The organism is Paenibacillus sp. FSL R7-0331 (assembly GCF_000758645.1).
GTDB lineage: Bacteria > Bacillota > Bacilli > Paenibacillales > Paenibacillaceae > Paenibacillus_AQ > Paenibacillus_AQ camerounensis.
Map to the genome: position 1 here is coordinate 5,711,828 of NZ_CP009284.1, position 55,490 is coordinate 5,767,317.

Sequence of the window (55,490 nt, forward strand, 5' to 3'; positions counted from 1 at the left end):
TTGATATCGTGTTAATCAGAACAGCAAGAGCATGTCTCATTACCGCCACTGATGCGGGATGATCGGGTGCCCGCTTCTTTATGCCTTCAGCCATTCTTCCAGCCATCCACTCAATCATAAGTCTTCTCCTTCTGAATTGCGTACTTGAGAAAAAACATTAACGATAGTACAAAAAGTGCAATAACAAACCATAAATCATTGAGATAAAGAACAGCTGTAATGGCAAGCATAAAAGCAATGATGGTAACAATTAATAGGGTTCGTTCATTCTTAAACCTAAAGATTTCAAAGCTATATGAAAATCCATATCCATACCTGTAGAGGAGCCATGACATTGGCAAAACGATGATTGCCGTAGCGATTTGTAACATGTACCCGTTCATTGCAGATTCCCCTACCCCGTCAATGGAACCGAACAACAAAAGCGCTATTACTGCTTGTACGAGACCAAATACAACAAAGCCGGCAATCGATACTGTTAAAGCTCCGAGCAGAGGCATACGTACAATTGCTGCAAACAGAAGTGTCACAAATATTATGTTAATGAAAGGCACCAGGTAAGAAAGCGACAACTCATTGCGAAGCACAAAACTTTGAAGATTCATTAAAGTCACTACTACAAGCGATTGCCAAGCGAATTCCTGAATCTTGAATCTGAATAAGGACATACAGATCGCACACCACGCAAATGCTTCTAGATTCGAGAAAAGCATAAAATATAATGGCTCCAACATTGCACACAACACTCCTGACATAAATTTCTTTCACGAATCAATTATATATCTGAAGACCTACATGGTATAGAAATATGTATCTCACTATGTGATACGTTTAACGTTTCATCCGTGAACTAAATATATCATGATACGTTTAACGAGTCAATAATTAATTGACACGTTTTGTGTATCAGATTATATTGATTGTGGGAGGGTTGCAGCATGCGAATAAAATCAAATGCCAAAGAGCTTATCGATGCCAAAGGGCTGTCTGTGCGGCAAGTAGCAAGGGATATTCAGTATCGGCTGGGGGCTGTCCAAGACCTTTACAATGACAATATGGAGCGATATCCCCGTGAATTGCTCACAAGGATAACCGTATATCTTGGTTGCAGCATTTCTGAACTATTGGTACTAGAAACCCCGCCAGAGCAGTCCTGACGGGGTTTTATTTTTATTTTAGATTGTCTTTTAACACTCCACCCAGCTCCGCTGTATACTCGGTAAGCCGCAGGCTGATCTGAGTACGCATCACATCCCTGGTCATTCCAAACCTCTCTTGATATCCCCGGAAATAAATCAAGTAGTACAATAAAAAATCCTCATTAGCATCGTCCACCACTTTGATGTTCCGCCGCTTCAACTCCTGCTTCAGTTTTAACATGTCCTGCATGATCCGCTGCTGTACGTAGCGCCCGGCCAAGAGGTATGTTTGCTTAAGCATATTACCTGAACGCTCGATTTCCTCAATGCTTTTGCCCACCATTGTATCTATGTAAGGCAGCAGGATCAGATCCCGGACCATCTCCCGCTCCTCGTTGCTTAACATCGTACTGCCGTATGTATTCTGGTCGCTCACGGATATCGCCTCCTTGGCCTTATTATACGCGAACGGATGTTCTTTTATCCATACAAAAAAAGCCCCTGCACAGGGCAGAGGCTTCTCACCGGTACTTCCGGTTTTGGTAGATTCATCTTATCATGTATGGGACAATCTGTAAATCATTTGTCTGTGTATCCCTTACCAGCCTCCGGGTTGCTTACAATACCCAGTACGACCAGAATACCCAGTACGGCATTCACCGCCGCCGTAACTTCATCGTACTTCTCCGGAGCCAGTTCCACCCCGAAAATTGCTCCAACTGCCTGTACACCCAGCAGCACCGCTGCCGTCAGGGATACCCACATACCATAGTTCCGCCATTTGCTGTTCATGATTACTTGCCTCCTTCATGGATTGTAATGAGCAGGCCAGCCCGGTACAGGACTGTCAGGGTCCGATAAAAGTCGTAACTCCCGCCTGCCGGGGTATCCAGCAGACCAGCATCAACCGCTGCGTCAATGGCCGGCTGTGCCCAGGCTGGTGGTTTCAGCATGGACGATTTGTCCTTCAGTCCTTTAATCTCTCCGGCCTGCTGCAGTGCCTGATCCTTAAGTATATCCTTACTCTTGGTCAGGCCAGCCACAACATCCTTCAGCTCCTTAACCTCAGATCGCAGCGCGGCAAGCTCCTGTTTTTCTGCTTGGGACAATTCGTCCGCCTCCTCTTGTAATTTATCTATAACGGCATACGCTGCAGCAGTCTGAGCCGGTGTCGGCTGGGCCCCTGCCAGCAGCTTGGTAATCGACAGGCCAAAGCTCATCTGAAAATGAGGATAGTCCTTAAAACTCATCCAGTCTCCTCCCCATTCAAACCCGAGCGCCTTAGCCTGCTGTGCAACCTCCTGCCAATCGGCAATGCCATCCTTGTCGCCGTCACGCTTCATATCCCAGGACGCACTGTATCCGTCCGGCAGCAGCAGTGCAAAATCAACAGCCAGCCCATAGTTATGATAGCTGTAACCGCCCCGGGCATTTGTAACGATGCTGCCCGGCTTCGTGCGGCCCTGCGCATAGAGCCCGTCCTGCTCAGCCTTGGACCGGTACCCTTGTGTAATGATGATCTGAACTCCCCGAGCGTAGCTGCGCTCAATAAGTGCTACAGCAGCTGCCACAACCACCGGGTGCAGATCAACAAGCCGGGCCTGTGATTTAAGCTTTACTTGAGCCAGTGTCAGCATTTATTTCCGCCCCTTCCGTTCAAAAAACAGCGACAAGTCCCTGCCCTGCACCAATACGGCCAAAGCAATCAGGGTTACTGTCGTGCCGATCACACCGATTGTCCAGCCCCAATCCTGCAGCAATCGGAAGTAGTGGCCACTCCATCCCTCGGTTTTACCAAGCCGTATTACAAATCCCAGCAGCCGCTCCAGAGCGTAGGCCGTAAACATCAGCATGCCGAGCACCAGCCCCATACCTACCACACCTTGACGATATTTTTTTCGAAAATATACATGCATGGATGCCGTGATATAAACGATGCAGATCAGCGATAACGCATAGCCGATTAAAGTAATAGTGTCGTTAGCGCGCATATTGCTTCCCCTCTTTCTGTGTACTGTGGTCATAAATAAAAGCGCCGGCGAAGCCATTGGACCGCACGACCTCCTTGTGCCGCTCGTCCAGATCGTCAAACCGGCGTACCGTCCAGCGCACCTCCTGGTCCTTCTCTTCCAGCTCGGCCTCTTTCCGCTTAACGGCCGGAATCTTGCGTAAGATATCAAACAGGCTGATACGCAACACCTTAACCACCTCCATCCTGATCACCCGGGCCGCCCGGCAGCTCCGCGGGCTTCATATTCTTCATGACCTCACTGCTCCGCTCTAAGGCATTGATCGCGGATAATGCTTTCTCTATAGCCTCATCCCGCTGCCGTTCTGCCTTCTCCAGTGACTTCCCCGGCACTAGCTTTCCCAGCACTAGCCAACGGCCAATAACCACCAACAGCAGCGCCTCACCCAGCGCAAACACCCAGCCAATACCGTACTTATCAGCCAGCGATAGGGCGTCTGCTAAGCTTGGTACATCCATACTCCCCGCCCCTTTCTCTATGTGATGTATATAAAAAGACACGCCCCGGGGAGCGTGCCTGGATTTTGTAGCAAAATAAAAACCGCCTCGGTGGGCGGCTCAGATCTGTTGCGCAGTATTCTCCTTACTTGAACCAATAGTACCCGCGCCAATATAGCAGATCACCAGCGCTAAAGTTAGTCGGATCATCAACCAAGATATTTGTATAACTCTTGCCATAAGTACCGTACGAAAAGGTTGCTGACAGTGCTGATGTATCCGTCAAATACTCTCGATCACCCAATCCATAGGAATTGTCAAAAAACACGGTCAATAGTTCGCCTGTATTTTTACGCAATATCCTTGTGTCAGACATCGGGTAAGCTGACTTGGCGCCGCTGTCCGAATTTATATTTGTCGCTATCCAAGATTCATCCGCACTGTCTAAATATTTCACTGATTCATAAAAACCAACCGTCTGCATTGCGTAGTAAGTTTTGATTTCAACAGCTTCCAGACAATGAATTGTGCCGTGCACGTCCAACTTCGTACCCTTGATAGTGTATTTTATGCGCTCCTGGATAACGTACCGTTGGTTGGTGTGAGTATTATATGCTTCAATATCGTTGATAACGATGATTTCAATCATGCCGCCAGTGTAGGTCCCGTCTGTCGTTTTTTCCACGCCATCAACAAATAGCCGCACTTTGCTGGTTCTTGCGGTCGGTTCCCCGCCAGCTCCAGCCGTACCATGCGCCCCGCCTGTCCACTCATCACCAACAATCGGGCTATCCCCACCACTTAAAGCTCTTACCTTATAAGGGCTAACCCAATCCGTGCCTGTTGTATAGAACACGGCGCTTTTGTTTATGATCGGATCAGCAGTGCTGTTGGACGACTTGTAGATGGTTTGGATACTCACAATGTTATTGATCGCATACGGGGCAAAACCAAATGTGTAATCCTCAGCAGCACTTCGTTTGCCAGCAACATCAAAAGTACGGGCAGTGAAGTTCGCGTTAACGACATTGTTAAAAGAGTTCCCGCTCCCCGCTGTTGCGATATGGTAGTTTACCGGATCAACATAAAATCCGAATAAGGCAGAGTTCCCGATATCAAGTCTATCGTTTGGTATTTTGGAGTAATCCACTACAAGTTCTACCAGTTCGTCGTATCCGTTATTTGATGCCAGAGTCAATTTAGTAATCCCGGCTGCATTGATAGGATATGTCTCTCGCTGAGCCTTGAATAGAGCATATTTCATGGCGGAGTTATCGCTTTCCCAGGCTTCAACAAGGACCATATTTCCGAATGTTGCTTGATTTTTGCCAATGTAGCGAATTTTGTATATCGTATTGGCTTGAGCGTTGTGGATTTTTGTCTCAAGGATTGCTTGCTTGATGGTAGTCAATAACAGGTTAGGATCATAGTTGGCAGCTGGCTGTTTGAGAGGGAAATACACCGACCCCTCGCCCTCTGTACCCATCGTTAAACAGGATGGATGTATGCGATTGTTCCCCCATCCGTTTCCTGCAAGGTCTAACCTCCCGGGTTGATTTGATCCAATAACCGAATAATCCAGCGTCAGATATATGATTTCGTCGCCTTTCTCGGCAAGCAATCTCAATGTACTTACTCCGGAGTCATCAATTGGATATTGCCGATTTTCGAGCTTGAACAAATCGTACTTTTTGGTATTTGTGGTCCGATCATATGCCTCAATTAATACTGCATCTCCGTATGTTGTCTGGTTTTTCCCGATGTAGCGAACACTGTAGTCGGTATTTGGGGCTGCATTTAATACCTGAATATCAAGAATGGCATTTTGAATTTCGGCTAATGCAGCAGCGCTAGGGCTTGACCCAGGGGAATCGCTCAACTTATACAGTGGATAGTCCGCTCCTCGGTTTTTAAACAGGCCCCGGTCAACTATCTTATGATTCGTGATTGAATCATCGGCAATACCTGTACTTTGGTACTGCCCCCCGTCTGCCCATGTACTGCCGCTCCAGTAATACCAATGACCCGTATCAAGTGTAAGCATTACCCCGTCCGTCCCACTCGGGTAAGCTGCTTGCAAAGCTGCTAAATTGGTATAGGTCCCTTTTGGTGCTCCACTAACAATAGCGGCCAGTTGGCTATCGACAAAAGATTGATCGGCTTTTAATGCGACTTCGGCTTTACTGGCCTTCTCATTAGCTAGAGCATTGACCTCCGTTTTGTCTGCTTTCGCTTCGTCGATGGCACTGATCTGCTCCGCAGTTTCCGCCAACTGCGTACTAAGGTTCACGACATCAGAGTCAATCCGGGCCTTGAGACTGGGGTGCTCTACTCCTTCAACGTCGATAGCTGCCTGCGCTGCAGCAATGCTACTGTCACCGTTAAGAACCGCAGTATCAAGCTGCTGTTTAACACTGTCTACTGCAGTCTTCAGGTCCGCAGCACCGACAACGGGTCCAGCGTATGTGATGTGTTCTGCAGCGTGAGCTGTGGCCGAATCCTTGTGCTGGGTTACCTCGGCCTGGATTCCTTCTGACACTCCGGTTGCAGCATCAACATCTTCCTGGACTGCATCAAATCCCGCCTCGATATTTTGGTATGTCTCACTGATCGGCTCCTGGCCCGGTAGATCCATGTACCGGTTCGGCATGTTTCTCAGCTCCTTTCTTCTGGATTGCAGCAGCTCGGAAGTTCAACCGACTCTCTATACCCTCTTGTACACCTTTTAGGATAGCATCCGCATTATGAGGTCCGTTTGTCTGAAGCAGAGCGTCTATAACCGCTAGTGCCTCTAATACAGGGTTCCGAGGGTCTACCTCACAATGTAGTACTGTTGTAACGATCGCCATTTTACAAGTCTCCCTCCTCAAAAATAACGAACGGCAAGCCGAATCCATTTAAGTTCCAGGTCGATCCACACGTTGCGCATTCCGCCTTGTCTTCTGGTTGTGGCTTCGGCTGAGGATCGATAGGAATGGCTTTCAGCAGCATTGTGTCAACTATACGTTCATATGGATCAGTGTCTGCAGGCAGTCTAAACACAGGGGTACTGCATCCGCGACAACACAAAATAGGCCGTTCAAAAGATTGGCCTCTAAAGGTGAACATACCTCTCACTCCGTTTCTGCAAAATAAAAAGCCCCGCCTTATAGGCGAGACTTGATATTTTAAGTGCTATTACTGTTGTAGTGCGTTTAATTGATCTTTCAAATCTTGTAATTCATTTTCAAGTTGTTGTAATTGACCAGTTGCTCTCTCAAGTGCAGTCTGCCACATTGGTATAGATGAAGAGTTGGGATTTTCTCTAATCATTGATTCCCATGTGTTTATGTTGACTTCCTTGAATAGATTTATTGCTTCCTGCTTCTTATCAATAGCCGTAATCAATTCATCCTTACTCATGGCTCCCTGCGTTGTAGGGGGCGTTGTCGATGGTTGATTAATTTCAACAGGATCAGAAATGTTAGTAGGCAGGGGTGATGTAGCAGTGTCTTTCATGATAATCTCCTTCCCGCTGACTGATAAATCTACTCCGGCAGCCTCAGCTACAGCTCTTACTGGAGCGTAGGCAGTGCCGTTTATAATAACTGCATCTGCAATTTTCACACCATCTTTTTTCACTGAGAATAAACCTTGTACTTTTTGCCCGACTAAACTTGAAGATGCAGCAAAGGCCGATGCTCCAACAAACAAGGACAACGACAACAGAGCAGCAGTTGCGATTTTTTTCAAGATTAACGCCTCCGAATGGTAGATTTACCCTATCATACCATTACGTCAAGAAACTGTGAAGGTTCCGCCGCCGCCTGAAGAAGTTGCCGGATTATGGACGTGGCTCGGTATAGTTACCGAGTGAGAATGTGAAACGTTCGCTTTGTCAGATAGCGCTATCCAGATTGCATCTAACTCTCCTTGAAGAGTAACCCCTGTGCTGCTATTGCGTATTCTCGACCACGATTCAAAATTAACATACCCTGTAGCAGCCGTGATATTTACGTTATTTCCGATAAGCACAAGGTTTGTATACGCCGATAGAGCCAACCCTACACCTGGCGAATTGTAGATAGTTGATTCATTCCCATTCGCCAGCAACTGAATTTTGCTTACCCCTCCATCGAACGCCGGTATTCGTATTCCGTTGTTCTCATCTGCATAAACCCCAAATGCTATTGAGCTCGGATCAATTATTACATTAGGCCATACACCGGGATCACCCGTCCTGAAGACAGACCCGATAACCGTCCCCCCTCTGAGTTCCCCAGTAAAAGTCCCATTTACACCTTGTAGGGTACCCGTAAAAGTGCCCCCAACGGCTGAAAGGTCTCCGGTAAACACACCATCAACCCCTTGCAAGGTCCCAGTAAAGGTCCCCCCTACTGCCAAAAGATCACCACTGAATATCCCATCAGCTGCTTCAAGGGTGCCATCGAATTTAAATCTTCGACTCAAGATATCAAACCAAAGGGCTCGCTGCCCTTCGTCATCGTAAAAACTTAATTCGTCTGCATTCAAGATTGAATAGGCGCCGGCGTCGGTTTGAATTCTTACTCCTTCTTCACGAGTCGCTGTAAAACCGTAGTAGCGTTTGCCTTCTTTCAATGATGTCTTATCCAGGTTATTAACTGCCTCTGCCAATGTGCCCGGAACAACAAATTCGCTTTGCTGCTCGGATATTGAGGGAGCTTCTACCTTGAGTGCGATACCGCCTTTAAAGCTCAGTGTAGAGTGGAGGATATAGGACTCATACTGTGCAATCCCGGTCCAAGGTAAATCGGTATCTTCCCAAGCAGTGATTGTCTCCATCCAGCTTGAGCCCTCATACAAACCAAAACCTATCCTATCCCCGATATCCAGTTGAGGGAAGCCCCGAGAGTCCATTTCATAGGGTAGGTAGATAACGCCGCTCAGAGAGGCTTGTAGGGCGTTCACAATACCCTGTGTAACAAATGGATTATCAAGGTATATAGTGTGATTCTCGTCTCCGGTCCCGGCCTCATACACTAAATCATCCTCAGTGTCATACGTAACTACTACCCTACTGAATGATTTGAGAGGATTGGTCTGTTTGGCCCGGATGTAATCGGACTGAGTGTAGTTAAACACCGGTGATTCCGACACAAAGCGTTTCATCCTGAGTACTCCGTCTTTGCCGACAAACAGCGAGCCGCAGTTTGCTCCTGCGATGTAAGCCAGCACTTGCCGCATGCTGTAGCCTGTAGGAGCCACTGATGCCATATAAGTCGGGTTAATAACCACGCTGCTGTTATAGGTGTATCCTAGCCGGCTGCATATCTCGTCAAAGACTGCCTGCTGCGTCGTCGGATATGTCAGTGACGAGATATACGGCTGATCAGCAAACACCAGCTTGTCATAACAGTAATAGGTCCAGACATCATTTACCTTCTCGCGGATATCCACATGAAATTCACCCAGTGGTAACCACTCCGTATTTCCGCCAATCCAAGGATATGGGTTGTCTTCCCATGCTATATTCGCTTCCTGCCAGGTCATACGAGCAAGAGACAGGGAGATATACGGAATGATACGGGCATTGGCTGGAATCTCCTCAGTTGCCCGCAGCCGAATCGTCAGCTTTGCTGGAATGGCAGTGCCTATCTCAAACTCGCTGTTACTGACAATGCTGCTTTCTATCTGAAAATCTACGATTTTGGAACTATCATATTGCGTGTCAACAACTAGGGCTTTGACCAGAAACTCATGATCAAATCCTCGTAAGTAATCTGCATAAATGCTTGATATAGGGTACATAGCATCACGTCTCCGTAAGGGTGCACTTCAATCCTTCCCACCAGACCACCCCATTCTTCTCGAAAGCCATTGGTGCTGTGCGATCACCAACATACATAGATTTTGTCACATATGTTCCAGCCATCGGATCGGGATAATATAACTGGAAGGTTACACCTGACATCTGTTTCAGTAACGCAGATATTTTTGGCATAGGAATAGGAGGCCACTCTACTTGAATTTGCCGTTTCACCGCTACTCTATCCCTATTTAGCACACCATTTGAAGTCCGTACAGTGGTCTCTGCATTATCCAAATCAAGTATTGTTGGCTGAAAGATAGAAGGGCTTGCTGCAATCCTTACGCCATTTATTCTTATATCCAGCACAGCTAACCTCCTTTCCGCCTAAATAACAAAGATTGATTTGCCTGTCTGACGTTGGATTTGATTAGCTCCTTTAGCAACTGCTCGGGCGAGTTCAGAAGCCCCCACCTGTAAGACTACATCCCCGCCGGACGTTTTAACCGTGCGAATCAGTTCCTGAATAGAGGAAACAACATCACGATTATCCCCGGTGTTCAACATGCTTTGTAGTTCGGATAATGGAGCCACAACCTCAGGATTAGATGCCGCCCCGCGGTTATCACCGACCATAGCAAGGGTTGGTCCGTAAGCCAGACCGCCCTTAGCCAGCTTCGGTATTTCCTTTATGTTGACGCCAAAGTTCCCGCCACCCAGAAAGTCAGGCATGTCTAATTGAATTTTATTCAGTCCTTTAATGACGGCGTTAATCATGTCAATGATCAGGTTGAGTGGCAGTTTCACAATACCAACCAGGGAATCAAATACTCCTTTGAATATGCCCTTGATACCATCCCAGGCTTTCCGCCAATTTCCGGTGAAAACTCCCGTTATAAAATCAAGCACTCCAACCAAAGTATCTTTCAGACCGGTGATTATTGTGCCAATAGTTTTAAATACGGTTGTAAATATATCCAACAGCACTCCACCAACAAACTCCACAACTGGCTTCAATACATTTTTCCATAGGAAAGTGATGACGGTGATCAGGGATTCAAAGACAACCTTCACCGTGCCCGCCAAGAATGAAACCAATGGGACAAATACATTCTTCCAAAGGAACGTGAGCACTGCAGACACAGCCTCAACCGCCGGCTTGAATAGATCGGCAAGTGCCTTGCCCAGTGGAACCAGTACGTTCGTCCAGAAGGATTTCGCGATATCTGCGACTACCTTGAAGGCAACTCCCAGGACATCAGCTAGCACTTTTGCTAATGGGACGATTACCTCTTTCCAGAACCAGAGCAAAAAATTGCCCAGTGGTTTAAGAACGCTGTTCCATAGGAAAAGCGCTGCTGTCTTCACGGCATCCCAAGCCTTTGGCATCGCATCAGCCAGCCAAGCAGCAAAGGGCTTCAGGACATTATCCCAGAGCCACACAGCCACATCAGCGACCACCTTCCATGCTTTGGGCAGTACATCTGCAAGCCATTTACCAAAGGGTACGAGCACATTGTCCCAGACAGCAGAAGCAGCTGCCGCGACAGCCTCCCATGCCTTCGGCAATTGAGCCATCAACCATTGCCCGAAAGGAACCATGACATTCTGCCACAGATCGACAGCGACATCTTTGATACGTTGTAAGATGTTCTGTACTGTGTTGCGGAATTGTTCGTTCGTCCGGTAAAAGTAGACGAACGCTCCGACCAGAGCTCCGATCGCAGCGACAGCCAGTACAACAGGCCACGATATTCCTGACAATACGGCCATGATTGCTTTGCCAGCTGCCTGCATAGAGGCGACTGCACTGCCCCACTTGGTAGCAATCCAAAAGCCTGCAAATGCCGCAGCCAGACCAGATAAAGCAGCAATGATGATGTCCTTGTTATCTACAATAACTTTCTTCATCGTAACGAATGCTTCTTTCACCTTCGCCGCCATCGCCTTTGCCTTATCAGACACATCAATCATGCTGGCACCTACCGCACCAAAGGCGCCGCCCCCAACATCAGCGTTCATTGATGCCGGATCGATTAGAGCTTCATCTGCATCGCCAGATCCGGAGGCTGATGATTTTTCTCCAACTAGATTGAGTTGGTCAAATCCTGCAACTGACTTCTGTGCCTTTTTGCCGGCTTCCTTCGCTGCGTCACCAGCAGCTGTGGCTTTATCAGCAGCATCACCATAAGCGCTGCCGATACCACTTATGGCATCTGCTTGAGCTGTCGCTGCCTTTACTTGGCCGTTGCCACCGAATAGCGCTGTTGTAAACTGCGCAACAAAATTCATTGCTGTCGCTAAAGCGGAAGCCAAACGGGTCAATGCTGGCAGTATGAAATTATAAATCGGCAAAAAGGCCTGCCCGAGAGCAAGCCTTGTATTTTTTAGTTGGGCCACAAATACCGCCTGCCGGTAGGCAGTGTTATCTGCAACTGTTGTACCGTATTTCGTCGTGGCCTGCTCCAGGATCGCCATGAGCCGGATGGTCTGCTGCGTCTGGAAATCAATCTGATCCCAACTGCGGCCGTTCGCAAACTGTTGGAATGCCCTGGTCGATTCCAGCAAGGCGACATTCACGTTTATCCCTAGATCCTCGATAGCCTCGGTATTACCCAAGAGACCAGAACGGATACGTTCCATCGTATCTTCCATGGTCCTGCCGGTTGCCGCAGCTACAGTTGCTGACGCCTGCAGCAATGCCTGGGTGCGCTGAGTAGTTTCGGTCGTTGTGGCTGAGAACCCGGCAATCAGATTGGAATATACAGCAGCATATTTGGTTATCTCCAGGGTGGACATTCCCAGAGTCTTCTCATTTTCCTTCGCCCACTTTTGGAATGCACCAGCATTGCTTCCCAGCGTACGATTAATTTGCATGATCGCCGCCTCAAACTGCATGGCATCCTTAAGGGCACTACCAATAGCAAATCCAGCTCCGATGCCTGCCAGTAGCGCCCCGATACCCTGGACTGTTTTGGCTACACTGCTTTTAAAATTGTTCAGATCCCGCTGAGCCTGCCGGGTCGCTGTTCTTAAAGCCGAGAAGTCAGCTCCTGCCCGTATCAGTAGGTTTTTAACAACTGCCATTCATTCACCCGCTTGTTCCGCCGAAAGCAGCGTTCAGATTTTTAACCATAGCCAGCATTTGCTCATCGGTTTGTTGTGGCTGCTGCTGGGTCTTCTTCAGTACTTCCTTGAGTGAAGGCATTCGCTTAATTCGGTGCCAATAGGCATTCAGGTAAGCATTTATGAGTAACTCTTCACTATTTGCTGACCTTCGTTTGTTGTAGGACTCAATGTGTAAATTGAGTTCATGCGGTGTCATCTCATCGTAATCCGCTATACGTATGCCGATATCAATTGCAGCTTTTAAGGATTCTTGCCAGTCCCACTTGCCGGCAGCTCCGCCGGCGCTCCCGGGTTTCCCTCCGGTACCACGAATCCACCGAAAGCGATATTCAATGCTTCAGTCATTTTTTCAGTAATGTGTACGTAGTTGGGAGCCTGATCCAATAAATCTTCCATCATGCCCAGCTCCAGCGTTTCCCCGTGCTTTTTTGCATCAGACAGCAAACCGTAATAGATGTACTTCTCCAGCTCTTCCAGATCAATGTTGTCGATGTCGATGTTTTCGATTGTTGATCCAGTATCAGCCAGCATTTTTTTAATCGCCTTATGCCCATAACGCAGCTCGCGTGGCCGATCCAGGTTAATCATTACCACATCGTTTTTATCTTCAGTGCTCATTAATAATTCCTCCCATGCAAAAAGGCCGGATCAGGTCCGGCCCTGCAGTATTGTTATTAAGGCGCGATAACCAAACTCGGCTTTCCGGATACTTTGATGGTTGATTCAAAACTCACCAACTCCTCCAGCTCAGCTCCGGTACTAAACCCCGTCACAACTCCATTAAATTCCCAACTCGCACTAAGCTCTGCCGGGAAAACAATTTTGAAAGCTCTGGTATCGCCGGCTTCAAATGCAGTGTCCATCGCCACCTGACCTTCATCGTCCGGTTCAAGATACCCGGACAAGGATACCTCGCCGCCATCTTTAAATCCACCAGTGAAAGTCCGGTACCCACCGTCGCTGTCCAGTGTGGTCGTGTCCAAAGTGTCTGCCGTTTTCTCAATGCCGCCGATGGATGTTAATCCACCAACTGGGACAGTGCCGATCAGCAACTTTGTGCCGACTGCGCGTTTTGCCAAAGTAATCTCCTCCTTCAGTAATAAACTACAACGTCGATCACGCTGCGGAATGCCTTAATTGCATCCTCAAACAATTCCGCAGGCGGCTCATAAGTTAGTTCACTGATAAAAGGACCATCAACACCGATGACCCTTCGTTCAAAGCTTATAAGTTTTTCAATAGTGGATTCGGTGAATTGCTTCATGTCCGAATACCTTGTCGCTACAATGTTGAGTTCCAAGGGCACTCTCCGGCTATCCTTATACCCATCCAGGTCCTTATCTTTAAGGCCGGCACTGGACAAATAGACGATATAGGGAATAACCTTCTCCGGGGCCTCTCCGGGATAAACTTTGCCTGAAAGGCCCGATATACTGGAAAGTTCATGGACGAGAGCTTGCTCGAAATTCATGTTTATCACCTCGTATTTAGCGCCCTTTCCGCTTCCCTACGGCCCACATCTATCATTGTTCGTTCAATTTCACGCTCATGTTCCGTAATAGATCGTTTTAAGAAGCGATACCCGGGAATGTACTTGCCAGTTTCAGTTATCCAACCATATTCTTGTGATGCTGGATAGTAAGAACGGTTGCCAGCCTTAGACATCTTTACAAAGAGATCGTTTTTGGCAGGATCGATCATGATATCGTAGACCTTCTTCCCGACCTTCACCCTACGCTCTGCCTTCATGACAATTGCGCCCTTTAGGTTACCTTCATCCACCGGAGCATTGCGTTTGGCTGCTTTAAGAGGAATGCGGGCTCCCGCCTTGGCGGATTTGGTAGCGACTGTCTGCGGCACTTTCCCAAGCCTTTTGAATGCTTTTTCAAGTTCTCGCATTCCTACGATTTCCGAGCTTCTTCTCGCCATTATTGTCGCTCCTTGCACATCAGTTGCAGTTCGCGTCGGTCGTAATCAGGCTGTATGGTGTACAGGATTTCGAATTCTTGGTTTTTGTATTTGACCATCATCGTCCTGTCAATCCCCGAGCGATCCCTGATGACCACCCTCGTTGTTACATCCGCATTAACCTGAGCAGCTGTAAGGCGGTCACGCCCATTCAACGGATGAATGCCGGCCCAGACCTTGCAAACCTCCGGCCACACGTCCAGGGGTTCGCCGTAAGAGTCTTTTTCATCTGGGCCAGGCGGCCGTAGGATGGATATGCGTCTGTTGAGCTTTCCCGCTTCCATCAGTACCACGTCCGATCCATATCGAGTAGAGCATCCACAGCAAAGGGCGGTTTCTCCCGTTTCTTCTCTGTGGAGGCTTCCCGGTTCTCATACCAGTGACCAATAAGCATTAGAATTGCATGCTTGGTCTTCTTAGGGACTGCTGCGGGAATCAATCCAGAGTTGAACTGGATCTGTACCGGAAATTTATTCTCGACGGAAAGGGCGGGGTACTTATAGGTGCTTACCAGTTCCAAAGTAGCCTTGGAATTGTCCGAGTAAAGATAATAATCAGCCGCGGCCAACTCGACTGTCTGCCCCTCCCTATCAGTAACAATAACCGATAGGATTTCCTGACAAGGAGGCGGCAGCCGGAATGATCGAGCATCAGCAGCATATAATTCAAAGGTTCGGACGGCTAGTTTCTTCCACTGTCTATCTTCTGCATACTCCCGTGCAACTGATATCAGCGTGGTGATCAAGCCATCTTCATCAGTTTCATCCGATTCAAGCCTGAGGTGCCTCTTTGCTTCCGCCAGTGTCACCGGCTCCTCCGTCGGCTCCGTTATCTGCTGCAGCAGCATCCGTATCACCCGCTTTCAACGCGCCCTCCGCTTCTTCAGCAGCGTCCTTGCCTTTGACCCGGTCGCCGTTGGAGAGTTCGTAAGTGCCTCCCCCTACATGCTTCGGCCATTCATCACTGTCCGGAAGCTTGGCCGCTTCTTTGCCAATAACATCAGCAGCCCGCAGCACTTCCTCCCGCTCCTTATCAGCTTCAATGGTGCTGCCGATCTTTACGAGCTTCCCGGTCTCCGCGTCATAGAACTCATTTGTCACGATGAATGATTTGGTCATCAATGTTCCTCCTTTGGGGGCCATTGCAGCCCCCGGTTATTGGTTAGGCCTGTGGCACGTCCAAGATTACGTAAGGGCTGACCTGCGTCACGCCGTCTTCCAGCGTCAGCGGGGAAATAACCCAAGGCTTGCCGTCAACGTTCCAGAAGGCCTTGATGACAGTCTTATTCGAACGGAACAGAACGTGCTCGGAAGCATCCACATAAGGGCCGGAGCCGTCTTTAATCAGGTAGTACATGAAATCAACCAACTGCAGGTCTCCTTTGGTGCCGAGTGGCTTCGTGCGGCCTGTGAACTGGATCGGGATGCCGGCCAGTGTGGAAGGGATGCCGCGAGTTGCGTCGCCCTGGATGAAGATATAGCGTCCAGCAGGATCCTGCATAGTCATCAGCTGCGGGAGGGTCGATTGGTGAGCAACCCAAGCAGCATTGCCTACCGATTCCGGCAGCAACTTGGCGAGCATGTTAACCACATCAATGTATTTGATCTGGTTTGCAGTGGAACGTTTTACTGCCAGTGCGCCCGCTGCGTTCAGGACACCCAGTGGTTTACCTGTACCGTTACCAGTCAGGAAGGCAATATCCTCGGCTGCAATCATAGCGCGCTCAAGCAAAGTGCGGATGAATGCATCAGCTGCCTGCCAGTTGCGCAGAAGCTTGTCTGTTACAACGGTTGTTGCCGCAACCTCGTGAGGCTGCAGAGTTACTTCTTCCAGATCAGCGTCAGTCTCAGGCTTATTGCCACCTTCTTCGATCCACGTCACGTTCACACCACCAAATACGCCATTGGAGCCTTGCGTCAGGGCTGGGATAGTGATCTTGGAGTCAGGCGGTTCACCTGCTGGCAGGACGGTCGCGCGCGGCCGCACAATCGCTGTAGGTGCTGCCAACTGCAGGACAGTGTCGGGGCGGAACTGCGTCGGCAGGAAGCCACCCGCTCCAGTTTCACCACCCAGGGTCCATTCGTTGCGGAAAGAGAAGAGTTGGTCACGGAACGCTTCAGGAACTTGGCGGCCGCCTCCCTGTCCTTCGCCTGCCTTCAATGCATTGATTCTACCCTTAGGGTCGCCGAACCGCAGAGCATTGAACATTTCACCAAGGCTGGAGAATCCGCCATCGTCTTTTTTAGTGGGCTGCACAGGGTTACCACCAAGCGCTGCTGCAGATGGGCGGTATGGCTTAGTCACATCGTCCAGTTGCTTTTCTCTGGAAGCTACGGCTTCTTCACGGATAATTTGTTTATCCAGAGCAACGATGCGAGCTTCAAAGCTTTCGAACTCCGTTTCCTCTTCGGCAGTGAAGTCGCGCTTCTCTGATTTCGCTTTGTCCAACAAGGCGCGCTGCTGGGTGATTTGCCCAGCTCTGTCCTGCAGCATCTCCTGCAGTGTTGGTGCAGCAGTACCAGCGAAGAGCTGAAGATCAATCTTGTATTTCCGGGATTTGATAGTCATATGATTAAAACCTCCGATTTTCATGGGATTGTGTAATGCGTTCAAATAGGGCCAGTGGCGTCCGCAGCAGCTCCTCATCCTCTTTCGAGGCTGGTGTAGGCGGAGCAGTTTCTTCTGTTTCCTCAGTGACCTCCAACGTCAAAGGAGGCTCAGGTGGTACGACAGCAACAAGTTCAGGGGCGTTTCTGTACTGTTTCAGGTCCATTGCCTGCCCGTTGATGGTTAGAGCTCCGTTGCGGACAGCTGCGGCAATTTGCTTGGATTGCTCAATTTCGTCTGCAAAACCCAGCTCAACTGCACGTTCTGCTGAAAGCCAGGTCTCAGCCTCCAACATCGCAATCAGTTCATTCCTATCCATGCCAGATTTGTCTTGGTAGGCGGCAATGAGAGTTTCCTGCGCTGCATCAAGGTCGTCTGCCATCTTGCGGAAGTCTCTGGCGTTACCCAGGGCGATTGTCCACGGACTGTGAATCATCATCATGGAGTTCCGGGGCATGTACACCGTATCTCCCGCCATAGCGATCACAGAGGCGATACTGGCAGCAATGCCGTCGATGTAGACATTGACGTGAGCCTTATGGCGCTTCAGCATGCTATGAATGGCTTGCCCGGCAAACACATCGCCTCCATCACTGTTGATGAAGACATTAAGCACCGAGATATCCCCAAGTCCATCCAGTTCGTTTTTAAAATTCACTGGTGTGATTTCATCGCCCCACCAGCTCTCCGACTCGATGATTCCATAGAGCAGCAGATCCCCTGCCCCTTCACCGGCAGCACGAAAAGACCAAAACTTGGTCCGCTCTTTGGCGGCAGGTTTGGCCTCAGCTCTTATATATTTGGTTGTCGTCATTATGTTGTATCACCTCCTTCCGGTGCAGCTTTACCGCTAACCGCTCTGTCCACGGTTATCATGTTGCCATTGACCAGATAAGCCTTTCCGCTACCATCCGGTGCAGGATTACGATCTTCAATCTCATTCCAATCATCACCGTTGATGATTCCGTTCTGCCGCTGGATAGCCAACCCCTCTTGACGGCTCTTGTAGTCGCCTCGGAGGATGCCATCCGCATTGAACTTCACATAATACCCCGCCTTCCTTTCCGCTGGCGTGAACAGCTTCCAGTTGGCTGTCTGCTCGATTCGAGTAAGGTACGGCATTAGTGTATGCATGACGAATTCAATGCCTTGATGCTCAATATTGTTGTTCGTGCTTCGCTCAAGGTTGGCGATCATGTGCGGCGGCACACGAAATAAACCGCATATTTCATCACGGTTAAGTTTTCGTGTTTCAATGAATTGGGCATCAACAAATGGCATCGGAATCCGAGAAAACTTCATGCCTTCTTCCAGAATCATTGGCTTCCATGAGTTGCCCAAGCCAACGCCCTTTTCGTCCATCCATTCTTTCAGTCGGGTGTAGGCAGGCTCACTTAATGCCTGAGGGTGCTCCAAAACTCCACCAATGTTCATCCCGTTTTTATAAAAATGCGACGTAAATTGTGATGCGGACATTCCCATTGAGACAGCTTCAGCAGCCATTCGGATAGGCGAATAACCTATGATTCCATCAAACCCAAACCCAGGCACATGGAAGATGCGCTCCGCTGGGTATATCCCATCGCCTGCTACTTGGTACTCGATAGCATTGGTGACGAGATTTCTTTTGGGTAAGCATTCATCCCAAGGAATTGGATATATGTCCGATACCTGGCCGCGTCGATTAACCGTGAGTGCTGAATAGCAGTTTCCTGAAGTGGCCAACTGCCCAACCTGCGCCTCTCTCCATGATTGAGAGGTCATCTCGTTGTTCGGCTTGTCGTGCAGCAGCTCAAATACCGGATGAGTATCCACTTTGTCCTTACCGCCTCCTGGGCGCTTCTTGTAGACAAAGAGTGGAAGGGCCCCTACACCTTCAGCGAGGACTCTGACGCAAGAGAACACGGTGATGAACTTCATAGCCTGCGCTTCTGACACGGAATCACCCGGAGATGCTTGGCCGCCGTACAGCCGCTTGCGGATGTCATTTGTGAAATCCTCCATGGAGTATTCCTTTTGGGCCAATATTCTTGAAAATACGCCCATCAGTTACCCCTCCCTTGCTTTTTGGCGGGCTGACCCAACCAGAGCAGCAGCGCTCCGCCGATAATGAATGCTGCCGGCGGATAAATCATCCATATACCCGAACAGCACGACAAAAAGCCCGCGATTAGGCAAGCCTCCCGGACGGTATCTTCTCGGATTTTTGGTTTTCTCACAGTGAGCGTGGCCCCCTCTTCTCATATATTGATGTTTTGTCCTCATGGACGATGCAACGGGCCAACGCATTGATCGTTGCTGCCACGCCGTCGATACGTCCGCTGGATTTCTTCTTAGAAGGCGCCACGTTCTCGTTTTCGTCCATCCGGACAACCGTATTGTCTACCATCCAGCGCAGCACCGGGTTGCCGCCGTGTATCAGCCGCTTGGATACGGCCAGTTTCTCGAACTCCTGAGTAGCTTCAGAAAGATTTTTGAGTGTCTGGCTCATCTCGACCATTGTAAACCCATCGTCAGCCAACTCCAGTGCCGTCTGCGTAGCTCTCCACGGGTCAAAGGCAATCTCCTCGATCTTGTACATCCGGCCGAGATCATTGATAGTCTTGCGGATGAATCGGTAATCAATGGCGTTTCCGGGCGTCGTATAGACCAGATCCTCATCCACCCAGTTGGTGTAGAGCACCTTGTCTTTGCCTTCCTTCTCCAGCACAGCGTCCTCTGGTATCCAGAAGAACACCAGGACGATATATTCGCCGTCACTGTGATCCGGAGGGAAGACTAGGGCAAAGGCTGTGATATCCAGTTTGGTTGATAAGTCGAGCCCGCCGTAACATTTCCGGCCCTTCAGTTCCTCCAGCACGATATTTCCGGCAGAGGCGTCCCATTTGCTCAATGGGATCCACTTAACCGCGGCATTCGTCCATTTGTTCAAATCCTTGATTAGAAAGTTCACATAGGCCGTTGCCATCTGCTTCGCCTTGTTGGCCTGTTTGACCATATAGTCGAGCGCTTTGGACACCCCAAGGTTCGGATTGGCCTTCATCCAGGTTGCCGGGTCAAATACATCGTCGTCGTCATCTATGGTTGCGATGTACGCAAAGAAGGTCTCGTCCGGCTGTGTGCCTTTCAAGACCTTCATGGCATATTCTCGCAACTGATAACACGGACCGTTCTGATTAATCCCGGCCGTGGTGATTACATAGATCAACGGCTGCTCCCGGGCAGACGTACCGGACTCAATAACGTCATACATGGCTGATGTTTTGTGAGCGTGATACTCATCGATCAGCCCGCCGTGAACGTTCAGACCGTCCTGAGAGTCAGAATCGGCCCCCAATGGTTCGAATTTAGATCCTGTGTCGATTACGTGCAGGTTATTCTTGTAAACTCGGAATTTCTGCATCAGATCCGGCGAAGCTTTGACCATTCGAGCAGCTTCGTCAAAAGTGATCTTCGCCTGGTCCTTCTTCGTCGCGGCTGCGTACACCTCGGCGCCGTACTCTTCATCGGCAACCGTTAAATAGAGCCCTATGCCGGAAACCTTGGTCGATTTCCCATTCTTCCGGGGAATTTCCTCATAAACCGTCCGGAACCGGCGCAGTTGCGTCTTTTTATGAAGCCAGCCGAATATAGACCCGATGATGAACTGCTGCCACAACTGCAGCTCGAAGGATTGCCGTGCCCATTTTCCCTTGGAATGCCGCAAATACCCAAAGAATTCAAGTGCGTGTTCTGCTGCCAACTCATCATAGTAGTACTCAAATGTGCTGACATTCAGTTCAGAATCCCGCAGGTTGTCCAGATGCCGTTGACACGCCAGCCGGACCGGCTCAGCTGCCGGGATGTCACCGGAAAGAACCCGCTCCGCGTACTCACGTACCGGGCAGGTTGCGTCTTCTTGGTCCATTCAGGAACCCATCAAAGGTGGTTTTATCCTCTTTCGGCGGTCCGGCTCCGCCCGGCAGGATGTCTGGAGCTTCCATCCGTGCTCGCGCCGATGGCGACAGGCCGAATTCAGCACAGAACGCCTTAATCACCATAGACTCCTTCTGGATAACGGCGATCTCCGGCCGAGCTACGAAATTTGTGGCCCCCGCCTTATTGGTGTATTCATGGAACATCGTTTTCGCCCTCTTCAGCGATTTATGCGCTGCGACCAGCCGGCCGTATGATAAGCAGTATGCCTCAAACGTCCCGAGGTCCACTTTGGTCAGCAATCCCAGCCGGTACAACTCCGGCGCGAGCCGCCGCCATTCCTTTTTTGCCGTTGTATCCATGTAGCTCGGCGGATCCGGAATTGACGGCGGCGCGTTTGGCTTCGGTTCATTTTCCGGGGCCCGGTCTTTCCGGTATGTGCCCTGCAGCAGTTTAAGCTCTGACGGCTTCGTTTTCGGCCCCCTCTGGCCCATGTTAACCCCCCCTTATGAAAACTCGCCCTCGTTTTTTGCAAGAGGGCGCACGGTCTCCAAAATAAATATTTTCAAAGATTTTCCTCCCCCTCCCCCTACTTTTAGTAAGTGGGTCAGGCAGGCGGCGTCCGGGCCTCTCTCGGTGTAGCGGTGTTCGTTCCACTCTGTGGTGTTGCCTCTTCTCCCCTCCGGTGCGTGTGCTCTCTTATAGGAGTGTTAGTCTCTCTATGGGAGAGTGTAGCTGAGAGAGGGATATAGAAGGTCTAAGGCGGTGTGTCTATGATGATGAGAGTTACATCTGATGGATCAAAGATGGTGACCAGTTGCATGTTGGACGGGTTATCATGCAGTTCATCTATGATGAGTGGTGCAGGTTCAGTTGCCAAAGCCTCCATCCTCCTTTGCTGTCTTGATGTCATGGTGAAGCTTGCATAAGGGTTGCCAGTTGTTACGATCCCAGAACAGGCGCTTGTCTCCCTTATGTGGGATGATGTGATCGACTACTGTTGCTGCTGTGATCTCTCTCAGTTCCTCGCAGTGCACACACTCCGGGTTGTGTCGCAGGTACCTTTCGCGGGCTGCTCTCCACTTGTGGTTGTACCCTCTCTGGTAGGAGTTACCTCGCTGCTGGTCCTTGGCCTTGGCATGCTTGGTACAGTAGGTGCCGGACTCTATCAGTTCAGGGCAGCGTGGGTAAGAGCAGGGGCGTTTAATTTTCCCCGGCATCGCCAGTGTCTATCTGCAGCGTGATGAAATCCGATAGTGGGCGGTTTATCAACTCTCTTAATTTTTCAATGAATTCCTCAAGCCCGGATATATTGACATCCACATTAGCTGTCAGGCTGCCCACTGTTGAGCCCTGCACCTCTGCATTGCCTTCCACCTCAGCTATAGTCCAGGCAGGACGTTTAAAGTAATACTCCACGTTTCGCTTCGTGTGACTAACGCTGCCTTGTCGTTCACTGAAATCTTCCTGTGGTTCGACAGTCATTGTTTTGGTGATAGTGTACTGTTTGCCAAGCGCATCGAGTGCTTCCATGATTTTAAGAAGCTCGGTTTTATTCATTACAGTCTCTTTAAACATTGGCTTCATCCTTCTTTATTGGATTTGTAAATACAGGACCCCCGCACTCAGGGCATTTAATACCGTCCATTCTGACATCTCTGCCAACCTTACTCCATTCACATAGCATGCAGGTGCATTTAACTTTCATCGTACTCACCCTTCTGTACTAATAATCTTAAACGGACCACGCACGCCAGCACTGAAATTCTCTGCAGCCATCAGAGCTTCACGAACCCTTTCGTGTGGGTTCCCTTCACCAAGTCGTAGCGAACTGAACAGACTCCCCTTGGCCAGATCCTCACCGCAACCAACAGCCTCATATCTTTCAGTAGGCTTACCTACCTGGAAGTCATCTCCGATCATAAATAGTTCTCCTCGATAGCCGACCAAGAATGTGCCGCCGCTGTCTTCACCATTGTTGGTGCGAGCATAGCCGCCCTCCTTCAGGCAGCGCCGGACGGACTCGACAAACTCAGTCACCATGTATTCGTAGGTTTCCAGTCCTGGTTTATGATATGGAACCTCCAGTTTGAAGCGCAGTAATTGCCCCATCCTGAATGACGATGTGAAGCCCATAATAAATTCGCCTTTCTTGAAGACTTTCTCATCTGCTCTGATAGTAAGGCTGAGCCCGCCAACGCCGGCGCTGTCGCCGCCCATATAAACCTTTCCTTCGTCCACCAATCCAACAATACAAGTCATATACTACCTCCAGTGGATGGATGCCCATGTACCGTACTTCGCCGTCACCTCTGCAGCTTTTCTGGTGTAGATTATGGGCTATATTAAACAGGCTCAGCTGCTATCACATGCACTTTGAGTGCCGGAAGCGCTGAACCCAGTAAGCTGATATTAAGTAATGCCCCCGAGACTGATATCAAGGGAGCTTTTCCGAGCCTGCAGGGTGATTGTCAGTGTGAATCCTCCAGCCACAGACCCACCTATGATGTATTTTGGCTCATCCAGACTGACGGTAGTGGACTCTACCGATATGAAGACCACAGGCTTAGCGGAGAACTTATTGGCCCCGAATACGATAATCGGCAATGTATAAACTCCAGTGGCCTGAGCTGCCACATCAATAATACTGGCGCTCTTGATTCGGCTGTCTCCAGCAAGTCCCTGCAGACCTGTTAAGCCGGTAGCTCCGGTTACTCCAGGCGGGCCAGTTGCTCCAGGTGGACCCGCCGGACCGATTGCCCCAGTTTCACCTTTGAGACCTGTGGCTCCGGTAGGACCTGCCGGACCGACAGCTCCGGTTGCCCCGGTATCGCCCTTTTCTCCGTTTAATCCGGCCGGGCCTGGGTCTCCCTGTGGCCCTGTTTCTCCAGGCGGGCCTTGTTCGCCAGTATCACCTTTCACTCCCGGGTCTCCCTTAGGGCCTTGCTCACCCGTTTCTCCTGTGTCTCCTTTGATACCTTGCTGTCCGGGCGGGCCAGGAGGACCTTGAATACCGGCTGTGCCGTTCTCACTCATATTCTTAATGAGTTGCTTCAGCCGCCAATATAAGGCCTGGGTTTTTAAATCATCCATTAGAGCGCCCTCCCCTTAACAGAGACGTTGCCGCCGGTGACGGATGCGAGCTCAACCTGAAAAGCCACCAACCCAGTTACCGTGAACTGCCATATCTGCCCCACACCGCCCGACCAACTGGGTTCTACATCTGCTGTGCTGACTCCCATCATAGGCCGCGGCGTACCACTGGCTGAAATAGCCCTGAAGTTTACCGTAGCTGCTGAAGCCGTACCGTAAATCTCTATGGTGAGTAATTGCTTGCTGCCGACTTCATATGATCCGACTACCGGCGATGTTGCTGCGTCTATAAGGGTGACATCCTCCGGATCTGCTACAACCATCCTAAAATTTTGGCTGCCGTCCTCATTGATGTTATCCGCCTCATTTACAACCGCGCCATCTGACCTTACGACATATCCGGGCCTTGCAAGTCTATCATCCACCGTTCTACTCCCTTCCTAGTTGTTCTTCTTCCAAGCAAGCTATGAGTCCCTTCGGTTGCATGCCATGCTTCGGTTCTCCGTATATGAATATTTCATCGCTTCTGCGCATAAGCGCGGCTTTAAAGATCGGGGATAATTCCATCGGGCTTTCAGGAACTTCCTTTGCCTGGATAGGACGATCCGGAATTTTCACTCCATCCGTATCCTCTAATGGATCGGGCGGCCATGTAATCCAACGTTTCCATTGCCAGCAAGCCCCCACAAGCAAAACATCTGCTCTCTGCTTCGGGTCTATTCGGTAATCCATGCCTAAAAATTTCCTGTCTTTGTTTGCATCAACGGTGATGAACCCATCTTTAGCGAGATGATGGTGCATCTTCCCGTTAACTCCGATATAGAACGGTGTTTCTCCAGCACGTTTTTCAAAATCAGCAATGAAGATTCTAATGAGGTCTACCAATTTAATCTTAATCTCGTCCACCTCCCAGGCATAGAAAAAGCCACCCAAGGTTATGGATGGCCTTATGTAGTGCGTATGCAATTGTTTTGATGAATAAAAGCTATTAAGGCGCATTATTGTACATTCCGCCCAAAAATGCTTTTTCAATAACCTTGATATGACTCGCCAGTTCTTTTCGTTTATTACGCAGTGTCACAATTTCTTCCGACAAAGTTTCGATTTCATTGTCTGTTTCTTTTACATAATTGTTATAAAAATTTTCCCTTGAAACGGCGTCTGTTACCCAGTCAACTGCTGCTTCTACCACTTCTTTGCGCGCTCGCAGTACAGCGAGTTCTTCATTTTTCTTGACTACAGATTTTTCAAGCTTTTCATGTTCAGACCTGAGACCCTTAATCCAAGTACTTAATCCTTGTGATTCCAAACTCATTCCATCACCTCCCACATGCATGATTCGACATATGGAAGATAAATCCTGCAAGTCTCAGCGAGGATATAAACAACCGTACACCAGCCCGCGCTCCTCAGCATCCGGGTTCTCACTGGCCGTTGCTTCTGCCGGCCCTCTGCAATATGGACAAGCGAGTACATTTTCCTTAGCCTTCTCAATATTGACTAAGAATTGTTCTTCGCAATCTTCTGATAAACATTCATACTTCACCAGTAGTGGTTGTTCTTCCAAAGTAACGCCTCCTAATTCATTTTGATGAAGCGGACAGCCGGACTCGAACCGGCATTCAGCAGCTTGGAAGGCTGCGGCCCAACCTTTAGACCATGCCCGCATAGTAGGCGGTAATTTATAACATGCGGCTACCGCTAATCCGCCGTGCCCGGCATGGGCGTCAATGCGGGAATGCCCGCGCTGTTTGACTGGGCATTACTGTTATTCAGTTGATGTGGGCAAGGATTTGCACCTTGCATATAACGGCCACAAAGTGACATCCAGCCAAGAAAAAGCCTACTGCCCGATTCCGTTACTATTTCACTTTAGCGTCTACCTATTCCGCCACCACACCGCGTTAAACCTTCCTGATGCCCCTGCCAGACCGCAGGAACGCGTTTCCTACGGCTTGGTCTTGCAGGGCTAGTATTTGCTCGTCTGAACCTGAGACGCGTGGCACGCGCCCGTAGACGGCCATGACAGGCGATGTTTTGGATTGTGGGCGAGAGATCAACTGCGTACTGCTCTGTTCGGCGCCCTCTCGCCTTATGGAAGCCCCACAGGAATACAAAGAGCAGCACCCCGTATGTGCTCTGCTTTGGCACTTGGCCGCAGCTGGCATTCCTTGTGTGGGGTGCTGCTCTCTTTGTTTTCCATGCTATAAATATAACAGGTAAAATAGGAAATGGTGATCACAATTCAGCCTATTTTCAGACAAAAATTTCGTATTTTATGGACACAAAAAAGCCGGGATGTTTGTCCCGGCAATAAACTATTGCAGGAATCTCTTTGCGAAGTCCTCATCTGACTCATAGGAATACACTCCTGGAAGCTCGGGACGCTCCCCTTTTGAGATTGCCTCATACCGCTTAACGGAAGCTCCGCTAAGAACGCTATAGTCCCATTTACCAAGGTCTCTACTGAAATAGAATGTCATAAGAGCATGCGTAAACTTTACATCGACTACAACAGTAGTTTCATCGACTGGTTCAAATTCTTCATCAATATCAAAATCATCAAGATCAGTATTGTCTTCGGTTATGAAAAACTGTTCCACATTATCGCGTGTTTCCATTTGTTCTACCCATCCTCTGACAAAGCGAGCAAAGGCCGCATTGGTCAACTCTTCAATTTTCCAATAATCAGGAACACCTATCAGTTCAAAAAATACGCTATTGAATCCCTGATCACCGAAGCCTTCCAAATAGACCTCAGTAGAAGATTGGTATATGTCCACCTTGCTTATGGTATAGATGCTCTTTTCTTTAAGTACAGCTGCAGCCCGTTCCCATTCTCCATCCCAACCGCCGCGATTAGCAAAACAGACTTTGTGACCTTTCTTAGCCAGGTGAACATTCATGTTAAATTTCTCCTTTGTTAATCTGTAATTCCGCTGCAGATTTCCATGCGTCTGAATAGGCGTTTGCCACGATCATTCTAATTCCCAGTACATGAGTTTCATTGTTTAGATCAATGTGGGTAATGTTGAACTCTTTGAAGTGACTTAACAGGTCAGCCATATGCTTATCAATTTTATCCATGATCACACCTCCAGTTTTTTCTCATCCGATAATTCAGCCCTTATCTGTCTCGCTCGTTCCTGGTTCCATAAATACTCAATCCTAATCCTGTACCGCTGGAGCCTTTCACACCGAATACCGGAAGGGTATTCATCAAATTCACGTTTTCGCTTTGCTGCGTACTCTAATGCTTTACGATCAAAGTATGTAATTCTTTCGACGATATTCCTTACAACCACGGGACTTCCCACCTCTCAGTGAAATAAAAAAGAAGCATCACATATGTTGTGTGCTTCAAACTATATCACCTTTGAGATGTGGTTGCGGACTGTTTTTTCACTAATAAATAGCAGTCCGGCAATATCCCGTGTAGTTTTGTCTTGCACGAGGAGCTCGAATACTTCGCGCTCACGATGCGTTAGCAGAAATTTGCTGTGATGATCGTTCCCCTTCAATGGTGTCACCCCTCCTTGCCCTGGGTTTGTTTGGTATAACAAGGTAAAGGGATACAGTCAAAACATACTATGTATGCGCAATGTTAATGGTGCGGTTGCTGACCCAATTTGGGCGCAGGCGGATGTCCAGTAACAGACAAGCTGAAGCGCAATCCGGCAGCAGGCAGCAGACATTCCTGGATAATCTCTATAGTTATTAGTACACAACAACAATTAAATGTTTATTTTCGTTATTTATTTATTGCAAAACAATAAAACTTATGTTAGATTGGATCATAATCACACATTAGCGGGGGGCTTGTTATGGAACGCGGATCAACACTTTTTTTGAAGGCGGCGCTTATTCTTATCAGTATTCCGGTGCTGGCCTTGTGTATCTTTGTCGTGCCGGAGATTGCGGGGTTTGCAGCAGAATTGTATCCGGATCATGCTTATCTGAAGGTGCTTGTCCTGCTCGATTTATACTCATCGGTGCTTCCCTTCTACTTCGCATTGTATCTGGCGTTCAGGCTGTTAAGCTACATAGACCGGAATAAGGCGTTCTCGGAGCTGTCTGTGACGGCCTTGAAGCAGATCAAATACTGCGCATTGGCCTTTAGCGGCGTGTATGTGCTCGGTATGCCGCTCTTTTACCTGATGGCGGAGAAGGATGATGCCCCGGGTATTATCGTTATCGGGATGGTCCTGATTTTTGCCGGGATGGTGATTGCGGTATTTGCTGCAGTGCTCCAGAAGCTGCTGAAAGAAGCAATTGATCTAAAATCAGAGAACGACCTGACGGTCTGAGGTGACGACATGGCGATAATCATAAATATTGATGTGATGCTGGCTAAGCGGAAAATGAGCGTAACCGAGCTGTCGGAGCGGGTGGGCATTACGATGGCCAACCTCTCCATCCTCAAAAACGGTAAAGCCAAGGCGGTACGGCTGTCCACGCTGGAGGCGATTTGCAAGGCGCTTGACTGCCAGCCCGGTGATCTGCTTGAGTACAGAAGTGAAGAAGAAGGCTCCTGATCCGCACAAATAAATGAAAGACCGCAGCTCCGGAAACTCTCCGGGATTGCGGTCTTTTGATTATATTCAAGATGTAGGTAGTCCTATCTATCTGGTGCAGCCTGTATTAATGCCTGTATTAATGGTAGATAATTGTCTTAATCCGGGCCTGTTCCTCATAAGTCAGCGGGCTGGCCGACGGCGGTGTGTGCAGATGACGCTGCACCGTGTATTCCATGTTCTGATAACTGTCCTCTCCGGTTAACTCCGGCTGCCAATATCCAATGACCCGATTCTTAAGCTCCTTAAGTACTTCCAGCATTCCCTTCATCCTCCTTGAGCGATGAAATCAATAATTTTTTAATATTTTTGGTTACGCTTTCATTATAACACACGGTGTGAATATGTCCACTGGTAAAAGACACTTTTTATAAGATAAATATTTATTTATAGGGATTTTTTTAATCTTTGTATATTACACAAAGATAAGAGTCTCCTGTACACGGACATTCAAATCCTGCCGTATTCGGTTGCACTTGAAGGTGAAAAAATAGGCTGCCGCATGGATGTAAGCCACCTTAAATCCGGGTTAAAAAACCGGCTTGCATCCCGCAGCAAATTGTTTTATGCTAATGATGAAAATAATTTTCTTATATTAGTAGGTAAATACTAAAAATAATTTCAGTAGATAAAAAGAAAAGAAGGTGGAGCAATGTCTCCTATCCTGCATGCCCTGGAGCATGAGCAGGCAAGCTTCTCCCAGATGGAGCGCAGGCTGGCTGAGCGTATTCTCGCCTCCCCCGGAGAAGTGGTCCATATGGGTATTACAGAGCTGGCTGAGCAGTGCGGCGTTAGCCCGGCTACGGTTACGCGTTTTTGCAAGGTACTCCACTTCAAGGGCTTTCCCGATTTCAAAGTTAAGCTGGCCGCAGAAATTGCCCACAGTGATGCCGGGCCGCAGGATGGCGGCTCCTCCTACCAGGATATCGTGGCCGGGAACCCTCTCTCTCTCATCGTTGAGGCGATGCAGGCTAATCATCTGGCCTCTATCCGCGATACAACGTCACTGCTTGATCTGGAGCGGCTGCAGAGCGTTATAGCCTTATTATGCAACGCCCGCCGGGTAGATCTGTACGGGATGGCCACCTCGTCGATTGTTGCGCAGGATTTCTATCAGAAGCTGGTGCGCATTGGTGTGAACTGTACGGCTTTTGCCGATTCACATATGCAGATTACTTCGGCTTCCTCGCTTGCCAAGGGTGATGTGGCTTTTGCCATTTCCTATTCGGGTGAGACGCCGGAGACGATTGACGCCCTTGGCTGTGCGAAGCACAGCGGCGCCTCCACTATATCCCTTACGTCATACGGCAGCAGCACGTTGGCTACACTGGCCGACATCCCTTTGTTCTCCTCCTCGCTGGAGCAGGGCATGCGCCGGGGCGATATGGCTTCCCGGATCGCGCAGCTGCACATCATTGATATTCTGTTCACCGGCATGGTCAGTACCCGCTTCGGGGACTTTATCCCCAAGCTGGAGCAGTCTTATCTGAACGTCCAACATTACCGTAATAAACGGGGAGGTCAATCCTAATGAACATACTTACATTCAAGAGCCAGGAAGATTTCGCGGAAACGGGCGCCAACCTGATCGTCAGCCTGCTGCAGAGCAATCCAAGAGCCGTGCTCGGACTTGCCACCGGCAGCTCTCCGGTCCCTGTCTACGCCAGACTGGTCGAGCTGCACCGCAAAGGGCTGGTCAGCTTTGCCAAAGCCTCCTCTTATAATCTGGATGAATATGTCGGCTTGCCGGAGGACCATCCCCAGAGCTACCGCAGCTTCATGAACGAGCATTTGTTCAATCATGTCGATATTGACCTCGCCCGCACCCATGTCCCTAACGGCAATGCGCCTGATCCGGCAGCGGAGTGCCTGGCCTATGACCGGATGCTGGAGGATAACGGACCGGTTGACCTGCAGATCCTCGGCATCGGCAGCAACGGGCATATCGGCTTTAACGAGCCGGATGCCAGCCTCAGCAGCGGCACACATGTGGTGGATCTGCTGGATGAAACCCGTGAGGCCAACGCCCGCTTCTTTGACAAGCTGGAGGATGTACCCCGCCAGGCGGTAACCATGGGCATCGGCGGCATCCTCAAAGCCCGGCAGATCGTGCTGCTGGTGCGCGGTGAAGAGAAGGCGGAGGCGGTCCGCAATGCACTGGAAGGTCCAATTACGACCCAGTGTCCGGCCTCGCTGCTGCAGAGCCATCCCAATGTAGTCGTGCTGCTGGACGAAGGAGCTGCCAAATGGCTGAAATAACAACTGCAGCAGCTGTCCCAGGACAGCTGCTCTACGGCAAGGTGCTGACACCGTCCGGACTGATTGAACAAGGCGTAATCGCGGTCTCCCCTGAGGCTATTCATTACGCAGGCGAAGCCGCCTGGCTGCCGGCTGCCTACAGCAGCTGGCCCGCAAGCGGCGGAGAGCCAGGCAGCCTGCTGATTCCGGGGTTCGTCGATGTGCATGTCCACGGCGGCGCCGGCCATGACTTCATGTACAGCAACAGCGGCGCTCTGGATGCCATTACCCGCTTCCATGCCGCGCAGGGAACAACAACGATGCTGGCAACGACCATGACCGCCTCCAAACCGGATATTGACCGGGTGCTGGCAGAGGTAAACAGCTACCGTTCAGCGGGGATGCCGTATGCTCAGCTGGCCGGGGTCCATCTGGAGGGACCTTTCATCAGCCAGAAATGGCCTGGCGCTCAGAATCCGGAGCATATTGTTCCGGCCAATATCGACTGGCTGGAAGCCTGGGAGGCGCAGTATCCCGGGCTGATCCGCCAGGTGACGCTCGCGCCGGAACGTGAAGGGGCGCTTGAAGCCATTCTCTGGCTCCGCAGGCACGGGATTACAGCTGCCCTGGGGCATACGAATGCTACCTTTGAGGAGGTCATCGCCGCGGCAGATGCCGGACTGAATCAGGCGGTGCATATGTACAACGCAATGACACCGCTGCATCACCGCAAGCCCGGTACAGCCGGCGCTGTAATGTACGACGGGCGGATTCGTGCAGAGATCATTGCTGACGGAATTCATGTCCACCCTGCGGCGATCCAGATTATTGCCCGGCTCAAGAACGAAGACAATCTGCTGCTGATCACTGACGCAATGTCGGCAACCGGGCTGGATGACGGGGAATACACCATCGGTGATCTGCCTGTAATGGTGAGCGGCGGCGTAGCTACCCTGAAGGAGCATCCCGAAGCGCTGGCAGGAAGCACACTGACCATGATCCGCGGCTTCCGTTATCTGGTTCAGGAGGTTGGGCTAAGCCTGGAGGAGGCTTCCCGGGCAGCCAGCCTTACGCCGGCCGTCTCGCTCGGCATGCAGCGGACCATCGGCTCGCTTGAAGCCGGCAAACGCGGCGATATCCTGCTGCTGGATGATCAGCTTCATCTGCGCGGCGTATGGATCGGCGGCCGGGAGATTACTGCCGGGTAAAGAACGGTATAACCTTATATGCCTTCGGCACAGAGCCGAGCGCTTCTATAGATATAAATAAAAACAAGAGCAGCGGTTTACCCGGATTGGACCGGGGAACCGCTGCTCTTGTTTTTTTTGAAGATTTGTGAGCAGGCGTTCTATAAGATAACACCTGAGCCTGACAATTTACTACTGCAGTAACTTTCCACTGCTGCAGCAGCCTTAGTACCCGCTGTGTGCCGGGAAAATCCGCTCCACCATCGTGCCGAATTCCTTCGCAAAGCCCTTCAGCGGATGGCCTGCACGTGCCTCTTCGGCATAATAATTCGCCCGTTCCACAAAATCCGGATTGGCCGAGACGTAGACATTTTTAATGGCCGGATTATGCTTTTTGACCACGGAGGCGATTCTGTCCTTCATGTCCTTGGTCACATCCTCATTGCCGCTCATCCGGTAATTGTTGTCCGGAGCCACGCTGCGGATACCGATCCCGCTGCCCAGGCTGTCGTCAATGTCACGCTTCATCCGCGTTCCATCCGTGTAATTGCTGCCGAACAATGCCCCGTTGCCGCCGGTCATACCGGCGTCCGTATACCCCTGCGGATTGGCTACGCCGGTTCCCCCGGTTGTGCCTGTACCGGTCAGATCAGCAGGAACTCCGGCCATGGAGCCGCCCATACCTGTAACCCCCGGTGTTCCCGCTGCGCTGCCACGCCCGGTTACCCCGGCGCCACTATCCATACCGCCTGTTCTTCCGGTCATATTCCCTGCATCCATACCGCCTGCTCCACCCCTCATATTCCCGCCGGAACGGGGCAGAAGGCTGGTAAGATTACCGACATCATAGCTGTATGAACGATAATGATGAGTGCTGAGATCGCGCGGCTTCCCGTTGGTCTCATCGAGCTTGACGGCTACATAGGCGCTTTTCCCGGCCAGCATGACGTTGGCGGAGCTGACCTCCGGCATGTCTGAGACCCGCTTGGCAAGCTCCTGGCTCATCTCCATTTTGTCATAAGTGTTGCCCCTTACCGCATTCGTCTGAATACGGCCGCCGTTATTCCCCCCGGCACTGTTCGTATGCACGGTATTATTGTCCGCCGAATGATTACTTCCGCAGCCGGTAAGGCTGACCATTCCCAGCAGCAGGGCTGCCTGGACTACCGATGTGCTGACCTTTGATCGCAACATGTTCTCATCCTCCATCTCTAGAATGTGATGATTGCAGATACACGGCTTAGCATAGCCTGCTGCAGACAGCACTATTCTGAAAGGATTTGGCACACGCTGCCCTCAAGCAGTCACATGCCGGGAGAGCTTCGCGTATCCTGTAGACAGTAGGGCTCCGCAAGGTGAACTCAGGAGGGTTGAGCATGAAGGTTTTATTTACGTTTTATGTACCCAGCGGCGGAGTGGAGACTCTGAACAGGCTAAGATGTGATAGTCTGCAGCGTGAAGGTATCCAGTGCCATGTGTTATATCTCATGAAGGGTTCCTCCCAACAGAACCAGATCAATTTTCCGGTATTCATCGCTTCAGGGGATGAAGAAATCCGTTCACTGCTCGAGGCTGAGCGTTATGATGCTATTATTGTAACCTCTGACTATCTGCTGATGGAGCGTCTGCGCCGGCTGGGCTACGGAGGTATCCTGATCTACGAATCCCAAGGGCTTGGCAGGCGTGAAGATGCAAAGGATATGATTATAGAGGCTGTGCCTTATCTGCGTTCTTACTGCAATGCCGTACTCATTCCGCCCACCGACCATCTGCTGGAACTGTTCATTACCATCTGCCCCTGGCTGCACCGGTACATTATTCCCAACATCGTAGATATTCAGTCTTTCCGCTTTATTCCCGGCGAGAAGCCCCATGACCCGGTCATTGCCTGGGTAGGGCGGCTGGAGAATAACAAGAACTGGCGGGAATATCTGCAGATTGCCAAGGAGATCCGCGCATACAAGCCTGATCTGCATCTCTGGATGTTCCATGATCCGGGGCTAGCTTCCGAAGAGCAGACACAGCTTTTTAATGAGGAGCTGCAACGGCTGGGGCTGAACGACCGTCTGATCGCTTTCAGCAATATCCCTAACCATGTTATGCCGGTATACTTCTCTTCCATTGCCGCCTCCGGAGGATTTCTGCTGTCCACATCGATAACCGAAGGATTCGGTTATGCCGTGGCCGAAGCCATCTGCTGCACCTGTCCTGTACTTAGCACCGATTCTGACGGTGTCCGTTCCTTTATCGTCCATAATTACTCCGGCAAGTTCTATCCGCTGGGCAATATCGGAGTTGCTGTACAGGAAGGCCTGGAGCTGATGAACAATATCGAGCTGCGGGACAGCATCCGCATTCAGGGCAGAAATCATATGGTGGACCGCTTCGGCTCAGAGCGTTATGCCCAGTCGTTCCGTGAAATGCTGAACTCCTTCTCCATTTTCTAGCTGCTGTCGGCCAGCCAAAAGAACCTTCAGGCCTTCCGGTGCCGCTACCGGAGCTGAAGGTTCTTTTGATGAACGGTTGCCTATGCTCCGCCCTGCCTGGATACAATTTCAAACAGCTCCGCCTGAAATATCTGCATGCTTTTCTCCCAGGTGAACTTCCATGAATCATTCTCCCCTTTACGGGCAAGACGCTCTCTCAGTTCTTTATCCCGGATCAGCATGAGGATATCCTGGGCCAGCCTGTTCTCGAACCGGTAGGACATCAGGCAGTTATGCCCGTGCACACCGTACTCCAGATTTCCTCCCGAATAGACCGTAGCCAGCGCCGCCCCGCAGCGCATCGCTTCAAGGCCGGGCAGAGAGCCCGTATCGAACGTGCTGGAGCTGACAAAAATGTCGCTTTCATTATAGTGGTAGCACAGCTCTATATCATTGGAAGGCGTACGCGTATGGTAGCGGTTGTCGGCCAGAATAGCCTTGAGGAAATTAGAATCGGCATATTCACCCGGCGGTGTAATCAGATAGATCTGGACTTCGGGATGAAGCTCTTTGACCGTATTAAGCTCCTGCAGCAAATATTCCTGCTCCCGGTGTCCGGAGAAGCCCCCCTCCGGCTTGCGCAAAATCGCGGATACCACCAGGCTCCTGTCCGGCACCTCACGCATGTGCATATTATGAAAATCCCCGTTCACCCCAACAGGTACAATTCTCCCTTTAATGCCGTGGTTGATCCGCACAATCTCCTGCTGCCAGCGCGACAGCACCATCAGGTTCCGGGTAACGCTGTATGAGGCGAAAGACTGATTGTTGTCGGGCAAAAAGGTCGGTTCATAGCAAAGAGCAAGCCTGACATGGATTCCTTTTCCCTGCTCACTCGCCCGCTGGGCGGACTGCACAGTTGTATAGTAGTTGGAAACAATAATATCCCCGTATGGATAATCATGCTCTGTCAGGGTAGTGTCCTGTGAGTGGAGCACCCGGCAGTGCATCTCATATTCGACTGTGCCTCCGGCAGGCATCAGAACAATCACATCATGGCCTGTAGCGCTGAGGCGGTTGGCCAGTTCGGCCAGCATCCGCTGCGCGCCTCCCCTGGACAGGGTCAGAACCGGAAATATGAGCCTCATGGCCCTCCCTCCTTTCGAAGCAGCTGGGTAAGAACCCCGTTATGCTTGGCCTGTACCATCTGAATCTCCCGGGTCTGCGCTTCGTTGTGTATAACCGAGCCCATTCCCTGATGTACACGGTAATCCAGCAGCGGCTCCTCAATATAAGACCAGCTAAATTGCGGCAGAATCCGCAGCCACAGGTCATAATCCTGGGTATAGAGAAAGCTCTCCTCAAAGATACCGACCGTACGGAAAATCCCCATATCGAGCAGAACCGTACTGCCGTTAACCGGACAGCCTGTCATCATGGTGGCAATCAGCTCACGCCTGTCTGCAAACGGAACACTGATCACCTCAGATACCCGTTCTCCCCGTTCATTGATGTAATAATAAGCAGTATGATTAAAAAGAGTCCCTGTGCGCCGCAGCTCCTGCATCTGCCGCTGGATTTTGTGGGGATGAAACCGGTCATCCGCGCTTAACCAGGCAAAATAGTTACCGCTGGCCGCCTTGATTCCCATATTGAGCGCCGAGCCGGTGCCGCCGTTCTGTTTGCGTATATACAGGATTCTATCCCTGTAAGGGGCAAGCTTCTCGGTATACAGGGTTGATCCGTCATCAACAACAATAAGCTCGATATCGGGATAGCTCTGGGCCAGCACGCTTTCCACCGCCTGGTCTACGTACGGACAATTGTACAACGGAATCACTACTGAAACCTTGGGGCTCTGATTCATGCGCTCACCTCCTTTCCGAAGTATGGTTTAGACCGTTTTGCAGGCGAGCAGTGCATCAAGCGGCGCGTGATCCGGACCGAAGGCTTCACGGAAGGCCGGGTTCTCGGCATGGTGAAAGCCCTTCAGCACCGTTACCGAATAGCCGAGCTTCATGAAGTCCTCCGGCTCCCAGCCGCTCCAATGCCTCTGATAATACTCCCCCTGCAGGTGAAAATGGTCCGTTCCCTCCTGTGGAAAAAATCCGCGCGGCGTAAACACCACTACACGGCTGGCAGCAATCAGCTCCGCTTTTCTCAGCAGCTCCTTGCCCTCATCCACCGAAAAATGCTCCAGCGAATCGATCAGCGTAACAGCCGAGAATGTGTTCGGCAGAAACAGCTTATCGATATGGCTGGCGTTGGCATGAATCGGGATGATGTGGGGTGAAGTATATTTGCGGTGCAGCAGATAGGGCCTGTGAATATCCAGCCCAACCACTACAGCAGCCTCATAACGCTCGAGCAGCGCACCGGTCCCGCAGCCGACATCCAGAATACTGTCGGAAAATTTCAGCTGCTCCAGCAGGACCGGCAGAAAGTCAATCACTTGAATTTCCCGGTACATAGGCTTCTCCCCCAAAAATGATCTTACAGCCGCTGCACGGCTCAGCCGCCCATGGAGGCAATCAGCCCGCGCAGCATCCCGTTGTAACGGGCATTGGTTGCTGCAGCCTCTGCCATGATGACATCATAATGCTTCAGGGTTCCCATCCCGCTGTGCCGCCGGTAGGCTGTTAAAGACTGGTTCAGCATGACCGGCGGATAACCGCTCAGGATAGCCCTGTACCACAGGTCGTAGTCATGTGTATACGGCAGGGATTCGTTGAACAAGCCGATTGCTCCGAACACATCACGCCTGAACATTACGGTGCAGCCGTTAATGGGGTTGCCGTGCAGGAAGCAGCGCAGATATTCCAGCTGGTTCGGGAACACCGGAGAAGCGTTCATCTCCGTCAAATGGGATTCCCCGTTGATATAGTGGAAATTGGTATAGCTGATCAGCAGGCCATTCTGCTCCATGAACAGTACCTGATTGTTGATCTTGTCATGGTAGAACATATCATCTGAGCTGAGCCAGGCGACGTAGTCTCCCGTTGCATGGAGAATGGCATGATTCAAGGCAGTGGCGGTTCCCCCGTTGGCTTTGCCCAGATAATGAATTTTATGCCGGTAAGGGGCAAGCCGGTCCGTATGAACGTAAGAACCATCATCAACTACGATAATCTCATAGGGCTGCCAGGATTGGGATAAGGCGCTTTGCAGCGCCTGCTCAATATAAGGGCAATTATAGAACGGGATAATGACCGAAACCTTCGGACGATTCATGACAACCTTCCTTCCCTGCCGGAGCGGCAATAATCCACAATCTCTTGCAGTGACTGCTCAAGGCTGAGTTCCGGTTTCCAGCCGAGTGCGGCAGCATTCACTTCCGGTCCGCTGCCGGTATCTGCGCCGCCGGCATGGCCCCCGGGGATGGCCTGCACTTCCTCCGGAGCTTCCGGCCCCCAGTCCATTGGAACCGGAGCCCGGGCATGGACCAGCAGCTTCCCCGAAATATCCCCAAGTGTCCGCTGTGTCCCCGAGTCGATCCGGTAGATATTCCCCTCCGTACCGTGCTGCAGAATATAATCATAAGCCCGTACGGCATCCCGCACATCCAGGAAGTCACGCAGCGCATGTCTTGATGACAGCCGGAACACCGGCGGTGCTTCAGTTCCCCCGTCTGCTGCCGCCTCGCTGCGCACAATATGCTGTGCCAGCAGGGAGCAGAAGCCGGTGGAGGGTCCGGGACCGATCAGGTTACAGGGCTCTGCCATCAGCACCGGCTGCTTGAACAAGGTACCCCAGGCGAGAGATACCAGCTCCTCCAGCGTTTTGCTGAGACTGTAGGGATGAGGCGGCCCCGAGGCGGCTCCTGGCCGGTATTTCAGCCGGGAGCCGGCAACCAGAATCCGGCCAGCCGGCCGGGTACGGAGCGCTTCCAGCAGATACAGCGTCGCCATCACGTTAGTCTCCATATAGAGCAGCGGATCACGCCACGACTCCGGCACGGAGTTGCGGCCGGCCAGATGCAGCACTTCATCCGGCTCTGCTTCGGCTACCATGGCGGCCACAGCCTGGCGGTCGCTCAGATCACATGTGAACTGCCTTACCCCTTCCGGCCACGGGGAGGCTGCCGCCGGGCGGCGCACCACAGCGGCCACCTCAGCTCCGGCGGCATGAAAGTAACGGACAGCATGCGCTCCGGTAAAGCCCGCAGCTCCGGTAATCAGCAGCCTCCGCGCCTTCATGTGTACATCGCTGACTGGTTCATCCAGTCAGCCAGTTCCCTGAGCATTACAGAATATGCCGGCAAATCGAAATGAATATCGGCTCTTGTACTTACAAGTGTGCGGTCCTGGACATGAGCGGATTCAGGAATAATCTCAACATCGTTTTTATCAAAGGCTTGCTGCATATGGCGCAGCAGCTCGTATTTGCTGAGCGGCTGCGGATGGGCCAGATGAATCAGGCCGGACACCGGTGAATCCAGCATTTGCTCTACCGCTTTGGCCAGCTCCAGTGTGGTAACCCCGTTCCACATCACCCGCTTATAGCCGGAGACCGGCCCCTTTTGGGCCAGAAACCATTCCATCAGGCCGATACCGCCGGCGCGGATCTCAGGCCCGATGATTGAGGTGCGGATGGTTAAATGGCCGGGTGCACGGACTTCACCGAGACTTTTGGTAATGGCATAGACTGAGGTGCCGTCGGCAGCATCCTCTTCCGTATAAGCACCGCGCGTTCCTTCGAATACGCAGTCCGTGCTGATATGGATCAGGCGGGCCCCGGCGCTATCCGCAGCACGGCGCAGCCGGTGCGGCAGAAAACCGTTCACATGATAGGCGGTAACCCGGTCACGCTCGGCAAAATGATTAAGGACACCCATTGCATTAATAATGCAATGGGGCGATACGATTTCTACCAGCTTCTCAACGCCGGCAATGTCGTCGGCATCGGCATACAGCCCGCCAAGATCACTCTTATCCCGGGTTGTATGGAAGACATGATGTGTACCCTGGCGGCGAAAATACGCCGCCAGCATATGACCCGCCATACCGTTTCCGCCGAGGATAAGCAGCTTCATTGCAGGAACCCTCCCCGGATCAGGATGCTCTTGATCTCCTCCTGATCCATCAGGTTGTTCTCCGAGCTGAAGCTGTTGAACGACACATGCGGGTAGCTCTTGTAGTGGTCTTTCAGCTCTGGCATATCCAGCGTCGGGAGAATAACCAGATACTGCTCATCGTAGACAACGGTGGTCAGGCTCTCGAAATCACTCATCAGGATTTCATGGATTTTTTCTCCGGGACGGATGCCTGCTTCGATCACACTGACATCGCTTCTGCCTGAGGCTTCGATCAGCACCTCCGCCAGATCAACTATCCGGCAGGTCGGCATGGTCATGACGAAGATTTCACCGCCGAGGCTCACTTCAGAGGCTTTGAACAGCAGGGTAATCGCATCGCGGAGTGTGAAGAAGAAGCGGGTCATATTCATATCGGTAATGCGAACCTGGCCCTTATCTCTGATCTGCTTCATGAACAGGTGCACAACGCTGCCGTTTGTTCCAAGCACATTGCCGCCGCGCACCGTTACGAACCGGGTGCGGGAGCCAAGCAGATTGGCGTAGACGAACAGCTTTTCGCCGATGGCTTTGGTCATTCCGTAGAAGTTGGAGGGATTCGCCGCTTTGTCGGTGGAGATGTAGATTGCTTTTTCCACGTTATTGGCGATGGCTGCTTCGATGACGTTCTGGGTACCGACTACATTGGTCTTTAGTGCTTCATACGGCTGATCCTCACAGACCGGCACATGCTTCAGCGCAGCCAGGTGGAACACATAATCTACCCCGCGGCAGGCGGCAATCAGCGCTTCCTTATCACGGATATCCCCGATGACGAAGCTAAGGCGGTTATCTTCATATTCGCGGCTCATTGCCACCTGTGCAGACTCGCTGCGGGAGAAGACGATGATCTCCTTGGGATTTTGCGGCAGCAGCTGCCGGATAAGCTCATGCCCCCAGGAACCGGTGCCGCCGGTGACCATAATCCGTTTATTATTAAACATGCAGGTTCCCTCCAAGCAAAAATTTAACTACTTTAGCCGAGACATCCGGAGTCAGATAGCCTTCCGGTGCCTCCCATTTCGGACTCAGTGACGTCATCAGCCGGACACTGCGCAGAATGCTGTTCTGCTCCACTCCCGACACTACATTGCTTCCGCAATCCACCGTCTCCGGACGTTCTGTTGTCCGGCGGATCGTTACGGTCGGCACTCCCATCAGGCAGCACTCCTCCTGGACAGTTCCGCTGTCGGTAATCGCACAGAAGGCGTGCTGCTCCAGATGAACGAAATCAAAAAATCCGAAGGGCTCATGGAATTCCACCAGCGGGTTCATCTCAAGTGCGAACTGCTCTGTCAGCTTGGAGCGGGTACGCGGATGGATACTGCAGATCAGGCGGAGGCCAAACTGCTCAGCGACCAGATTAAGCCCTGACATGATCTGTACCAGCGCATCAGGATCATCCACATTCTCCGCCCGGTGCGCAGTAACAAGAAAGTATTGCCCTGAGGTTAGCGTAAGCCGGGATAAAATATCGCTGCTGCCGATCTGCGCCTGGTAGTGTGTAATCACTTCATGAATCGGGTTGCCGGTAAGCACAATACGCTGGCTCGGAAAACCCTCGCTGACCAGATGGCGTTTGCTCTGCTGCGTATATGGCATATTAATGGTCGAAACCGCGTCGATGACACGGCGGTTTTTCTCTTCGGGCACTTTCAGGTCATAGCAGCGGTTGCCCGCCTCCATATGCACAACCGGAATGCCCATCCGCTCGGCGAGAATAGCGCATAGCGCGCTGTTCGTATCGCCCAGCAGCAGCACCCGGTCCGGCTGCTCCTTCAGCAGGATACCTTCCAGGCTGCCGAACATGGCGGCCATCTGGCCGCCCAGTCCCGCCTGCTTATCCTGCAGCACATAATCCGGTGCCCGCAGTCCAAGCTCTGCGAAGAACACTCCGCTGAGGCTGGCCGTGAAATTCTGGCCGGTATGCACCAGCACATGCCGTTCCGCGTGCTTATCCAGCAGCGGAATGATCACGCTGAGGCGGATAATCTCGGGCCGTGTGCCCAAAATGGTCATGATCTTCATGGGTTCACTCCCTTTGGGGTTGCCCCTGCCTCGCTATGGGCAGGGGGTATTGATGGCTGGCGAGTGGCGCAGCGCCTCGCCAAAAGGCAAGGCTGGCGAGTAGCTTAGCGTCTCGCCTAAGGCAAGGCCGGCGAGTAGCTCTGCGCCTCGCCTAAGGCAAGGCCGGCGAGTAGCACAGCGCCTCGCCTAAGGCCAAGGCCTAGCGGCTGCGCCCCCGCCGCCGGGCCTTCCCGCCGCGGTGCTTGCGCCCGCGGCTGCTCTTCCGGCGCGCGCTGCCGCCCGCACGCCGCTTGCGTCCCGGGCGCTTGCCGCGGCGCGCCCGGGTTCTGGCGCGGCTCAGCCTGCCGCGCCGGAGCTTCGCGCGCCGCAGCCGTGCTGCGCGGCGCGCCTTGGCCGGCGGCGGAGCTGTACGCGCCGCCGGTTCGCCGCCGCCCGGTGCCTGCGGCACGGGCGTGGCTGGTGAAGCGCCGCCGGGCTCAGGCGGCGCAAGGCAGTAGCGGAGCTGCCAGCGCTCCGCGAGGCCGAGCAGGCGGGCGCGGTAAGCCGCCGGCCCGTAGACGGCGTCGATGCGCTCGCGCGCCTGGCTGCCGATGGCGGCGGCAAGGCCCGGCTCCGCCAGCAGGCCGTTTACGCGTGCAGCGAGCGCGCCGATATCTGCGGCCGGGGCGAGCAGGCCGCCGCAGCCGGCAGCCTGCAGCACCTCACACAGGCCGCCGGAATCGTAGGCGACGACCGGCTTGCCGAAGGCCATTCCTTCCAGAGCCGTCATACCAAAGCCCTCGCGGATCAGGCTGGGGACAACCAGCAGATCCATTGCACAGTAAGCTGAAGGGAGAGAATCCTCATAGCCGTAGAACTTGAACCGGGAGGTAAGCCCCTCCAGCTTCACCTTACGTACACAGCGTTCGTAGTAGCTTTTGTCCCCTGGGGTGCCGATGACCACATATTTCGCTTCCGGATGCTGTTCGCTGACCAGAACTGCCATTTTGACGAAATGCTCCAGACCTTTTTCTTTATTAATGAAGGAAGAAATGTAACCGATCAGAAGCTCCCCGGGATTCACCCGCAGCTCGCGGCGCCGTTCGCCCCGGAGAGTGCTCCAGGCCTCCATCAGCAGCTCACGGTCGTTCCAGGAAGGCGGGAGCTGCGTAATCTTGCTGTCGCGGATTTCCTGCGGAAAGCAGGCCGCCGCTGTATGGGAGATAGCCAGAATTTCATCACTGTTCCTGTGGATCAGCTCCACACTGATTCCGGTATATTCGTTGTCCGTAATCGTCTCGGAGATTTTCCATACCACGGGAATACCCAGCGACTTTGCCGCCAGCGCCGGCAGAACATGCACACAGGTGCTGGAAATAATGAATGCCGGCCGGAGTGCGGCAAGCCAGTTTTTCAGCTCCAGATACTCCCGGCCTTCCTGAAATTTACGGATGTCCGCCTCAAGCCCGGCATACGGAGTGTACATACCGTAGACCAGCGGAATCGGAATCACCTGCACATTCAGGCCGGACCTGCGGGCCTGCTGGGTCAGCTTTCCGTCCTGGGGTGCTACGAGAATGCAATTGAAGTAACAGGACAGCTCGCGGGCGAAGAACAGCAGCAGCTTCTCTGCACCTGTGATGCTGCGGGTATTGGAAACGTGGGAGAAGAGGACGATTGTAGCTTTGTCGGCCATGGTGTATCGGCGCTCCCTGGCAAGGGGCCTCGAGCAGCCATTCACCTCCTTCAAAGTTTTACGAAGCATGAGCTGCAGAGCATTTCTTCGTGTAAAACTTGCTTCGAAAGCATACGCTTAGTTTTACGAAGCATTAGCTGCAGAGCATTTCTTCGTGTAAAACTTGCTCCGGAGCTCTTTGCTCCGTTGTATTCCCCTGTCAGCTGCCGTTGCGGTTTGACCGCATACCATCCGCTACAGGGCGAACGTCAAGGTCCAGTACACAGTATATTGGGAGGGAACAGATGCCGGCACGACACCTGTCCCCCGGTAAATGCACATTTTCAAGAGACCGTCCTGCTTGCGGAGGACCTTTAACCGTAGATGACAGTCAGCAGCTGATGCAGGCGTCTGGTGTAGGTATGATCCTTCAATGTCCGCTCGAAGGCGCGCAGAGCCATGTTCCGGCGTTCTTCCTCGTGAGTCAGGTAATAACGGATTTTATCCATCATCTCCTGGGGGCTTGAGAACGTGTCGATCTCCTCACCCACCTTGTAAAAGGTTCCCATGTCATCTCTGGCATCACTCAGCTGCAGCGTACCGGCGGCGGCAATTTCAAAAGTGCGCGGATTCGGCGAAGCAGCCGGGATCAGCAGCGCATTATTGTTGTCCTTCTCGTCTACATGAGCCCGGTGCAGGTTAATGACGATTTTGGAGCCGCTATAGGTTACCGATGTTTCCTGTGGAGACATCCATTTGCCGATTTCGATCCGGTCCCCGTAGAGCGGAGCTTCCGGCAGGCGGTCCCACCAGATCCCGTTAATGACGGTGTTGTAGCTCATGAGCTCAGGCATAATGTCACGGAAAAAATTGATCCGGTTCCAGTAAGCCGAGCCGATAAAGCTGACATCCCGCTGGATCGGCGAACGACCGGTTGTCGGACGGTAGTGCTCCCGGTGGGCGGCAAACGGCAGGTAATGCACCTCAGGGCAGCCAAGCCCGCGGTATACCTCCACGCAATTGCGCTCCAGGGTGAACACGTAATCGTAGTGGGCAACGATTTTCATCGTAAAGTCAGTGTAATACGGGTCATCCGTTAACCAGATTGCCGTCTTGATTCCTCTGCCCCGCAGCATGGAAATCTGCTCCAGCGGCAGCTCCATTCCGTCCAGCACCAGTACGAGATCCGGCCGCTGCACTGCTGCAAGCTCCGCCAGGTTCTGCCTCACATCCGATACGGTCACCTGGGCAGTCAGTCTTTGCAGCGCAAACAGAACGGCATCATCCAGCGGTGAGTACGGATAACCCTTACCGGAAGCCACGTACAATACATGAAGATTACGCACCGGAATCGGCTCCTCCGGCCGGCCGTCCAGGATGGCGAGCCGTCCGCGCAGGTAGCCTTCGTCATAGCCTGTTTTGAAGCCGGTCAGGCGTCCGCGCAGCTTCTCTTCCTCCGCCGGTGTCCGTGGCAGCGGCGGCGCGGGCATGATAAATTCGTTATTCATGAATAATCGCTCCTTCATCCCTTTGGATTTCACATTTGTGAAGTAAGAACATTCAACAACTCAGGCAGCCTGGCCGTAAAGGTATGCCGGCGCAAGGTCGTCTGCAGGCCCCGGAGCGCAAATTTCCGCCGCTCGTGCTCATGCTTCAGGTAATACTCGATTTTGCGTTTCAGCTCATCCGCTGAGGCAAAGGTCTCCAGATCATGGCCCGGACGGTAATAGCTGCCCAGATCCTCACGGATATCAGTCAGCTGCATCGTTCCGCAGGCGCTGATCTCATAGGTACGGGGATTGATGGAGCGGGACGGCAGCTGAAACGTATTGCGGTTATCCAGCCCGCCTTCCCACGGCCGGTGAATATTGATGACCAGCTTAGCTCCGCTGTAATAATTGGCCGTCTCCTCGGGAGGAATGAAGCCGCTCCTGATAAACGGCGACAGCTCATCGAATTGGCTCAGCCGCTCCCAGAAGCCTCCGGCAATCAGCACTTTTTTTCCCTTAAGAAAAGGGGCCAGCTCATCAAACAGCGCGGTACGGTTGCGGAACGCGTTGCCGATGAACACAATGTCGAAGTCATACTGCGGCCCGGTCCGGCGCGGATAGAACATTTGCGGGTTCACACACAGAGGAAGATAATGCACTGAGCCGGCACCCAGCGAGCGATAGAATTCGACACAGCCCAGCTCATGTGTAAAGACATGGTCATAATGCAGGCAGATGACTGAGGTATCCTCGGTAAAATAAGGATCATCCGCAAACCAGATTGCCGTAGCGATACCCAAATTCCGGATTTCATCAATTTGCTCCAGGTGGTTCGCGGGAAACACATGCAGCCCGTTCATGACCAGCACTGCCCCGGGCTGCTCGCGGGCGGCTACCTCAAGCATGGACTCCGGGCTGCTGATAACCACTTCACTAACCAGCAGCTTAAGCGCTTCTGTGATTCCTGTATCGATCGCTTCGAACCCCTGCGGGACATACATCAGCTTGAAAGGCCGGCATGCTTCCACCTCCGGAGAATTCAGGCGTTTTACAGCTTCACATAAGCCGAGACGGTATCCCTCCTGATAGCCGTCCCGGTAATCCCGCGGACGCGTTCTTCTCTTTTTTGCTTTCACGGCTTTCACCCTGCCCCGTTGTATTCTCAAGACAGTAGTACTATATGCGGAGTCAGCATCCGCCTCATGGACATCTGCCATGCCCGGCAATAAATTGGCATATGCCCCCTGCCAAGCACCCGGGTTGCCCGCACCTTTGCTGATTCCTTCCACTCCCGCCGCGGCCAACACAGCGAAAAAAGCCCCAAACAGCCACACGGCCGCCGGAGCATTCTTTACAGGAGCTATTTCAGGAAACAGGTTAGTTAATGATTCATCGAATGTTAAGTATAATGAGCCCGATCGAACGTATAAAATCATCTTGGTGGCACATGTAAAATTCGCTTTATAGAGCTGTGTTAAGCAAAATAAGTGGATTTTCGCCAGCTAATTCTTCGCTAAACAACGTATCTGAGTAACTAAGCGGAAAAAAGACACCTAATTTTTTATATTTGGCTTTAAAAGGGGAATACACCCTAATTTAAGTGGCATTTTTCCATCTAATGTTCGTAGATGATGAGAAAGGATGGAATTAGGTGGCGAAAATCCAACTAATATTCGCGAGCACCTGGTATAGGTCAGGTAATCTCTCCGTCCGCTCTTCCCCATCATCGTAAACAACAGTCCCCTGCCTCAAAACTCCATAAAAAAAGACATCCGCGCTTAACAAGCGTCAGATGTCCAGGCAATACCCATGCTGTTCTTCTATAACTAATAAGGCATATCATCTTTGTCGGTAAGGCAACCGGTATATTCATTCAGCAGTGCATCCAGCTTCACGGACTGGCGTAGGACTCTTACATCCTGCACTCCGTATTCAAGCGCCAGCCTGTTTAATTCCTGCCTTGCCTGCTCGATTCTGTCTCTGTGTTCATCATTGTCCATAGCGGCCCCCTTACTCAGATGAGGCTGTAAGCCATTTGTTAAACTTTTACTAAAGTTCCAAACACATTGTATTCGATTATGAACCTTGGGTCAATTCCCCAAAGTCCCATGTTTGCGACTCAAAAAACCTGCAACAATGCGCACAATGCCGCCCAGCATGACTACAGCCATCATATCAAAGCTGACATTGAACAGGAACAGATGCTTGCCGATATCCGCCCGGCCGTCGCCGAGAATCGGTACCAGGAAGGAGAATAGACCAATTAGTCCAAGCAGCATAAGCAGCTCTCCGGCAACCCGTTCGCGGCGCTCTTTTGCCCGGAAATAATGAATCAGCACCCCGGCATAATAGGCCAGATAGAACAGGCTGAGGAACCAGAGGGAGTCCGGAAGATGCTTGTTTTTGAACTCACTCCAGCCGCTGTAAGTAAAAGCTACTGCGCCCGCAGGCTTACCGAGGCTCTTCTCATAGCTTCCGAGATAGTAGGGACGGATGGACATGCTGTTCTGCGCCGCATATTCCATATTATCTATCAGCCGGGACGGGTGCTTCAGATAGAAGAAGAGCACATCCTTATGCGAGATCCGGTCATAAAAATCCGGCGTCAGCGATGGATCATCCTGCTTGATTGCCGTATCCCCCTGAAAATAATTCGTTCCCGCCAGCACCTCAAGCCGCTCCGGCAGCCCGAGATCACGCAGATCGCCCCGCACGTCCGGAGACTCATTCAGAATCCCGAAGAACACGGTCTGATACAGGTTAATATGCTTCAGCTCCTTGGGAGCCGTTACGTAGAGGACTACAGATACGATTGCAACCGCTACAGCGAACCGCCGGGCCAGCTTCCGGAAGTTCCCCTCTCCTTTCAGAGAGCCCATCCGCCAAAAAATCAGCATAAACGCAAGGCCGACCGGCGCATTCTGGATTTTGGAGCAGACGAGAAACAGCACCGCAATAAAGAACAGCGTCAGTCCTTTAGGGGTAGGATGGTCCTGCATCGTCAGTCTCAGTCCCAGCACAAACGTCAGCAGCATGAACACCATCGACACCGGCTCGCCGAACAGCGAATTGAAATAGGCCAGATACCCGATATCGTAAAAAACAAATAATACCCCTGCCCCGAGCAGCAGCCCCATAACAGCGGAGTGTTTGTTCCCGAGCTTCACAATCAGCCAGGTCGCGGCCAGCAGCAGCACAGCATATACCGCCCCCAGCACACGGATATCGAAATAACTGCCGTGGACCAGCCCGGCCAGCAGCCGCGGCACAAGCACCAGCAGAATCTGGGAGGAAGGATAGAAGCCCCTGAACAGATTGTCATAAGCAAACTGGGAATGGCTGAAGCTGAAAAAGCGGTCGGCGTAGCTCTCCGCAGCATCATAGTAGTTAAGTCCGATCGTATTCATCATGCGCAGGAAATCGCCATTATCGGCCACCCCGACAAACGGCTGCAGAAACAGCAGGTATAGTATCAGTCCGCCCCCGGCCAGAGTGACCAGAACCTGCGGTTTGAGTAATCTTTTCATAGCGCCTCCTAACGCTGCGGCAGCAGCTTCACATATTCATCGGACAGCCCCATCAGCTGCAGAATATAGTTATAATCATCCTCATACTTGCTGTGGTCTGCTACAGGCTGGAGTGTGTCCAGCGAGACGGCTTCGCCGTCGGCAAAGCTTTTGCCCGGAACAAACATAATCTCATCGTTAAAAAACGAGCCGGATGGCATATAATACCGCATCCCGATAACGTTCCGGTCAATATTAAGCAGATCATGCCCAAAGGCTGTAAAGCCCTCGTCCTTCAGGTTAAGCCCGAGCAGATTGGCTACCGTCGGCACAATATCAAGCTGCCCTCCGGTACGCTCTACCGTGCTGCCCTCAGTCATGCCCGGCACATGCACGATAAGCGGAATATTGAACCGGCTGATCCGCGGATGATACGGTATACCCAGCGCTTCCTCGACCTGCTCCGGCGGCACATCCTGCGGCTGAAGTCCAAAATGGTCCCCGTACAGCACAAGCACCGTGTTATCCCACAAGCCCTGCTGTTTAAGCCCTTCGATTAGTGTACCTACCGCATAGTCAGTGTAGTTGATTGCCGTCAGATAATCGCCCAGCATGGTGCCTTCCAGCGTATCCGGCATGGTAATCTTCTTGAAGTGCTCAGGAATCTTGAACGGATGATGGCTCGAAACGGTCACCAGCTGGGCATAGAACGGTGTCCCCTTCTTCTGCAGCTGTGTCAGCTCCTCTACAGCGGTGATATACAGCTGCTCGTCCGAGGCGCCAAACGAATTGAAATGGTCATTGACGAAGTCGTCCTTGTCATAATATCCGTTAAAGCCCAGCGCCGGGTACAGCTCATTGCGGTTCCAGAAGCCGGCCTTGTTCACGTGGAAGGTATAGGCTTCATAGCCCTTTGTGCGCAGCAGACGCGGCAGGCTTGGCAGCTCACGGTCACTGAAGCCGGTGGACATCGCCAGTGTGCCGATCGGGTAGATCGAGGTGTTGCTCATAAATTCGGCATCCGAGGTGTTGCCCGGGCCGATCTGCTGATACACCTGCGGAAAATAAAAGCCTTCCCCTGCCAGCTTATTCAGCACAGGCGTCAGCTCCTGCCCGTCCAGTGACTGATGCAGCGGAAAGTTCTGGAATGCCTCCAGCTGAATAACGATGACATTCTTCCCCTTTTGGGAGCCGAAATAGTCCGGCACTGTGCCGGCTGGCATGCTGCTGTAGGGATAAGACGCTTCCAGCGTGTTCACCTTGGCAACCGTCTCATGAATATCACCTGTGCCGATCAGCCTGTTATCCTCCTGAGCTTTGAGCGCCGCAACCACTTCATAATTCAGAAATCCGGCGCTTTCTGCCTGCACCAGCTCATTCGTGATGCCGCCTGCAGCATGCACCGAATACGCGGACAGCGAGCCTCCCCCAATAATCGCTACCCATATGACGGCGAGCTGGGTTCTTGAGTAAGCCGGACGTGTACCGCCGCTATAGCTCCGGCCCGGGTAAGCCGGTCCCCGCTGCCATCTGCGCAGCCCTGCATAGACAGCCATTAATGCGAGATCGGCGAAGAACAGATAATCCACCGGCTGGATCGTCGATTCCACACTTTCTTTAACCTGGAACACCTGGTTCAGCTCATAGAACGCCAGATAGGTCGGGACCGACCCGAAATGGTTAAAATACACACTGGCTGCGAACAGCAGCAGCGACAGGATAACATTGAAGCTCCAGTAAGCCCCTTTCTTCATCCGCCGGGGCAGCAGAACGGTCAGAATGCCCATAATCAGCAGCACCGGCGCAAGGTCCATGACAATCCATTCCCAGGCAATCCGCTCAAAAAACAGCACCCGCAACAGCAGCAGCTTCAGCCAGACCAATCCGGCTACAACATAGAACTGCACCGGCAGCAATCCGGTATTTTGTTTGTACATAATAATCCCTCTTACTTCCATACCAATTTTCTGTTAACTAAATTCCACATTTTTGTAAAAGTTCAGATTTCTCTAGTATAGCAATAGTTGTTTTGTTACGCAAAATAACCCCGCAAAGACTTTGTACGGCCTTCAGCGGACTTTTGCAATAAAAAGACGCAGCCTGCTGCAGGCCTGCGTCTCTTCTCGATCTCATATAAATCTCTTCATTATTATAGTGAGTTGGTTTCTCTTTTTACAGAGAAGCTGTACATGACGCCGTCGAGATTGTAAGAGGCTTCAATCGCCGGTGCACCGCTGCGGCTCTCAAACGTAACCACTCCCGGCCTTGATCCGTTCTTAACGATCATGTAATCCTCCACCAGCCGGATTCCATACAATTTGTCTGCGATGGCCGCGGCTGTGCTCTGGAGTATCGCATTGTCCATATCGAGCAGCTGCTCCCCCCGTTCCTCATCATTCCGGGAGTCACCCAGATCCACAAGATTCAGTGCATAATCAGCTACATCCAGAATAGCCCGGGTTGCATAATCGAATGTTACAAATGTATCTCCGCCCCGGCCGTCGCCGTAATACAGCGTAATTTCATCGCCTGCACCTTCCGTTGTGGAACGGACAACTCTGGTCAGCTGGTCTGCCAAGCTGCTGGATCTAAGCATTCCGAGTGCTTCCAGTCCGGCTTGTTTAAGCTCCTCACTGACCTCCTTCTGATTTACATTGAAACTGGCCCTAACATAGACTCCGTTTGTAAAGTTAATGTCTGCATCTCCTGCATGTACAACATTGATAACCTGAACCGTCTTATCCGCAGTACGCCCATAAGAAACATAGCGCGTTATCCCCGTAGCCTGAAATTCCCCTGTATAACCGAGCTTTTGCAGCTTTTGCCCAGCTTCATTAATTAGCGTTTTGTCAATATCATCCGCTTCAACGGATGCTTCCATGCTGAACGCAGCCGCTTCCCCGGTTTCCGCATCAATCCAGAAGAAGGCATAAGAATCAGACAGCTCGTTCTCCCTGTAGATGAGCTCTGCCTGCCCCGGCATTTTCATCCGGTCCAGCTTTTCAAAGGGTAGCTGCTGACCCAATTGCTCCAGCATCAGCCGTTCAGCAGTCTTCTTTAGCGCTTCATCAGTAGGCTTAACCTGTTCTTCCACAGGGGCCTTAACACCTGCGGGGGTTTCTCTGCCGAGAGGTCCGTTCTTCAGATAAAAAGCTCCCGCCAGCAACAAGAGGATAAGGGCAGCCATAACCGCCGCCCTTGGCATGCGCCGGGAGCGGGTAGGGGCCGGCTCCGCTTCCGCACGCAATCTCCGCATCACCCGCTCGGCAGAGGAATCGGTAAACCTGGCCTCCTCGAACGGCCCCTTACGGGCCTGCTCATACCACTGCGGCTCACGTTCATCCATCATTGTAACCCCCTTAGTTTATTCTGGATTTTACGGCGTGCCCGGTGCAGCCGCGATTTGACGGTTCCCGGCGGCAGCTCAGTCAGTGCGGCAATTTCATGGATGGACAGCCCAGTCTTCAGATCCAGCACCAGCACCTCACGCAGCTTATCCGGCAGCTTCATAATGAGGCTCCAGATGTCCCGTATCTGCTGGTTGCCCATGTACTCCATCTCTGCCGAGCGTACTGTCCCGAACAGCGGCTCACCTTCCGGTTCTGTCCCCTCGTGCTCCCGCGCCGCCGGCGTAATGTTCTGCACCCCGCCCCATAAGCCGGTACGGAAAAAGCGTGACTTACGGTAAGAGAACACTGTATTCCGTGCAATCGTGAGCAGCCAGGCCTTCAGGCTGGAGGTTCCCTTGTACGTGCCGATCCGGTAGAAGCATTTAATAAATACCTCTTGCGTAAGATCCTCGGCCTGCTCCGTGTTTTTAGTTAAATAGTAGATATAATTCCAGATATCATTACCGTACAGGCTCATAATCTGCCGCAGCTGGTCTTCGTCCATCGCTTCAGCAGACTTCAGCTTATCCTCCAGCTCAGTCCTCTGCCCATCATTCGACCGGACCATCAGCTCACTCTTGAATTTATCCTTCAGTCCATTCAGCTCCAAGCGCTTCACCTCACTTAATACGACCCCAATAATAAAGGAATGGTTCCCTTTATTTTCTATTATGATTATTTTAGGGCAGAGTGGACACTGTTTCCATTGGTTGTGCATACCTCTTGCTCTTGCTGCCTTTTGCATGCCTTATCCCTGCTTAGTTGCACTCCATACACTTAAAATGCCACATTTTCCGCCCAAAGCATGTTTAAGTGTATTCCGCACAACTAAAACAGGCGAAAATTGCTCTTTTGGCCGATTTGGGCAGATTTAGTTGCACAGACTACATTTATATGGAGAAGAAACAAATTCCTGCCGGTTTTAATTGTATAAAGTGCAGCTATTGTGTCTGGCGGGGGAATGATGGGGGAAGCAGTCGGGTTGCGCGGGAGTTGCACGGGAATTGCGGTCAGCTCCGGCAGCGGCGCACAAGTAACCTTTATGGTAACCAAAAAATGACCTCCGGCTTATCCGGAGATCATCTCTTATCACATCATTCTGGTGTCTTACTGTGCTGTAAGTCCATTCCGTGCTGTTAATGCTAAATATCTTTGGAGGTAAATACCCGCAGCGAGATCAGATAGGAGCAGAACAGAACCAGTACATAACCAAGGACAGCGATTACCGGAAGCAGCAGACTGTCTGCCCTTCCGCTGCTCACCCATTCCGCCAGTCCGGGAAACCATTCCATCAGCTGTTTTATTGCAGCGAAATTAACCATAACGAGAATGATAAAGACCATATTAACAACCTGGGTTCCTTTGCGGCCCAGCCAGTAATGAAGCGGAAGATAGAAGGAGGCGAGCAGCGGGAATCCGGCGATGCACAGCAGCAGTTCTCTCCAGGCCAGCGGCTCAGTGGTCCGGCCGACTGAGAAGGCGATAACATACAGCAGCACAGTGCAGGCGAAGCTTAGCACGGAGTAAGGCAGCATAGCTAAATATTTTGCCAGTACAATTTGCTGTCTCGGAACAGGCAGGCTGACCAGGAATTTCTGGTTATTCTGCTGCACATCCATGGTGCAGGTATTGATCAGGAGCAGCATCGCTGGAAGCAGGGCAAACACGGTGTAGTTATCAAAGTTCGTAAAGCCCATGACCATATAGTATGGAATCAGCAGCAGAATGAACTTTTGCACAATAATGAGATCTTTGCGGATGAGATGAAATGAATTATACACGCAGATCACTCCCTTTTACCGAGAAATACATAATTTCCTCCAGTGTAGGTGTCTCGCAGATAGCCGTGTCCTTAAAGTAACGCTCGCCCTCGGCACGGTTGCCCATCAGCCCTTCAAAGCCGTGCGCGCTCTCGCGGATTCCCAGGAACAGGCGCCGGGTGTCGCGGTCGAGCAGCTCCTTGCCGCCTTTGACGAGCAGATATTTCTCCGCCAGCGCTTCCTTCATCTCACCAAACACAATCCGCCCGTCATTCACAAACACAATATAATCGGCAATCCGGTCGAGATCGGTCGTGTTATGGGTAGAGAACAGAATGGATTTTTTCTCGTCCTGGATATGTTCCGTTAACAGATCAAGCAGCTCCCGGCGGAACACCGGATCAAGACCAGACGTAGGTTCGTCCATAATAAGCAGATCAGCACCGTGGGATAGAGCGATGGCGAGTGAAAATTTGATTTTCATCCCCTTGGACAGATCCTTAATCTTCTTGCCCGGAGACAGCTTGAACAGCTCCTGGTATTTCACATATGTATCCTCATTCCAGCGGCTGTAGAAGGGGGCGATTACCTTTTTCATCTGCTTGACCGTAAGCTGCTCGTAGTAAATATTCTCGTCCGACACATAGCCAATCCGTTCTTTAACCGCCGGCTCCTGCTCTTTATTCTGCCCTCCGAACAATCGGACGTCTCCCCGGTCTGGGTGGACCATGCCCATGATCATCTGGATCAGCGTGGTTTTGCCTGCACCGTTCGGGCCGATCAGTCCGGTAATATAGCCTTCCTTGATCCCCAGCGAAATGTCCTGCACCGCAAAAGAACCATAGCTCTTATGTACATGCTCCAGCCTGATACAATCGCTCATTCCTGCTCCTCCTCGTAGATAAGTTTCAGCATCTCTGTCAGCTCTCCATAAGACAGCCCCAGCTGCCTGCTCTCCTCAATGACTTCCTTCAGCTTCAGCTCCAGTATCCGCAGCCGCTGCTCCTTAATGAATTCCTGATCCGCCCCGGATACAAAAGAGCCCTTCCCGACGATTGAGTTGATCAGACCCTCCCGCTCCAGCTCCTCATAAGCCCGTTTGGTCGTAATCACACTAATCTGCAGCTCCTTCGCCAGCTGGCGGATGGACGGCAGAGGTGTCCCGGCTCCCAGCTCCCCCTGCAGAATCAGCTGCCGGACCTGCGTTACTATCTGGGCATAGATCGGCTCTCCTGATGTACTTGATATCAAAATGTTCATGCTGCGGCACCATCATCCTTCGGTGTAATGTATTTAATGTATATATCTAATATATACACTATATAAGGAGGGGTGTCAAATACATACATTACTCTCTGGCACTCTGCTGAAAGATGCTATTTACATCTCAATAAATAAAAAAACCACAGAGAGTATATGCTTCATGTGGTCCTTGCATATTATTTTCAAGCCTTGCTGAAACATTTATATTTTCAATTGCATTTCTATTCAAAGTGGATTGGCTATCATAAGAGGCAAAACGTTAACTATTCGATAATAGCTTCAATCTTACTTACAGGAATATGATCTGAATTCAAGTAATCCAAAACATCCTGTAACAGCAATTTTAATTCATCAGTATTTTCATTTTTCTTCTTCAAAGTTATCTTTATACTCATTCTACTTCCACTACATGTAAATTCATGGAATTCAAACGGTTTAATATACTTTCCTGAAATTGAATAGGTCCATGACCTGAAAAAACCCTCTAGAATTTCGGAATTAATTTCACCGATTGGTTTCTTGCAATTGATTAGGAGATTTATAACTTTCCCTTTTAGGATATCTTTATTTGGAGATGAATAGACTTTATCCAAATGATCCCAGTTGTAATCTGTCATTTTCTCACCTCTTTTTTTCAAAATTCAGGAGATAGTCTTCTGCCCTGAGGCATTATTTTAACTAATTGCCTAAATAAAATTGCTGCATCTACAGTATTTAGTTCCATAACTGTACCGTCACCATTCTGAAGATACATTGAGCACTTAAGGTTTGGCGGTTCCCCCGCACGTCATAGGTGTATGTTACACTGCTGCCGTCCGG

66 protein-coding genes, 1 tRNA gene and 1 pseudogene (1 of these 68 cut by a window edge) are annotated in these 55,490 nt (G+C 51.4%); 7 read left to right on the plus strand and 61 right to left on the minus strand.

Translation table 11 applies throughout. From position 1 onward, the window contains the following. A protein-coding gene (locus R70331_RS24635; RefSeq protein WP_042180160.1) for an accessory gene regulator ArgB-like protein crosses the window boundary here: on the minus strand, positions 1–118 show its 5' portion. It extends 410 nt beyond the left edge of the window; the window shows 118 of its 528 coding nt (coding positions 1–118); the start codon lies at positions 116–118; its stop codon lies off the left edge, out of view. Further along, positions 111–734 (minus strand): hypothetical protein, encoded by a 624-nt coding sequence (locus R70331_RS24640; protein ID WP_042180163.1) that lies wholly within the window; start codon positions 732–734, stop codon positions 111–113. Before R70331_RS24640 ends, R70331_RS24635 begins: the two co-directional genes overlap by 8 nt. Positions 735–938: 204 nt before the next feature. Here R70331_RS24640 and R70331_RS24645 point away from each other — a divergent pair, with 204 nt between their 5' ends. Further along, a complete protein-coding gene (locus R70331_RS24645) occupies positions 939–1,157 on the plus strand; it encodes a helix-turn-helix domain-containing protein (protein ID WP_042180166.1) in 219 nt (72 codons plus the stop codon). A gap of 13 nt (positions 1,158–1,170) precedes the next feature. Here the strand turns inward: R70331_RS24645 and R70331_RS24650 are convergent, their stop codons facing one another. From R70331_RS24650 to R70331_RS24840, 37 genes and pseudogenes are all read right to left on the minus strand, one after another. Further along, positions 1,171–1,575 (minus strand): YhjD family protein, encoded by a 405-nt coding sequence (locus R70331_RS24650; protein WP_052419204.1) that lies wholly within the window; start codon positions 1,573–1,575, stop codon positions 1,171–1,173. 143 nt (positions 1,576–1,718) lie between these two features. Then, entirely contained in the window at positions 1,719–1,931 is a 213-nt protein-coding gene (locus R70331_RS24655; RefSeq protein WP_042180169.1) for a phage holin, read from the minus strand. Between the two features lie 2 nt (positions 1,932–1,933). Next, positions 1,934–2,776 carry a M15 family metallopeptidase gene (locus R70331_RS24660; RefSeq protein ID WP_042180172.1) on the minus strand — a complete coding sequence of 281 codons (843 nt, stop codon included), beginning with the start codon at positions 2,774–2,776 and terminating at the stop codon, positions 1,934–1,936. Beyond that, a complete protein-coding gene (locus R70331_RS24665; protein WP_042180175.1) occupies positions 2,777–3,130 on the minus strand; it encodes a hypothetical protein in 354 nt (117 codons plus the stop codon). It lies immediately after the preceding gene. After that, entirely contained in the window at positions 3,120–3,338 is a 219-nt protein-coding gene (locus tag R70331_RS24670; RefSeq protein ID WP_042180178.1) for a hypothetical protein, read from the minus strand. The genes R70331_RS24665 and R70331_RS24670 overlap by 11 nt, the downstream gene beginning before the upstream one ends. Before the next feature lies 1 nt (position 3,339). Beyond that, on the minus strand, positions 3,340–3,627 hold the full coding sequence (locus tag R70331_RS24675) for a hypothetical protein (RefSeq protein WP_042180180.1): 288 nt from the start codon (positions 3,625–3,627) through the stop codon (positions 3,340–3,342). Positions 3,628–3,751: 124 nt separating this feature from the next. Beyond that, on the minus strand, positions 3,752–6,256 hold the full coding sequence (locus R70331_RS30725; protein WP_052419205.1) for a hypothetical protein: 2,505 nt from the start codon (positions 6,254–6,256) through the stop codon (positions 3,752–3,754). Between the two features lie 527 nt (positions 6,257–6,783). Then, the gene (locus R70331_RS30730; protein WP_052419206.1) at positions 6,784–7,338 is read right to left on the minus strand and encodes a hypothetical protein; all 555 of its coding nucleotides are present in this window, start codon (positions 7,336–7,338) and stop codon (positions 6,784–6,786) included. A gap of 45 nt (positions 7,339–7,383) precedes the next feature. Beyond that, on the minus strand, positions 7,384–9,375 hold the full coding sequence (locus R70331_RS24700; RefSeq protein ID WP_042180186.1) for a bactofilin family protein: 1,992 nt from the start codon (positions 9,373–9,375) through the stop codon (positions 7,384–7,386). A gap of 4 nt (positions 9,376–9,379) precedes the next feature. Next, positions 9,380–9,742, minus strand: a complete 363-nt coding sequence (locus R70331_RS24705; protein ID WP_231576353.1) for a DUF6711 family protein — start codon at positions 9,740–9,742, stop codon at positions 9,380–9,382. Positions 9,743–9,760: 18 nt separating this feature from the next. Further along, the gene (locus R70331_RS31255; RefSeq protein WP_081947738.1) at positions 9,761–12,460 is read right to left on the minus strand and encodes a hypothetical protein; all 2,700 of its coding nucleotides are present in this window, start codon (positions 12,458–12,460) and stop codon (positions 9,761–9,763) included. Positions 12,461–12,464: 4 nt separating this feature from the next. After that, entirely contained in the window at positions 12,465–12,698 is a 234-nt protein-coding gene (locus R70331_RS24715) for a hypothetical protein (RefSeq protein WP_042180188.1), read from the minus strand. A gap of 44 nt (positions 12,699–12,742) precedes the next feature. Then, positions 12,743–13,120 (minus strand): hypothetical protein, encoded by a 378-nt coding sequence (locus tag R70331_RS24720; protein ID WP_042180190.1) that lies wholly within the window; start codon positions 13,118–13,120, stop codon positions 12,743–12,745. Positions 13,121–13,176: 56 nt separating this feature from the next. Continuing rightward, positions 13,177–13,581, minus strand: a complete 405-nt coding sequence (locus tag R70331_RS24725; protein WP_042180192.1) for a phage tail tube protein — start codon at positions 13,579–13,581, stop codon at positions 13,177–13,179. A 14-nt stretch (positions 13,582–13,595) separates the two neighbouring features. Then, a complete protein-coding gene (locus R70331_RS24730; protein WP_042180194.1) occupies positions 13,596–13,973 on the minus strand; it encodes a hypothetical protein in 378 nt (125 codons plus the stop codon). Positions 13,974–13,978: 5 nt separating this feature from the next. Further along, positions 13,979–14,431, minus strand: a complete 453-nt coding sequence (locus tag R70331_RS24735) for an HK97 gp10 family phage protein (RefSeq protein WP_042180197.1) — start codon at positions 14,429–14,431, stop codon at positions 13,979–13,981. Further along, complete coding sequence (locus R70331_RS24740) at positions 14,431–14,754, minus strand: phage head closure protein (protein WP_042180199.1); 324 nt, start codon at positions 14,752–14,754, stop codon at positions 14,431–14,433. Before R70331_RS24740 ends, R70331_RS24735 begins: the two co-directional genes overlap by 1 nt. Then, positions 14,754–15,317 carry a head-tail connector protein gene (locus R70331_RS24745; protein WP_081947740.1) on the minus strand — a complete coding sequence of 188 codons (564 nt, stop codon included), beginning with the start codon at positions 15,315–15,317 and terminating at the stop codon, positions 14,754–14,756. The genes R70331_RS24740 and R70331_RS24745 overlap by 1 nt, the downstream gene beginning before the upstream one ends. Continuing rightward, a complete protein-coding gene (locus R70331_RS24750) occupies positions 15,241–15,588 on the minus strand; it encodes a hypothetical protein (protein ID WP_042180204.1) in 348 nt (115 codons plus the stop codon). The genes R70331_RS24745 and R70331_RS24750 overlap by 77 nt, the downstream gene beginning before the upstream one ends. Before the next feature lie 43 nt (positions 15,589–15,631). Further along, positions 15,632–17,038, minus strand: a complete 1,407-nt coding sequence (locus R70331_RS24755) for a phage major capsid protein (protein ID WP_052419208.1) — start codon at positions 17,036–17,038, stop codon at positions 15,632–15,634. 4 nt (positions 17,039–17,042) lie between these two features. Further along, positions 17,043–17,891 carry a head maturation protease, ClpP-related gene (locus tag R70331_RS24760; RefSeq protein ID WP_042180206.1) on the minus strand — a complete coding sequence of 283 codons (849 nt, stop codon included), beginning with the start codon at positions 17,889–17,891 and terminating at the stop codon, positions 17,043–17,045. Then, a complete protein-coding gene (locus R70331_RS24765; protein ID WP_042180208.1) occupies positions 17,891–19,123 on the minus strand; it encodes a phage portal protein in 1,233 nt (410 codons plus the stop codon). The genes R70331_RS24760 and R70331_RS24765 overlap by 1 nt, the downstream gene beginning before the upstream one ends. A 169-nt stretch (positions 19,124–19,292) precedes the next feature. Continuing rightward, entirely contained in the window at positions 19,293–20,984 is a 1,692-nt protein-coding gene (locus R70331_RS24770; protein WP_042180210.1) for a terminase large subunit, read from the minus strand. Then, the gene (locus R70331_RS24775; RefSeq protein WP_042180213.1) at positions 20,950–21,486 is read right to left on the minus strand and encodes a phage terminase small subunit P27 family; all 537 of its coding nucleotides are present in this window, start codon (positions 21,484–21,486) and stop codon (positions 20,950–20,952) included. The genes R70331_RS24770 and R70331_RS24775 overlap by 35 nt, the downstream gene beginning before the upstream one ends. A 263-nt stretch (positions 21,487–21,749) precedes the next feature. Beyond that, positions 21,750–21,872: a hypothetical protein gene (locus tag R70331_RS32380; RefSeq protein WP_269322365.1), complete on the minus strand. Its 123-nt coding sequence runs from the start codon at positions 21,870–21,872 to the stop codon at positions 21,750–21,752. Next, positions 21,862–22,212, minus strand: a complete 351-nt coding sequence (locus R70331_RS24780) for an HNH endonuclease (protein ID WP_042180215.1) — start codon at positions 22,210–22,212, stop codon at positions 21,862–21,864. The genes R70331_RS32380 and R70331_RS24780 overlap by 11 nt, the downstream gene beginning before the upstream one ends. Next, positions 22,196–22,570: a hypothetical protein gene (locus R70331_RS24785; protein ID WP_042180217.1), complete on the minus strand. Its 375-nt coding sequence runs from the start codon at positions 22,568–22,570 to the stop codon at positions 22,196–22,198. Before R70331_RS24785 ends, R70331_RS24780 begins: the two co-directional genes overlap by 17 nt. 135 nt (positions 22,571–22,705) lie before the next feature. Then, positions 22,706–23,254: a hypothetical protein gene (locus R70331_RS24790; protein ID WP_042180219.1), complete on the minus strand. Its 549-nt coding sequence runs from the start codon at positions 23,252–23,254 to the stop codon at positions 22,706–22,708. A gap of 150 nt (positions 23,255–23,404) precedes the next feature. Further along, a complete protein-coding gene (locus R70331_RS32385) occupies positions 23,405–24,085 on the minus strand; it encodes a collagen-like domain-containing protein (RefSeq protein ID WP_052419209.1) in 681 nt (226 codons plus the stop codon). Then, the gene (locus R70331_RS24800) at positions 24,085–24,510 is read right to left on the minus strand and encodes a hypothetical protein (protein ID WP_042180222.1); all 426 of its coding nucleotides are present in this window, start codon (positions 24,508–24,510) and stop codon (positions 24,085–24,087) included. Before R70331_RS24800 ends, R70331_RS32385 begins: the two co-directional genes overlap by 1 nt. A gap of 4 nt (positions 24,511–24,514) precedes the next feature. After that, on the minus strand, positions 24,515–25,084 hold the full coding sequence (locus R70331_RS24805; protein WP_042180226.1) for a hypothetical protein: 570 nt from the start codon (positions 25,082–25,084) through the stop codon (positions 24,515–24,517). Next, positions 25,074–25,400 carry a hypothetical protein gene (locus tag R70331_RS24810; protein WP_042180228.1) on the minus strand — a complete coding sequence of 109 codons (327 nt, stop codon included), beginning with the start codon at positions 25,398–25,400 and terminating at the stop codon, positions 25,074–25,076. Before R70331_RS24810 ends, R70331_RS24805 begins: the two co-directional genes overlap by 11 nt. Positions 25,401–25,454: 54 nt before the next feature. Continuing rightward, on the minus strand, positions 25,455–25,652 hold the full coding sequence (locus R70331_RS24815) for a hypothetical protein (RefSeq protein WP_042180230.1): 198 nt from the start codon (positions 25,650–25,652) through the stop codon (positions 25,455–25,457). A 28-nt stretch (positions 25,653–25,680) separates the two neighbouring features. Continuing rightward, a tRNA-Gly gene (locus R70331_RS24820) sits at positions 25,681–25,752 on the minus strand. Between the two features lie 651 nt (positions 25,753–26,403). Beyond that, entirely contained in the window at positions 26,404–26,991 is a 588-nt protein-coding gene (locus R70331_RS24825; protein ID WP_042180231.1) for a hypothetical protein, read from the minus strand. A gap of 1 nt (position 26,992) precedes the next feature. Then, positions 26,993–27,172 carry a hypothetical protein gene (locus R70331_RS24830; RefSeq protein WP_042180234.1) on the minus strand — a complete coding sequence of 60 codons (180 nt, stop codon included), beginning with the start codon at positions 27,170–27,172 and terminating at the stop codon, positions 26,993–26,995. A 281-nt stretch (positions 27,173–27,453) separates the two neighbouring features. Next, a pseudogene (locus R70331_RS24840) lies at positions 27,454–27,606 on the minus strand (LuxR C-terminal-related transcriptional regulator); the annotation flags it as partial. A gap of 303 nt (positions 27,607–27,909) precedes the next feature. Here R70331_RS24840 and R70331_RS24845 point away from each other — a divergent pair. After that, a complete protein-coding gene (locus R70331_RS24845; protein ID WP_042180240.1) occupies positions 27,910–28,392 on the plus strand; it encodes a DUF2975 domain-containing protein in 483 nt (160 codons plus the stop codon). Positions 28,393–28,401: 9 nt separating this feature from the next. Then, entirely contained in the window at positions 28,402–28,620 is a 219-nt protein-coding gene (locus R70331_RS24850; RefSeq protein ID WP_039876701.1) for a helix-turn-helix domain-containing protein, read from the plus strand. 118 nt (positions 28,621–28,738) lie between these two features. Here the strand turns inward: R70331_RS24850 and R70331_RS24855 are convergent, their stop codons facing one another. Next, on the minus strand, positions 28,739–28,921 hold the full coding sequence (locus tag R70331_RS24855; protein ID WP_042180241.1) for a hypothetical protein: 183 nt from the start codon (positions 28,919–28,921) through the stop codon (positions 28,739–28,741). Positions 28,922–29,311: 390 nt separating this feature from the next. On the opposite strand from R70331_RS24855, the gene R70331_RS24860 reads away from it, so the two are divergent. The 3 genes from R70331_RS24860 to nagA are packed head-to-tail and all read left to right on the plus strand — an operon-like array spanning position 29,312 to position 32,105. After that, positions 29,312–30,190, plus strand: coding sequence for a MurR/RpiR family transcriptional regulator (locus R70331_RS24860; protein WP_042180242.1), 879 nt, complete (start codon positions 29,312–29,314; stop codon positions 30,188–30,190). After that, positions 30,190–30,918: a glucosamine-6-phosphate deaminase gene (gene nagB, locus R70331_RS24865; RefSeq protein WP_042180245.1), complete on the plus strand. Its 729-nt coding sequence runs from the start codon at positions 30,190–30,192 to the stop codon at positions 30,916–30,918. Before R70331_RS24860 ends, nagB begins: the two co-directional genes overlap by 1 nt. Then, on the plus strand, positions 30,906–32,105 hold the full coding sequence (nagA, locus tag R70331_RS24870; protein WP_042180248.1) for an N-acetylglucosamine-6-phosphate deacetylase: 1,200 nt from the start codon (positions 30,906–30,908) through the stop codon (positions 32,103–32,105). The genes nagB and nagA overlap by 13 nt, the downstream gene beginning before the upstream one ends. 204 nt (positions 32,106–32,309) lie before the next feature. Here nagA and R70331_RS24875 read toward each other — a convergent pair whose 3' ends face one another. Then, complete coding sequence (locus tag R70331_RS24875; protein ID WP_042180251.1) at positions 32,310–33,278, minus strand: YhcN/YlaJ family sporulation lipoprotein; 969 nt, start codon at positions 33,276–33,278, stop codon at positions 32,310–32,312. Between the two features lie 182 nt (positions 33,279–33,460). On the opposite strand from R70331_RS24875, the gene R70331_RS24880 reads away from it, so the two are divergent. Further along, entirely contained in the window at positions 33,461–34,531 is a 1,071-nt protein-coding gene (locus R70331_RS24880) for a glycosyltransferase family 4 protein (RefSeq protein WP_042180254.1), read from the plus strand. An 80-nt stretch (positions 34,532–34,611) separates the two neighbouring features. Here the strand turns inward: R70331_RS24880 and R70331_RS24885 are convergent, their stop codons facing one another. The 20 genes from R70331_RS24885 to R70331_RS24980 all read right to left on the minus strand — a co-directional run bounded on the left by R70331_RS24885 (position 34,612) and on the right by R70331_RS24980 (position 55,288). Continuing rightward, entirely contained in the window at positions 34,612–35,658 is a 1,047-nt protein-coding gene (locus tag R70331_RS24885; protein WP_042180257.1) for a glycosyltransferase family 4 protein, read from the minus strand. Beyond that, positions 35,655–36,377 (minus strand): glycosyltransferase family 2 protein, encoded by a 723-nt coding sequence (locus tag R70331_RS24890; protein ID WP_042180259.1) that lies wholly within the window; start codon positions 36,375–36,377, stop codon positions 35,655–35,657. The genes R70331_RS24885 and R70331_RS24890 overlap by 4 nt, the downstream gene beginning before the upstream one ends. 27 nt (positions 36,378–36,404) lie before the next feature. Further along, positions 36,405–36,980 (minus strand): class I SAM-dependent methyltransferase, encoded by a 576-nt coding sequence (locus tag R70331_RS24895; RefSeq protein WP_042180261.1) that lies wholly within the window; start codon positions 36,978–36,980, stop codon positions 36,405–36,407. Positions 36,981–37,021: 41 nt separating this feature from the next. Further along, positions 37,022–37,741, minus strand: coding sequence for a glycosyltransferase (locus tag R70331_RS24900; protein ID WP_042180263.1), 720 nt, complete (start codon positions 37,739–37,741; stop codon positions 37,022–37,024). Next, positions 37,738–38,706, minus strand: coding sequence for an SDR family oxidoreductase (locus R70331_RS24905; RefSeq protein WP_042180265.1), 969 nt, complete (start codon positions 38,704–38,706; stop codon positions 37,738–37,740). Before R70331_RS24905 ends, R70331_RS24900 begins: the two co-directional genes overlap by 4 nt. Then, positions 38,703–39,542 (minus strand): dTDP-4-dehydrorhamnose reductase family protein, encoded by an 840-nt coding sequence (locus tag R70331_RS24910; protein ID WP_042180267.1) that lies wholly within the window; start codon positions 39,540–39,542, stop codon positions 38,703–38,705. Before R70331_RS24910 ends, R70331_RS24905 begins: the two co-directional genes overlap by 4 nt. Further along, on the minus strand, positions 39,539–40,525 hold the full coding sequence (locus R70331_RS24915; protein ID WP_042180269.1) for a polysaccharide biosynthesis protein: 987 nt from the start codon (positions 40,523–40,525) through the stop codon (positions 39,539–39,541). The genes R70331_RS24910 and R70331_RS24915 overlap by 4 nt, the downstream gene beginning before the upstream one ends. Next, positions 40,518–41,609 carry a non-hydrolyzing UDP-N-acetylglucosamine 2-epimerase gene (gene wecB / locus R70331_RS24920; protein WP_042180271.1) on the minus strand — a complete coding sequence of 364 codons (1,092 nt, stop codon included), beginning with the start codon at positions 41,607–41,609 and terminating at the stop codon, positions 40,518–40,520. Before wecB ends, R70331_RS24915 begins: the two co-directional genes overlap by 8 nt. A 199-nt stretch (positions 41,610–41,808) precedes the next feature. Then, positions 41,809–43,284 carry a glycosyltransferase family 4 protein gene (locus R70331_RS24925; RefSeq protein ID WP_052419210.1) on the minus strand — a complete coding sequence of 492 codons (1,476 nt, stop codon included), beginning with the start codon at positions 43,282–43,284 and terminating at the stop codon, positions 41,809–41,811. A gap of 353 nt (positions 43,285–43,637) precedes the next feature. Then, positions 43,638–44,771 (minus strand): CgeB family protein, encoded by a 1,134-nt coding sequence (locus tag R70331_RS24930; RefSeq protein WP_081947743.1) that lies wholly within the window; start codon positions 44,769–44,771, stop codon positions 43,638–43,640. A gap of 29 nt (positions 44,772–44,800) precedes the next feature. Further along, a complete protein-coding gene (locus R70331_RS24935) occupies positions 44,801–45,898 on the minus strand; it encodes a CgeB family protein (protein ID WP_442950593.1) in 1,098 nt (365 codons plus the stop codon). Positions 45,899–46,579: 681 nt separating this feature from the next. After that, positions 46,580–46,753 (minus strand): aspartyl-phosphate phosphatase Spo0E family protein, encoded by a 174-nt coding sequence (locus tag R70331_RS31260; RefSeq protein WP_081947744.1) that lies wholly within the window; start codon positions 46,751–46,753, stop codon positions 46,580–46,582. Positions 46,754–46,843: 90 nt separating this feature from the next. Continuing rightward, complete coding sequence (wsfD, locus tag R70331_RS24940) at positions 46,844–48,280, minus strand: glycan biosynthesis hexose transferase WsfD (RefSeq protein WP_042180273.1); 1,437 nt, start codon at positions 48,278–48,280, stop codon at positions 46,844–46,846. Between the two features lie 8 nt (positions 48,281–48,288). Beyond that, a complete protein-coding gene (locus R70331_RS24945; protein ID WP_042180276.1) occupies positions 48,289–50,196 on the minus strand; it encodes an LTA synthase family protein in 1,908 nt (635 codons plus the stop codon). Between the two features lie 212 nt (positions 50,197–50,408). Further along, positions 50,409–51,608, minus strand: a complete 1,200-nt coding sequence (locus R70331_RS24950) for a hypothetical protein (protein WP_156131193.1) — start codon at positions 51,606–51,608, stop codon at positions 50,409–50,411. Further along, positions 51,605–52,258: an RNA polymerase sigma factor gene (locus tag R70331_RS24955; protein ID WP_231576354.1), complete on the minus strand. Its 654-nt coding sequence runs from the start codon at positions 52,256–52,258 to the stop codon at positions 51,605–51,607. The genes R70331_RS24950 and R70331_RS24955 overlap by 4 nt, the downstream gene beginning before the upstream one ends. Before the next feature lie 532 nt (positions 52,259–52,790). After that, entirely contained in the window at positions 52,791–53,429 is a 639-nt protein-coding gene (locus R70331_RS24965; RefSeq protein WP_042180284.1) for an ABC-2 transporter permease, read from the minus strand. After that, a complete protein-coding gene (locus R70331_RS24970) occupies positions 53,422–54,291 on the minus strand; it encodes an ABC transporter ATP-binding protein (protein WP_042180286.1) in 870 nt (289 codons plus the stop codon). The genes R70331_RS24965 and R70331_RS24970 overlap by 8 nt, the downstream gene beginning before the upstream one ends. Continuing rightward, the gene (locus tag R70331_RS24975) at positions 54,288–54,668 is read right to left on the minus strand and encodes a GntR family transcriptional regulator (RefSeq protein ID WP_042180289.1); all 381 of its coding nucleotides are present in this window, start codon (positions 54,666–54,668) and stop codon (positions 54,288–54,290) included. Before R70331_RS24975 ends, R70331_RS24970 begins: the two co-directional genes overlap by 4 nt. A gap of 266 nt (positions 54,669–54,934) precedes the next feature. Then, positions 54,935–55,288 (minus strand): hypothetical protein, encoded by a 354-nt coding sequence (locus R70331_RS24980; RefSeq protein WP_042180292.1) that lies wholly within the window; start codon positions 55,286–55,288, stop codon positions 54,935–54,937. Between the last annotated feature and the right edge of the window lie 202 nt (positions 55,289–55,490).

Excerpts from the sequence above, each read along its gene's own strand:
- R70331_RS24640 (WP_042180163.1), bottom strand. The coding sequence starts at position 734 with ATGTTGGAGCCATTATATTTTATGCTTTTCTCGAATCTAGAAGCATTT.
- R70331_RS24645 (WP_042180166.1), top strand. The coding sequence starts at position 939 with ATGCGAATAAAATCAAATGCCAAAGAGCTTATCGATGCCAAAGGGCTG.
- R70331_RS24655 (WP_042180169.1), bottom strand. The coding sequence starts at position 1,931 with ATGAACAGCAAATGGCGGAACTATGGTATGTGGGTATCCCTGACGGCA.
- R70331_RS24660 (WP_042180172.1), bottom strand. The coding sequence starts at position 2,776 with ATGCTGACACTGGCTCAAGTAAAGCTTAAATCACAGGCCCGGCTTGTT.
- R70331_RS24665 (WP_042180175.1), bottom strand. The coding sequence starts at position 3,130 with ATGCGCGCTAACGACACTATTACTTTAATCGGCTATGCGTTATCGCTG.
- R70331_RS24675 (WP_042180180.1), bottom strand. The coding sequence starts at position 3,627 with ATGGATGTACCAAGCTTAGCAGACGCCCTATCGCTGGCTGATAAGTAC.
- R70331_RS30725 (WP_052419205.1), bottom strand. The coding sequence starts at position 6,256 with ATGCCGAACCGGTACATGGATCTACCGGGCCAGGAGCCGATCAGTGAG.
- R70331_RS24700 (WP_042180186.1), bottom strand. The coding sequence starts at position 9,375 with ATGTACCCTATATCAAGCATTTATGCAGATTACTTACGAGGATTTGAT.
- R70331_RS31255 (WP_081947738.1), bottom strand. The coding sequence starts at position 12,460 with ATGGCAGTTGTTAAAAACCTACTGATACGGGCAGGAGCTGACTTCTCG.
- R70331_RS24715 (WP_042180188.1), bottom strand. The coding sequence starts at position 12,698 with ATGACACCGCATGAACTCAATTTACACATTGAGTCCTACAACAAACGA.
- R70331_RS24720 (WP_042180190.1), bottom strand. The coding sequence starts at position 13,120 with ATGAGCACTGAAGATAAAAACGATGTGGTAATGATTAACCTGGATCGG.
- R70331_RS24730 (WP_042180194.1), bottom strand. The coding sequence starts at position 13,973 with ATGAATTTCGAGCAAGCTCTCGTCCATGAACTTTCCAGTATATCGGGC.
- R70331_RS24735 (WP_042180197.1), bottom strand. The coding sequence starts at position 14,431 with ATGGCGAGAAGAAGCTCGGAAATCGTAGGAATGCGAGAACTTGAAAAA.
- R70331_RS24740 (WP_042180199.1), bottom strand. The coding sequence starts at position 14,754 with ATGGAAGCGGGAAAGCTCAACAGACGCATATCCATCCTACGGCCGCCT.
- R70331_RS24745 (WP_081947740.1), bottom strand. The coding sequence starts at position 15,317 with ATGCTGCTGCAGCAGATAACGGAGCCGACGGAGGAGCCGGTGACACTG.
- R70331_RS24750 (WP_042180204.1), bottom strand. The coding sequence starts at position 15,588 with ATGACCAAATCATTCATCGTGACAAATGAGTTCTATGACGCGGAGACC.
- R70331_RS24755 (WP_052419208.1), bottom strand. The coding sequence starts at position 17,038 with ATGACTATCAAATCCCGGAAATACAAGATTGATCTTCAGCTCTTCGCT.
- R70331_RS24760 (WP_042180206.1), bottom strand. The coding sequence starts at position 17,891 with ATGACGACAACCAAATATATAAGAGCTGAGGCCAAACCTGCCGCCAAA.
- R70331_RS24765 (WP_042180208.1), bottom strand. The coding sequence starts at position 19,123 with ATGGGCGTATTTTCAAGAATATTGGCCCAAAAGGAATACTCCATGGAG.
- R70331_RS24770 (WP_042180210.1), bottom strand. The coding sequence starts at position 20,984 with ATGGACCAAGAAGACGCAACCTGCCCGGTACGTGAGTACGCGGAGCGG.
- R70331_RS24775 (WP_042180213.1), bottom strand. The coding sequence starts at position 21,486 with ATGGGCCAGAGGGGGCCGAAAACGAAGCCGTCAGAGCTTAAACTGCTG.
- R70331_RS24780 (WP_042180215.1), bottom strand. The coding sequence starts at position 22,212 with ATGCCGGGGAAAATTAAACGCCCCTGCTCTTACCCACGCTGCCCTGAA.
- R70331_RS24785 (WP_042180217.1), bottom strand. The coding sequence starts at position 22,570 with ATGTTTAAAGAGACTGTAATGAATAAAACCGAGCTTCTTAAAATCATG.
- R70331_RS24790 (WP_042180219.1), bottom strand. The coding sequence starts at position 23,254 with ATGACTTGTATTGTTGGATTGGTGGACGAAGGAAAGGTTTATATGGGC.
- R70331_RS32385 (WP_052419209.1), bottom strand. The coding sequence starts at position 24,085 with ATGGATGATTTAAAAACCCAGGCCTTATATTGGCGGCTGAAGCAACTC.
- R70331_RS24805 (WP_042180226.1), bottom strand. The coding sequence starts at position 25,084 with ATGCGCCTTAATAGCTTTTATTCATCAAAACAATTGCATACGCACTAC.
- R70331_RS24810 (WP_042180228.1), bottom strand. The coding sequence starts at position 25,400 with ATGAGTTTGGAATCACAAGGATTAAGTACTTGGATTAAGGGTCTCAGG.
- R70331_RS24825 (WP_042180231.1), bottom strand. The coding sequence starts at position 26,991 with ATGAATGTTCACCTGGCTAAGAAAGGTCACAAAGTCTGTTTTGCTAAT.
- R70331_RS24830 (WP_042180234.1), bottom strand. The coding sequence starts at position 27,172 with ATGGATAAAATTGATAAGCATATGGCTGACCTGTTAAGTCACTTCAAA.
- R70331_RS24845 (WP_042180240.1), top strand. The coding sequence starts at position 27,910 with ATGGAACGCGGATCAACACTTTTTTTGAAGGCGGCGCTTATTCTTATC.
- R70331_RS24850 (WP_039876701.1), top strand. The coding sequence starts at position 28,402 with ATGGCGATAATCATAAATATTGATGTGATGCTGGCTAAGCGGAAAATG.
- R70331_RS24855 (WP_042180241.1), bottom strand. The coding sequence starts at position 28,921 with ATGCTGGAAGTACTTAAGGAGCTTAAGAATCGGGTCATTGGATATTGG.
- R70331_RS24860 (WP_042180242.1), top strand. The coding sequence starts at position 29,312 with ATGTCTCCTATCCTGCATGCCCTGGAGCATGAGCAGGCAAGCTTCTCC.
- nagB (WP_042180245.1), top strand. The coding sequence starts at position 30,190 with ATGAACATACTTACATTCAAGAGCCAGGAAGATTTCGCGGAAACGGGC.
- nagA (WP_042180248.1), top strand. The coding sequence starts at position 30,906 with ATGGCTGAAATAACAACTGCAGCAGCTGTCCCAGGACAGCTGCTCTAC.
- R70331_RS24875 (WP_042180251.1), bottom strand. The coding sequence starts at position 33,278 with ATGTTGCGATCAAAGGTCAGCACATCGGTAGTCCAGGCAGCCCTGCTG.
- R70331_RS24880 (WP_042180254.1), top strand. The coding sequence starts at position 33,461 with ATGAAGGTTTTATTTACGTTTTATGTACCCAGCGGCGGAGTGGAGACT.
- R70331_RS24885 (WP_042180257.1), bottom strand. The coding sequence starts at position 35,658 with ATGAGGCTCATATTTCCGGTTCTGACCCTGTCCAGGGGAGGCGCGCAG.
- R70331_RS24890 (WP_042180259.1), bottom strand. The coding sequence starts at position 36,377 with ATGAATCAGAGCCCCAAGGTTTCAGTAGTGATTCCGTTGTACAATTGT.
- R70331_RS24895 (WP_042180261.1), bottom strand. The coding sequence starts at position 36,980 with ATGTACCGGGAAATTCAAGTGATTGACTTTCTGCCGGTCCTGCTGGAG.
- R70331_RS24900 (WP_042180263.1), bottom strand. The coding sequence starts at position 37,741 with ATGAATCGTCCGAAGGTTTCGGTCATTATCCCGTTCTATAATTGCCCT.
- R70331_RS24905 (WP_042180265.1), bottom strand. The coding sequence starts at position 38,706 with ATGAAGGCGCGGAGGCTGCTGATTACCGGAGCTGCGGGCTTTACCGGA.
- R70331_RS24910 (WP_042180267.1), bottom strand. The coding sequence starts at position 39,542 with ATGAAGCTGCTTATCCTCGGCGGAAACGGTATGGCGGGTCATATGCTG.
- R70331_RS24915 (WP_042180269.1), bottom strand. The coding sequence starts at position 40,525 with ATGTTTAATAATAAACGGATTATGGTCACCGGCGGCACCGGTTCCTGG.
- wecB (WP_042180271.1), bottom strand. The coding sequence starts at position 41,609 with ATGAAGATCATGACCATTTTGGGCACACGGCCCGAGATTATCCGCCTC.
- R70331_RS24925 (WP_052419210.1), bottom strand. The coding sequence starts at position 43,284 with ATGGCCGACAAAGCTACAATCGTCCTCTTCTCCCACGTTTCCAATACC.
- R70331_RS24930 (WP_081947743.1), bottom strand. The coding sequence starts at position 44,771 with ATGAATAACGAATTTATCATGCCCGCGCCGCCGCTGCCACGGACACCG.
- R70331_RS31260 (WP_081947744.1), bottom strand. The coding sequence starts at position 46,753 with ATGGACAATGATGAACACAGAGACAGAATCGAGCAGGCAAGGCAGGAA.
- wsfD (WP_042180273.1), bottom strand. The coding sequence starts at position 48,280 with ATGAAAAGATTACTCAAACCGCAGGTTCTGGTCACTCTGGCCGGGGGC.
- R70331_RS24945 (WP_042180276.1), bottom strand. The coding sequence starts at position 50,196 with ATGTACAAACAAAATACCGGATTGCTGCCGGTGCAGTTCTATGTTGTA.
- R70331_RS24950 (WP_156131193.1), bottom strand. The coding sequence starts at position 51,608 with ATGATGGATGAACGTGAGCCGCAGTGGTATGAGCAGGCCCGTAAGGGG.
- R70331_RS24970 (WP_042180286.1), bottom strand. The coding sequence starts at position 54,291 with ATGAGCGATTGTATCAGGCTGGAGCATGTACATAAGAGCTATGGTTCT.
- R70331_RS24975 (WP_042180289.1), bottom strand. The coding sequence starts at position 54,668 with ATGAACATTTTGATATCAAGTACATCAGGAGAGCCGATCTATGCCCAG.
- R70331_RS24980 (WP_042180292.1), bottom strand. The coding sequence starts at position 55,288 with ATGACAGATTACAACTGGGATCATTTGGATAAAGTCTATTCATCTCCA.